We start from the raw sequence: 55,535 nt of genomic DNA, 5'->3' as shown, positions 1-55,535 counted from the left end.
CCCGGCGCGCCAGTTCGGCGGCCCGGTCGCCGAGCCGGCGGCGCAGCACGTCGTACGTCCCCGCGTCCACGGGGCCGCCGGTGGGCGCTGCGGTCGTGGTGTCGGTGTCCATGCGTACGACTCTCCCTGCGAGCTGTTGCGAGCTGTGTGGTGCGTCCGTCCGGCGGCCGGGGCGGTGCGGCCGCCGGACGGACCGGGTTCCGTCCTACGCGACCGGCGCGGACCCGTTCCGTGAGACGGGTACGGCGGAGACGTCCGCCGCCTCCGTCACCGCCGAGACCGGCATGTCGGCAAGCCCCAACTCCTTCGCTGCGGACAGGAGTTGCTGGATCTGCCCCGGTGCGACCCCGGCGCCCGGCGACCGCATCATCCGCATCAGCAGCGCGGACACCGTCAGGTTCTGCACATCGCCGGTGGACACCGAGCCGAGCACCCGGGTCAGGTCCTCGGTGAACGACGACGTGCCGTTCAGCCACGGACCCGCGAGGGCCTTCGCGGTGGCCGAGTTCTCCACGAACCCGTCGAAGCTCTTGCCCATCGAGACGGCCGAGACCAGCCGGTCGAAGAAGACCGACTCCCCGCCGACGATGTCGATGTCGGCGTTCTCCAGGCCCGTGGCCAGCACCGTCGCCTGTGCCTCGGCGACCTGCCGCTGCACGTCGAGGCCGGCCAGCCGGATCTCCTTCTCCGCGGCGAGCCGCAGCCGGTACTCCTCGTGTCCGCGCGAGGCGTCGTCCAGTGCCGCCATCGCGGCCGCCTTCTCGGTGAGGCCCGCCGCCTCGGCCTTCAGCTTCTCGCCGATCATCGCCGCGTCGGCCGTCGCCTGGGCCTGGGTGCCCTCGGCCGCCGCGAGGGCCTTGAGCCTGGACCCCTCGGCCTCGGCCCTGAGCCGGGCGGAAGTGGCCTCGGCCTCGGCGAGACCGGCCTTCTCGATGACGTCGGCCTCCGCCTCACGCACCTGGATCTCGGCGAGGCCGGGTGCCGCGGACTCCGCCTGGATGCCCTCGGCCAGCCGCAGCTTCGCCCGGGCGTCCAGGTCCGCGGTCTTCAGCCGGGCCTCGGCGAGCGTCAGCTGCTCGGCGGCCACGTGGGTGGCCGCGGACTCGGCCGCCTCGGCGGCCTTGATGTCCTTGACCAGCTTCTCCTGGGCCTCCGCCTCGGCGGCGATGATGACCGACCTGCGGGTGCGCTCCGACTCCTCGACGGCCCGCAGCGTCTTGATGGACTCCTCCTGCTCGGCGACCGTACGGTCCACCGCGATCCGCTCCCGGATCACATCGGCGACCTCGCGGCGCTCGGCCTCGACCTCCTTGGTCGCGGCGATCCGGTTCAGCTCGGTCTGCCGCTCGCGCCCGATGACCTCGATCAGCCGGTCCTTCTCGATGCGCTCGTTCTCCACTGCGATGACCCGCTCACGGTTCTTCTGCGCGACGGCGATCTCCCGCGCCTGGTTCTCCCGCTGGATGCCGAGCTGCTCCTCGGTACGGATGAACGCGGTCTGGGCGCCGAGCCGCTCCTCCTCCTGGACCTTGGCGGTCGCGGCCTCCTCGCGGGCCCGCAGCGTCTCGACCTCGCGGCGCTGCTTGATCTCGGCCTCGGCCTGCCGGCGCTCCAGCTCCAGGATGGTCTCCCGGGCGTCGACGTCCTGCCGGGTGATCTCCTTCTGCTCGGTGCGCTGGAACTCGTTGGTGCGCACGTGCTCGATCGCGGTCAGCTCGGTGATCTTGCGGATGCCCTGCGCGTCCAGGATGTTGGCGCCGTCGAGCTGCGTCATCGGCGTCTGCTCAAGGAAGTCGATCGCGGCGTCGTCGAGGTGGTAGCCGTTCAGGTCGGTGCCGATGACCCGGATGATCCGGTCCCGGAACTCCTCGCGCTTGGTGTACAGGTCGACGAAGTCCAGCTGCTTGCCGACCGTCTTGAGCGCCTCGGCGAACTTCGCGCCGAAGAACTCCTGGATCGCCACCTTGTCGCTGGCCCGCTCCGTACCGATGGACTGGGCGACCTTGATGACGTCCTCGACGGTCTTGTTGACCCGCACGAAGAAGTTGATGTGGATGTCGGCGCGGATGTTGTCCTGGCAGATCAGGCCCTCGCGCCCGGTGCGGCGGATCTCGATGGTTTTCACCGAGATGTCCATGGTCTCGGCCTTGTGCAGGACCGGCAGGACGACGGCCCCGGTGAAGGTGACATCGACCTTCTTGGTCTTGGAGATGATCAGCGCCTTGCCCTGCTCGACCTTGCGGAAGAGCCGGCTGATGACGAGGAGCAGGGCGACGGCGATGAGCAGAACGACGGCTACGAGCACACCGAAGCCCAGGGTGATGGCATCCATGACAGTCCTTGCGGCTGGTGAGGAAGGTGGTGAAGGAAGAGGAGGGGTGCGGCGGTCCCGGCGGCGGGCGCCCGACGGTGGGCGGCCCGGCGCACGACGGCGGTGCGACGGCGACGCGGCGGACGGATCCGGGCGGTGCCGGCGGCCTCGGCGGCCCGGGCGGTCAGCCGGTGCGGCGTGGGCCCGTGCCTGGTCGCGGCGTCGGCGGGCCAGGGTCCAGGGCCTTGTCGTAGGGCGAGACCCAGAAGAACTCGCCCTCGTCGTCGTACGCGTACAGAAGTCCCGCACTGCCCGCGGCGAGGGCCGGGCCGTCCACCGGAGCGAGCAGCCTGACCTGGACGATCGCGGTGGAGCCGTCGTCCGCGGTGACCTCGGCCTGGCCGAAGTCGGAGCTGACGGAACCGGTACGGACCGTGCAGACCCGGCCCAGGAAGTCCTGCCGCGATGGTGGAGGCTCGTCCGGGAAGCTCCGGCGGAAGCAGCGCACCAGGATCCGCAGCACGGACCGGCCGAGCAGCAGCGACCCGGCGAACACGGCACAGGCGAACGCGGCCCGGGTGAGGCCGGTGGCACCGCTGCGGTGCACCAGGACCGTACCGGTGAGACTGGCGAACCAGCCGACGACGACCATCACGGACACCGAGACGGTGACCGGCACCCCGCCGATCCCGGCCAGGTCGGTGTCGAGGTCGCCGTCGAAGGAGTGGTGGTCGGCCGCACCGGCCAGCACCAGGAGCCAGAAGAGGACGACGACGGCCAGCGCGGCGCCGAAGAGAACGGCGGGGAAGGCGGTCGCTGCGCTCAGGAACTCCTGCATCCGTCCACCCCTTCTCCTGCCGGGCGGCCGGTGGTGACTCCGCTGCTGCGGCACCGCATGGCGCGGTGCCGCAGCAGTCGGGTCGTTTCCCCCGTGTCCCCCCGTGTTCCCCCGGTTGGTGCTGACGGGATCGTGTCATTCGGGGCTGTGGGATCGCACTGCCGGAATCCGGCAATCTTTGCTCTTCCTTGATGCCGGGCACCGGCACCAGGCGGTATGCGTTGGGTGAGTGTCAACGTTGCGACAGGATTGTGAGGAGAACGCGTGCCGGAGCCGGAGATCCCCGATGACCTTCTGGCGGGGTATGACCGCATCCTGGCCGATGTGGCCGCCACCGGCCGCCGGCTCACCCGGGACGAGCTGGACGACCGCCGCCTCCTGGGCAGGGAGGCCGCCGAGTCCGGATTCCAGCTGCGCGCCCTGGTCGTCCGTCACATCGCGGCGACCCGTACCGCCTGGCCGCTCACCGTGGCCGACGGCGCGGCCACGGATTCGGTGCTGGCCGCCGTCGAGCAGGCCGTGGACGCCTTCGCGGACGGCTTCGAGCGGGCCCAGCGGATCACCGTGCGGCGCGAGGAGGCGGCGCGGCGCGAGTTCATCGACGATCTGCTGTACGGGCGCAGCGATCTGGGCCGGCTCGCCGAGCGGGCCACCCGGTTCGGGCTGCGGCTCTCCCGCGCGCACGCGGTGGCGGTGGCGACGGGCCCGGAGGCGTACACGGAGACCGACTCCGTGCCGCGCACGGTCGAGGCGGCGCTGCTCGCCCGGTTCGGCGGCCGGAAGATCCTGCTCACGACGAAGGACGGGCGGCTGGTCTGCATCGCCCCCGGCAGCCAGCCCGACGTCCTGCGGTACTTCGCCAAGCAGTCGCACGCGGCGACCGACGGCGGCCGGGTCGCGGTGGGCCGTCCGCACCAGGGGCCCGGCGGCGTGGTCCACTCCTACGACGAGGCGCTGGACGCGCTGGATCTCGCGGAGCGGCTGGATCTGGACGATCCGGTGCTGTACGCCGCCGATCTGCTGGTCTATCCGGTGCTGACCCGCGACCGGCAGGCGATGGCCGATCTGGTCCGCAGCGAGCTGGGCCCGCTCCAGCAGGCCCGCGGCGGTGCCGAACCCCTGCTGAAGACGCTCGCCGTCTACTTCGACGCGGGCTGTGTGGCCGCGGAGACGGCCCGCCGGCTGTCGCTGAGCGTACGGGCGTTGACCTACCGGCTGGAGCGGATCCATCAGCTGACCGGTTCGGATCCGTCCGACCCGTTGCACCGCTACACCCTGCAGACGGCGGTCATCGGCGCACGGCTGCTGGACTGGCCGGCCAAGGAGGTGTGACCCGGCCGCGGGGCCCGGAGGGATCTGATGGCGGGCCCCGGAGAAGAGAGTGGCCGGGGATGCGCAGGGGGGGGGAGTAGCGCATCCCCGGCCTGCCGGGCGCCGGCCGGTGGTCAGTCGGCGGCGCTTGTTCCGGCGGTCCGGGACGCCGGGCCGGGCAGTGCCGGTCCGGCGGACAGGGGGAGACCTACAGGTCGAACTCGTGCGGCGGGAGGTCGAGCGCGAAGCACGCCTCGCGCACGACGGCCTGCTCCGACTTGTCGAAGTCGCCGTCGGCGCCGCCGATGACGATGCCGATCTGGATGACGGCACGAGCCTCGGCGGGCTTCTTCTTCGCCTTGCCGATCTCCTGGAGCACGCTGACCTTGCCGAAGGCGAAGTCGGCGGTGAGCTTGTTCACGTAGTCGTTGAAGCGGCGCTGGAGGTCGTCCGCCGGGAAGTTCTGCAGGACCTCGTTGGAGGCGATCAGCGAGGCGACGCGCTGGCGCTCGGACGGGTCGATGGAACCGTCGGCAGCGGCGACAAGGGCGCACATCGCCATGCTCGCGTCGCGGAAAGCCCCGCTCTTCAGGTCGTTCTTCTTGGCTTCCAGCTGCGACTGCATCGACGAAGCGGATTCCTTGATCCGATCCCACAGTGCCATGACGTCTCCATACGTTGCTTGCGTTGCGTTGCCGGATGAAGTCCAACTCTACAGACGTGTAGAAGTTAGCAGCAGGGGCGGTTGCTGTGTTCCGGAAACGGCGGTAAGTAGGATGCTGCGACGTCGCGGCCGACGCGGCATCGCAGAAGGGCGGACCCCCGATGGACTCGGCCAGGCCCGGCCACCACCCGGACAACGAACCACCACGCGGCGGAGTGCCCGTCGGCGCCGAACCACTGCCCGGCGCCGAACCGCTGCCCGGCGTGGCGCGCCCCGGCGGCGGCGAGCATTCCGGAAGCCGGCGGCTGCGCAGGCGCGGGCAGGGCGAACTGGAGGCCCAGGTCCTCGCCGTGCTGCACTCGGCGAACGGCCCCGCGACGGCCGGCTGGGTCCAGGAGCACCTCGAAGGCGACCTCGCGTACACCACCGTCATCACGATCCTCTCCCGCCTCTACGAGAAGAAGGCCGTGACCCGGTCCCGCGAGGGCCGCTCGTACACCTGGACGTCCGCCTCCGACGAGGCCGGTCTCGCCGCCCTGCGGATGCGCCGGGTGCTCGACGGCGAACGCGACCGTGACGCCGTGCTCGCCCGCTTCATCTCAGCGCTCTCCCCCGGCGACGAGGAACGCCTGCGCGCCCTGCTCGCGCGGGCCGCCGCCCCGGACGATCCCGGCAACCCCTGTGACACGGAAGGCCTGTAGCCCACCGATGGGTGTCTTCGTCTGCCTGCCACTCGTACTGCCACTGACCGCGCTGCCGATCGCGCGCCTGGCCGAACAGCATCTGCACCCCCGCAGCGCGACCCGGCTGCTCGCCGTCGTCGGCGCGCTGCTCGCCCTGTGCAGCACGCTCTGCCTGGGCCTGCTGATGGTGGTGGGCACCGCGCAGCTCCCGGGCAACCCGCTGCCGGACAGCTGGTCGGACCAGGAGGTGCGGGACGCGGTGCCGTACGAGGTGAAGGCGGGCATCGTCGCGATCGGGGCGCTGGCTGCGGTGCTCGCGTCGTGCGGCTGGACGGTGTTCCGCCATGTCCGGCTGCGCGTCCGGGCGGGCCGTGCGCTGGCCGCCGCGCCCTCCGTCGTCTCCGGCGATGTCGCGCTGCTCCCGGACCCGGAGCCGTATGCCTACGCGCTGCCCGGCGGTCCGGGCCGGGTCGTCGTCTCGACCGCGATGGCCGAGTGCCTGGACGCCCGTGAGCGGCGGGCCCTGATCGCCCATGAGCGGGCCCATCTGGCCGGCCGGCACCACCGCTATCTGCTGGCCGCCCAACTCGCGGCGCGCGCCAACCCGTTCCTGCTGCCGCTGCGCACCGCGGTGTCGTTCAGCACCGAGCGGTGGGCGGACGAGGAGGCCGCGTGCGCGGTCGGCGACCGGCGGGTGGTGGCGGTCGCGGTGGGCAAGGCGGCGCTGTACTCGCACCGGGCGCCGGACGTCTCGGCCGGTCTCGCGGCCTTCGCGGCCCCGGCGGGCCCCGTGCCGCGACGGGTGGCGGCCCTGCTCGCCCCGGTGCCGCCGGTCCGGCTGTGGCCGCCGTCGTCCGCGCACGTGGCACTCGCGGCGCTGGTCGCGACGGTCGGCACGGCCGCCTCGGCGCTGTCCTCGCTCAACGCGGCCGTGACGCTGGTGGGGATCCTGCGCGCGGCGACCCCGCTATGAGCTGTACGAAGGGGATGGACTCGCCGGCCCGCCGGTAGCCTTCCGCGCTTCCGTCGGGTTCGTGGCCCAGGTACGCGCAGAGCCGGCGCGCGAGTCCGGGGTGCCGTGCCGCGTACCGCGCCATCAGCTCGCCGCCCTCCTCGGCCGGTACGAACCGCGCGGTCACCACATGGAACCGGCGGCCCACCTGCACGGTGGCCTGCGGGGTACGGGCCAGGTTCCGGTACCAGTCGGCGCCGGGCCCGAATCCGGACGCGACGGTCCAGCAGCGCCGTTCGTCCGCCACCGTCGACTCGACGACCTCGACCGTGGTGCGCCGGGCGAGACCGGAGACCCGGCCGGTGTGGACGAGCAGCAGCAACCGCCCCCGGAACAGCGGTCCGAGCCCCATCCGGAAGAGATGCGACGGGAGCCGGGCGGCCGTGCGCCGCCAGCCGGTCGGCGGGGGAGGGCGGTGCGGTTCGGCTGGGTCGGGGAGCTGTGGCGTCACCATGCAAACGTTGCATAGTCCAAAGGTTTGTGCCACCGTCCTGTGCCCATGTCCCGTACCGGGTGCCCAGGTCCCGAACCGATTCGAGTCCTGCGGACCGGCACGGTACAAAGGGGCATGGCCGCGCACGAACAGGCATCCGAGGAACGGTCCCCGGACCGGAGCAGGGACGACGTCGACGAGGTGACCCGTGCCGTGCTGACGGCCTCCAGGCTGCTGGTCGCCGTCTCGGCCCGCTCGCTGTCCGCGGTGGAGGACCGGGTGACACTGCCCCAGTTCCGGCTTCTGGTAGTGCTTTCCACACATGACGAGGTCAAACTCGTGACGCTCGCCGAACGGCTCGGGGTGAACCCGTCGACCGCGATGCGCATGCTGGACCGGCTGATCGCCGCGGGCCTGGCCGAGCGGCGGGTGAACCCCGCCAATCGCCGGGAGACGGTGCTGCGGGTCACCCCCGGGGGCCGCCGGCTGGTCGAGGACGTCACGGCGGGCCGGCGCCGGGAGATCGCGGGGATCGTCGAGCGCCTCGCCCCGGAGCAGCGCGCCGCCCTGGTCGACGCGCTGACCGCGTTCACCGTGGCGGGCGGCGAGCCGTCCGTGCCGGGGGGCGGCACGGACGCGTACCCGCTGGGCTGGACGCCCGAACTGCCCGCCCGCCACGACGACTGAACTCAGAGCCGGTCGGGCGCGAGCTCCCCCTGGGCGGCGGGCGCCGGACGCGCCGCGGGGACCTCGCCACCGCCCTTGTTGGTGCCGCCGCCCTTGCCGGTGCCGCCGCCCTTGCCGGCGCCGCTGTCCTGGCCGCGCCACGCCTGGATCTTCGCCACGACAGGCTGGGTCCATCGGGCGGTCAGCGGTCCGACGATGACGAGGATGAGGACGTACGCGGTGGCGATGGGCCCGATCCGGGGCTCGGTCGCCACGGCCAGCCCGGCGATGACGATGGAGAACTCGCCGCGTGCGACGAGCGTGCCGCCGGCCCGCCACCGCCCGCGCGAACCGATTCCGGCCCGCCGGGCCGCGTACCACCCGGTGGCGATCTTGGTGAATACGGTGACGACCGCCAGCAGCGCCGCGGGGAGCAGCACCGGCGGGATCTCGGCCGGGTTGGTGGAGAGCCCGAAGAACACGAAGAAGACGGCGGCGAACAGGTCGCGCAGCGGCGTCAGCAGCTTGCGCGCGCCCTCGGCGACCTCGCCCGAGAGCGCGATCCCGACCAGGAACGCGCCGACGGCGGCGGACACCTGCAACTCCTGCGCCACCCCGGCCACCAGGACGGTCAGCCCGAGCACGACCAGGAGCAGCATCTCCGGGTTGTCGGAGGACACGGCCCGGCTGATGAGCCGGCCGTGCCGCAGCGCCAGGTAGAGCACGAACCCGACGGTGCCGAGCGCGATGAGCAGGGCGATGCTGCCCCCTGCGAGGCCGACGCCCGCGAGCATCGCGGTGAGCAGCGGCAGATAGACGGCCATCGACAGGTCCTCGATGACCAGGACGCCGAGGATGACGGGCGTCTCCCGGTTGCCCAGCCGCCCCAGATCGGTGAGCACCTTGGCGATGACCCCGGACGAGGAGATCCAGGTGACCCCGGCCAGCGCGACCGCGCCCACCGGCCCCCAGCCGAGCAGCAGCGCCGCCACGGCTCCCGGGGTCGCGTTGAGCACGAAGTCCACGGCCCCGGAGGGGTACTGCGTCTTGAGGCTGGTCACCAGCTCCGAGGCGCTGTACTCCAGGCCGAGCAGGAGCAGCAGCAGGATGACGCCGATCTCGGCGCCGACGGCGGTGAATTCCTCACTGGCCCCGAGCGGCAGCAGCCCGCCCTCGCCGAACGCGAGCCCGGCCAGCAGGTAGAGCGGGATCGGCGAGAGCCCTATCCGCCCGGCGAACCGTCCGATGAGTCCGAGGCCCAGAATGACGGAGCCGAGCTCCACCAGCAGTGCGGTCGTGTCGTGCACGGTCAGCCCTCCGCGATGATCTCGGAGAGCGTGTCGACGCCCTCACGCGTACCGACGGCGACGAGGGTGTCGCCGATTGCCAGCCGGAAGTCCGGCCCGGGGGACGGATGCGCACTGTGCGTCCGCAGCACCGCCACGATCGACGCCCCCGTCCGGGTCCGGGCCTTCGTGTCCCCGAGCAGCCGCCCGCCGTAGGGCGAGCGCGTTCCGAGCGGGATGTGCTCGGTCACCAGGTCGATGCCCTCGGTGCGAACCGCGTCGATGGGCGCGGCGTCGATGAGGTGCGCGAGGCCGGTGGCCTCCTGCGGTGTCAGGGGTACCGAGAGCAGGCACGAATCAGGGTCGTCCTGGTCGTAGAAGCCGATGAACCGCCGCCCGTCGTGGTGGACGACGACGGAAATGTGCTGTCCCGACTCGGTCGTGTAGTCGTACTGCACACCGACTCCGGGCAGCGTGGTGCGGTGGGTTCCCATGGCTTCCTCCCGAGGGTGCGGCGGCTCTTGACGCACTTGGTGATCTCTTTATCTCCGCATTACCTTATCCGGAGGGTTCCGCCGTCTTCGGGGTGCGGGGCTGCCGGACCGCATCCGGCGGGCGCGAAGCGCGAGTGGGATGCTCGTCACCCGCTCCACGGCGAAGGCCCCGGCCTCAGGCCGGGGCCTTGCTTGTCGTTCCAGTGCTACAGGGGCTGCGGCAACGCACCCGGCTGCGACTCGCCCCCTCCCTGCATGGCAGGTTGATCCATCCCTTTGTCGCTGCTCAGCCGCGCCTTGCGACGGTGTAGACGTACAGGGCGATCACGCCGGCGACGCAGGCGAGGATCACCCATGAAGCGAAACCGGTGTGTTTCCCACTGCCCCTGGGCCGCGCGGCCTTCCCGGACCGCTTGGACCGCTTGGACCGCCCCGGCGCCGCCCGCCCCGGCGCGCCCGGCGCCACATCGGCTGCCGCCTCGGCGAGCAGGCGACGGCAGGTCGCGGCAAGCAGCTCCGTACCGGCGGACAGTGGCACCACGGCCTCCGAGCGCGCCGGAGCGGTGGTACCGCCGTCCAGAATGCGCCCGACGCGCACGAGAGCCTCGCCCCGGCCGCCCGTCGGAGCAAGGCTGATCCACCGTCGCACATGCTCACCCCGGATGACCACGCCGCCGGACCGCTCCCGGTACACGGTATGTTCCCGCCACAAGACCCCGGCCAACTCTGCGGCGATATCCCTCAGTTGTGCGCTCACGACCCCTCCCCCTCCGCCTGCGGCGAATCGAACAAACATCGCACTTTAACGGCAGGTGCAGAGTCGAGGGCCCGGCAGCCCCGGCGACCGTCGCCGGGCCGGGCGGGCCAAGAAGGCCCGAGGCCGCGGCGAGGGAACGAGTTCCGGGTTGTCACCGCGATCGGCGCTCCGGAGGAGTTCGGTGATGACCACCAGTTCTGCGAAGCGCTCTGCTCCGCTGTCGAGAACGGCGGTCCCGGAGGGTGATCGGTCGCATCCGGTGTCGGTCACGGGCGCCCCGGGAATGCGGCACCGCCCGAGCGCACGGCCGCTAGGCTCCGCCGGGTGGACGACGACAGGCTGATCACAGCGCGCTTTCGGATCCATCTCGTACCGGCGGTGCTGGCGCTGGCCAATCCGCCCTGGCAACGTGACGTGTGGCTCGATCCGTCCACGTTCGAGAACCTGGACCACATCTTCCACACCCTGTTCGACGACTTCTGCGACGCCGATCACCCCGAGCGGTACCTCGGCATCGGCCTGCGCACCGAAGAAGAGGTCACACTCATGCGGCAACTCGGTGCCGCGCTCGAAACCGCCCGGGCACAGGCCCCGAACGACGCTGATGCGGAATACCTGCGCGCCGACAGCTGGCCGCAGGTCGTGGCCATCGCCGGCCGCCTCGCGCAGGTCATGACCGCCCATGACCTGCGCGAGCTTCTCGCACTGCATGAGGCCCGGGTCGCGAGCGAGGCAGCAGCGTGAGGCAGCGCTGAGACGGGGCGACGGAATCCGGCATCGGCCAGGTCGGAACGGTGGAGGCTTCGCCGTGAAGTCCTCACCGCCGTAGAGGGCTTCGTAACCGATCTCGATCACCGGGCGTTGGCTGCCCGGCTCAGGTCCTCTGCCCGGTGCCAGGACCGGCCGAAGCTCGTCTACCCGGCGTTGCAGTCGGTGCCGTCCCCGTCCGGACCGGGGGTGCTCCGGCCCAGGCCCCGGCGGATGGTGATCTCCACGGGTGAGTACGCGCCGTCGGCCCGCTCCAGTTCGTACGGTGCGGCCGGCATCAGGGGTGGCTGGGCCATGAAGCGCGGTCGCGTCCCGTGGTGCGGTTGTGCCGCGTGCAACAGGAACGGATGGCACAGGAAGACATCGCCCGGGGCCCCGGTGGCGAGGGCGAGTGGCCGGTGACCGGACGCCGCCACCAGGTCGGGCGCGAGGGTCAGCCCGCTCGCCCCGTCCTCCCCGTACTTCTCCAGCACCTTCGGTACGTCGAGGTGTGAGCCGACCCGGATCCGGGTCGGGGCGTCCTCCTCGCCGACCTCGCTGAACAGGAACAGCATCAGCAGCGCCCGGCCCCGGGAGCGGAGGTTTGTGAAGTACCAGCTCTCGCCCTCCGGCAGGTAGCTCCCCTCGATGTGCCAGCCCGCGTCGTCCGGCTCCTCCTCGTGCGGGAAGCGCAGCGGGAACGTGCCCAGCGAGTAGCGCGGTTCCCAGCGTCCCGCGCCGACGAGCAGGTCGTACGCGTGGTGCAGGGAAGGGGAGTTGGGTGCGGCGGCGAACGGCCCCTGCCCCATGCCGGGCACCCGGTGCACGGGCTGCGTCCACGTCGCCGGATCGTCCGGGTCGCAGCCCGTCTCCCGCCACAGCAGCCGCGCGCAGTCCGCGGCCACGCGTGGGGCGACGGCGCCCTCCAACTTCACGAAGCCGTCGCGGAGGAAGCGGGATATCAAGGTCTTGTCGTCCATGCCCTCATCGTGCGGCGGCACCGGTCCCGCTCACCCGACATTTTCCGCACCGCTTCTGTCGGGTGTTCACCGAGCCACTTCTCGCCCCGCGGCGTCGAGGCGGTCCTGCCCGGGCAACGGCTTGTTCCGGCGGTGCTTTCGACTTCCGTTGCGGTACGCGCATCCGCAGCCGCATCTCGGGGTGCGGGAGGCGCGGGGGCCGGCCGAGATCGCTGCCGAGTGGATTCGGCGCGGGGTGAGTGCCGCGGATCTGGGGGCGGAAACGGGGCCGGTCCCGGCTTCGCCGCCCCGCCCGCTCCCGGTAGCGTCCGCGATGCGGTGGCAGGGTCGTAAGCTCACGGTCACCGGCGGAAGGGACACGCGATGGCGGGCTTTCGGGATCTGAGGTTCAGGGCGGTCACGGCGCTCCAGCGGCACGTCGTCAATCCGCTCGCCAGACGCAGCCCGGGACAGATCCTGCTGGAGACGACGGGCCGGACCTCCGGGCTGCCGCGTCGTACGCCGGTCGGCGGGCGGCGTACCGGTCAGGAGTTCTGGCTGGTCTCGGAGTTCGGCGAGAAGTCGCAGTACATCCGCAACATCCTGGCCGACCCCCGGGTCCGGGTCCGCATCGCGGGGCGCTGGCACGACGGGATCGCACATCCGCTGCCCCAGGACGACGCCCGCGCCCGGCTCAGGACGCTGCCGCGTTACAACAGCGCCGTCGTGCGGACGGTGGGTACGGAGCTGCTGACGGTGCGGGTGGATCTCGCGGACTGACGGGTCCGGACATGGGCGTGCCCGGATGGTGTGCAACCACCCGGGCACGTAGGAGAGTCGGTCCGCCGGATCAGTCGGTGATCTCGATCTTGCCGTTCTGGTCGCCGGACGCGGTGGTGGGCTCCGGCTGGGCCGGGACTCCCGCCCTGGAGCCCGAGCCCTTGAGGTTCTTCAGCAGGGCGGCGATGTCGACTCCCGTGGTGGAGCTGAGGAGTTCCATGCCCTGGGCGACGTTGTCCGTGACGGTGCGGGACAGCTGGCTCGCGCCGTCCGTCGAGATCACGGTCAACTTGTCGACTGCGCTCAGTGGCTCGGACGCCTTGGCGACGACCTGCGGCAGCACCTCGACCAGCATCTGGAGCACGGCCGCGTCGCCGTACTGCGCGAAGGCGTCCGCCTTCTTCTGCATGGCCTCGGCCTCGGCCGCACCCTTCGCCGCGATGGCCGCGGCCTCCGCCTCGCCCTCGATGCGTACGGCGTCGGCGAGCGCCGAGCGGTGCAGCTTCTCGCCCTGACCGGTCAGGCGGGAGCGCTCGGCGTCCGCCTCGGCCTCCTTGACCTGGGCGATCCGGCGGGCCTCGGCCTCCTGCTCGGCCTGGTAGCGGGCGGCGTCGGCGGGCTTGCGGACCTTGGTGTCGAGCTCGCGGTCGGTCAGTGCGGCCTGGCGCTGGGCGACCTTCTCCTGTTCCTCCAGGACCTCCTGCTGACGGGCCGCCTCGGCGAGCGGGCCCGCCGCGTTGGCCTTGGCCGCGGCGGCCTCCGTCTCGGCCTTGATCTCCGCCTGCTTGAGGTAGAAGGTCCGCTCGGCGATGGCGATCTCCTCGGCGGCCTTCAGCCGGGCCTGCTCGGAGGCCCGCTTGGCGATCGCCTCGGCGATGTCGGCCTCCTGCTTGGCGCGGGCGGCCTCCGGGCGGCCGAGGTCCTCCAGGTAGGAGCCCTCGGTGGTGATGTCCTGGATCTGGAAGGCGTCCAGGATCAGGCCCTGGCCGGAGAGGCTGGCCTCGGCCTCCTCCGCGACCTGCCCGGCGAACGCGGCCCGGTCACGGATGATGTCCTCGACCGACATCCGGCCGACGATGGCGCGCAGCGCGCCGGAGAGCACTTCCTGGGTGAAGCCGACGATGCCGTCCTGCTGCTGGAGGAACCGCTGGGCCGCGGCCCGGATCGCTTCCTCGCTGCCGCCGACCTTGACGATCGCGACGCCTTCCAGGTTGGACTTCACGCCGCGCAGGGTGACGGCGCCGCGCACCGCGATCGGGATGTGCCGGCTGGAAAGGTCCAGGGTGAACTTCTGCTGGACGAACGGGACGACGAAGACGCCACCGCCGACCACGACCTTCTGGCCGCTGTTGTCGATGCTGGTGCGGCCGGTCACCGGGTCGGTGGACTTCTTGCCGCGGCGGCCGGTGATGATGAACGCCTCGCTGGGCCCGGCGACCTTGTAGCGGGTGATGACGACGAGGGCGAGCAGCACCAGGAGTACGACGACTCCGGCGACTGCGGTCACGACTGGGCTCATATGGGTGTCCCCCCTGCCTCCCTGCGGGGACGGCAGCTCGGTTTCGGGCGGTGCGCCGCGGTGTGGCGGCGCGGTGGATCGGCTCGGGCGGTGGTCGGTGCCCGACGGGTCGGACTCGGCGGCCGACGGGTCGGGCTCAGTGCTCGACGGCCGGGGCTCAGCGTTCTACGGGGCGGACCGCGACCGAGGTGGACGACAGTGCGGACTCCACCCAGATCTCGGTGCCGCGTGCGACCGGCGTCGCGCTCTTCGCCGCCAGCTTCACGGTCTGGCCCGCGAGTTGCAGCAGGACCTCTCCGTAGCCGCCGGCCGGGATGGCCGTGACGACCGATCCGGAGGTGCCCACGAGATCGTCGCTGCGCGGTGTGACGCTGGTCTGGTCCCGCATCAGGGCCCGGCTGAACTTCCAGGTCAGCCAGGCCGCGACGAGCCCGGCCAGCACTCCGGCGGCGGTCGCGACGACCGTGCCGGCACCGGTGGTGCCGAGCACGATCGCTCCGCCGAAGCCGAGCATCGAGAGGAACCCGGCGATGACCGGGAGGGACAGGAGGCCGTCGAACAGGCCGTCCAGTACGCCCCCGAAGAGCCCTTCGAGGACTCCGTCGAAGATCAGGGACAGCACGAGCAGAACGATTCCCGCAATGCCGAGACCGAGAAACAAGGTCACCTGGTCACCCTCCCCGATCTTCGAAATCCCCCGAACATTTCCGTCGAACTGGCTGGATGATCCCATACGTACCGACCGACGGGCATTGCCGGGTTCCGGCAATCTTTTACGCGTTCTTGATGCCGGAGAGCTGTTCCGTCAGTTTGTCGAGCGACTGGTACGTGGCACCGAGCAGCGCGACGTGCTTCCAGCGCAGCACTCCGTCGGGCCCGATGAGGAACACCGCGCGGCGCACCCCGATCCCGGGCGCCGCGACCCCGTAGGCGCGGGCGGTCTCCCGGCCGGTGTCCGCGAGCAGTGGCATCCGCAGGCCGTGGGCACGGGCGAACGACTCATGGCTGTCCACACCCTGTGGACTGATTCCCCAGACCTCCGCGTCTAGCTCCTCGAAGGCCTCCAGGCCCGAGGAGTACGAGCAGAGCTGCTTGGTGCAGACCGCCGTGTTGTCGCCCGGGTAGAACGCGAGGACCACGCAACGGCCGCGCGCCCCGGCCAGGGTGTAGTCGCGGCGTTCGAAGTTCTCGCCGTCGAGCAGACCGCCGGGAAGTGTGAAGTCCGGTGCGATCAGGCCGAGTCGCGGTGACGATGCCATGGCGTTTCCTCCGTGGTCCGGTGCTGTCGGGTTTTCTCCGTGCGTGCTCGGTACAGCATGCTCGGTACGGGTCCGGCTCCCCGCACCAGGAGGTACGCATGGCACGACCGCCGTCCACCGTGGGCCCGTCCGCTGCGGTGCTCCTGCTGCACGGCGGTGCGGAGACGGGCCTGGCCGCGCCGCCGCCGGGTCCGCTGAACCTGCCCGCCGTACGGATGCGGCCCTTCGCCCGGTCCATCGCCGGGACGACCGGCGGTGGCCCCGGCGGCGTTCTCGTACGCACCGTCCACTACGCCCACCGGGGCTGGAACGGTCCCCGTGAGGACCCGCTGCACGACGCCGTACGCGCCCTGGACGCGCTGCGCCGCGAGGCCGGGGAGATCCCGGTGGTCCTGGTCGGCCACTCGATGGGTGCCCGCGCCGCGCTCCGCGCGGCCGGTCATCCGCTGGTGCGCGGGGTGGTCGGCCTCGCCCCGTGGTGCCCGGCCGACGACCCGGTCGAACAGCTGGCGGGCCGCGATGTCGTGCTGCTGCACAGCACCCGCGACCGGATCACCGGCCCCCGCGCCTCCCAGCGGCTCACCGCCCGCGTCCGGCCGGCCGGTGCCCGCTCCTGTCTGGTCGCGATCAGGGGCAGCGACCACGCGATGCTCCGGCGCGCCGGGCAGTGGCACGCGCTGACGGCCCGGATCGTCGCCGGAATGCTGGGGCTGGGCCCGCTCCCCGGCCCGGTCGAGGCCGCCCTCGCACTGCCGCCGGACGCCCCGGCGGTGGACGGCACCCTCGATCTGGACCAGCTGTGAGCGCCGTGGTGCAGGGGTGGGGGAACGGGCGCACCCTGGTAGGGAGGTGATCGTCATGGTGATGACAACCGTCGGGTGGCATGTCGAACTGGAATTCGAAGAAGACACCCATCGCACCCGCGCGGCCGCCCTGGTCCGGCTTCCGGACGGTACCGAGGTGCGCGCTCACGGATATGCGAGCCGCCACCCCTCCGACAAGGACCAGCCGAGGGTGGGAGAGGAGATCGCGGGAGCCAGAGCGCTCAACGAACTGGCGATGAAGATGCTGACGAAGGCGCACGACGAGATCGACGAGGCGTCCGGCCGGACCTCGCACCCGCTCACCTGACGCGGCGGCCCGGACGCAGGTGACCCCGCCCGCACGGCGGCCACCGGCCCGGTCTGCGGATGCGCGGCGGGGGCGGGCGGCAGACGATTGAGGGCCGGGCAGCGGGTGGTCCGCGCCCGCCCAGGAGGTTGACGTGCAGGCCGATACGTACGCCGACGGCCCCGCGCCGTTCGACCCCCGCGCCTTGGCCGCGCTGGTCGACGGCACCATGGCCGGGGTGGGCGTGCTCGACACCGGGCTGCGCTTCCTCTACGTCAACCGGGCTCTCGAACGGCTCAACGGCATCCCGGCCGCCGAGCACCTCGGACGCACCCTCTCCGAGGTCCTGCCCGGGGTCGACGCGCGCGAGGACATGCTGCGGGCGGTGCTCGCCGACGGGAAGTCCCGCGAGATCACCTCCAGCGGATTCACCGCCGCGGCCGCCACGGTCCGGCGGTACTGGCACGGCGCGTACCACCGGCTGGAGTTCGACGGGCGGGTCGTCGGCGTGGCCGGGATAGTGCTGGAGGTCATGGCCTCGGACAAGGGACAGCGCGAGCTGGAGCAGGCCCGGCGCCATCTGAACCTGCTCGACACCGCGGCCGCCCGGATCGGCACCACGCTCGACATGGACACCACCTGCGCCGAACTGGTCGACCTCGTCGTGCCGGGGCTGGCGGACCTCGCCACGGTCGAGGTGTTCCCGCCCGACGTCGCCCCGCCGGTCCGGCCCGCACCGCCCGGGGTGCTGCGGCTGCGGCGGGCGGCGCTGCGGGCGGTGCCCGGGCTCCGCGACGAGCTGGACGGCTTCGGGCTGACCGGCGAGTACATCGACTACCAGGAGGGCGCGGCCGTACAGCGCTGTCTGGCGGTCAACCAGCCGGTGGTGGAGAACCGCACCACCGACGAACAGCTCGTCCGCTCCGCCCCCGGCCCGGAACGGCTCGCCGCCTACCGGGCCCTCGGGATGCACTCGGCGGTCATCGTGCCCGTCACCGTGCGCAGCGGCCCGCTCGGCATCCTCGGACTGATCCGGGCGGGCGACTCACCGGTCTTCACGGACGAGGACGTGGTGATCGCCCGGGAACTCGCCGGCCGGGCCGCCGTCGATCTCGACCACGCCCGCCGGTACGCACACGAGCACACCATCGCCCTGGAGCTCCAGCGCTCCCTGCTGTCCGAGCCGCGCCCGCCGCACCCGCACATCGAGATCGCCACCCGCTATCTGCCGGCCGACCGGAGCGTGATGGTCGGCGGCGACTGGTTCGACGTCATTCCGCTGCGGGACGGGCGCCACCTCAAGGCGATGGGCGATGTGATGGGGCACGGGGTGGAGGCGGCGGTCGCCATGAGCCACTACCGCTCCCTGCTGCGGATGCTCGCCGACGACGAGTTGCCGCCGCACCGCATCCTGGAACAGCTGGACCGGATGGTCGAACGGTCCGGGCTGGACCGGGCGGCGACCTGCGTGCTGGCCGTCGTCGACCGGATCGGCGGGGCGTGCGAGGTCGCGAGCGCCGGGCATCTGCCGCCGGTGCTGATCGACCACCGGGCGGGCGCCCGGGTGTGCGACGAGATGATGGTGGGGCCGCCGCTGGGCACCGGGCTCGGCGGGTACCGGACGACGATGGTGGAGTTCGATCCGGGCACGGTGCTGTTCCTGTACACGGACGGGCTGGTCGAGCGGCGCGGCGAGGACATCGACGCCTCGGTCGGCCGCCTCAAGGAGCTGACCCTGCCGGCCGGCGGCAGCCTGGAGCAGCTGCTGGACGACGTCCTGGAACGGTTCGGTCCGGGGGCCGAGGACGACATCGCGGTGCTGGCCTCCCGCACCCGGCCCACGGGGGAGGAGCCGGATCCGCCCGCCGCCCCTAGCCCAGTTCCAGGCTGGTGATGCCGAACAGGCCGGTGTGGTCGATGTCGGGCGACGGACCCGTGTACATCCGGGCGGTCTCGAACGACGGGGTGAGGCCCAGCTGTTCGGCGAGGCGTACGGCCGCCGGGTTGACGTCGGGTACGTCGATCGCGACCGGGACGCCTGGATCGGTCGCCGCCACCGCGCCGACCAGGGCGCCGGCCAGCTCGGGCGACTCCGCGTACACGGGGCCGATCCGGGACGACGTACGGCAGGGGCGCAGCACGGCCAGGCCGCACAGCTCGCCGTCGCGGACGGCGGCGAGCGAGGTGCGGGTGGGGTGGGCGATCCACGGCGCGAGGAAGCTGTCGCGGTCGGCGGGGAAGAAACGGCGGTCGTAGGCGGCGAGCCGGTCGAAGGGCACGGAGCGGCCGTCGACCAGCTCGGTGCCGGCCGGGGCGGGCGGATCGGCGGGCGGCAGGCCCTCGTAGCGCATGTTCGTCCACACGGAACGGAAGCCGGATTTGCGGTAGTTGGGCTGTTGGGCCACTACCCCGTCGAGGCCGACGTTGCGCCCGTCCAGCCGCGCCATGCCGGCCCGCCAGAGCTGGATTCCGTAACCCTGGCCCCGCAGGTGGGGGCGGGTGAGGTAGAAGCCGAGGAAGCCGAAGCCGGAGCCGTAACGGACCACCGAGACGCAGGACACCGGTTCGCCGTCGAGGCGGCCGATCAGGAAGCCGCGCGGGTCGGCGGCGAAGAAGGCGTGACGGTCGGTCAGTCCGGGGTTCCAGCTCTCCTCGTGGGCCCATTCGGCCAGCATGGTGAGGTCGTCGGCGCTCGCGGTGGTGATCTCGAAGTTCGGCACGGGGCAACCTGTACCCGTCCGGGTGGCCGTTTCAACGGATGTTTCCCGTCACCACCCGGTGCGCACCGATACGGGTCAGATCAGCAGGAACGCGCCCGCCGTCGCGGCCCCCAGCGACGCCCCGGCGACCGTCTGGGCCACCGAGTGGTACCCGAGCGCGACCCGCGACCAGCACACGGCGAGGGTCATCGCATAGCCGAGCAGCCACCACGGCGAGTGGACCGCGGCGAGCAGGGCGACGACGGCCGAGGCGACCGCGGCGTCCACCGAGATCTTCCAGACCGTGTTGACGGCCAGCAGGACCACGGTCATCGCCCACAGGGCGAGCATCGCCACGAGGATGCCGGTGGGGGCGTCGCCCAGCACCATCACCACCGAGCCGGTGCCGATGGAGCCGAGGATCACGAAGAAGATCGGCGCCCGCTTGGTGCGGTCGACGACATGGCGGTCGCCCCAGGTGCCGCGCCCGCGCTCCCATTCGATGTACCCGGCGGGTATGAGGCCCGCGCACAGGGCGCCGAGGAATCCCCAGAGCAGTCCGGTCCAGTGGCCGGCGGCGGCCAGGCCGATGCCGAGCATGCCGATCAGCAGCACGTTGCGGGGCTGGAAGATGTCGGTGACGGTGCGCGCGGTGGCGTTGTCCGGCGACGCGGGGGCACCGGGGGCGTCGGTGGTGCCAGGGGTGTCGGTGGTGCCAGGGGTGCCAGGGGTGTCGGTCGTGTCGGGGGAGGTCATGCTGTCTCCTCGGTGGAGGCCGTGCGGGGCGCTGCGGTCGCGGTGGACGGGCCGGGGGCGGCGGGCGGCAGGGCCGCTGCCAGCACCTGTGCCGCCCGGTCCTGCGGGACGGTCCGGTAGGCGGTGGCGACCCGGACCAGCCAGGCCACCTCGCCGTCCTGGTCGGTGGCGTGCTGGGTCTCGACCGCCGCGGCGGTGGAGGCGGGCGTCCCGCTGTTCTTCGCGGTGAGCGCCGCCTTGATCCAGTACGCCTCGGTGAGCGGGCCCGCCTTCTCCGCGTCCGCGGTGCCGTCCGCGGCGGCGTTCTTCGCGGCCGGGAGCAGGGTGTCGGGCACGTAGTGGCGCAGCTTCTCCACCGCGTCCGCGATGTCGGCGGCCCAGCGGTCGATACGCAGGTCCGCGGGGGTGTCGAAGCGGGTGAGTTCGCGGGCCAGCGAGGCCGGGGGGTCGAAGGGCTGCTCGGGGAACGCGGTCATCAACTCGCGCCACAGGCCGTGCAGTTTGACCTGGGCCCGCCAGAGCTTCGCGCGCCGCCGCCCCTTGCTGAGGGCGGGGATGGAGGCGCCCACGGCGAAGAAGGCGAACAGCACCACCTGCGCGGCCTCGGTGATCTCGTCGAAGCGGAGCGCGAAGGACTCGCTCGGGGTGTCGATGGCGCTGACCCACAGGAACAGGGTCCGGCTGACGGTGTAGCCGACCCCGATGAACATGGCGAACGTCATCATCCCGAGGCCGATCCGCAGATGGCGCATCCCGGCACCGGCGGTGGCCAGCGCCCACTGGTAGGCGCAGACGGCGGACGCGGCACCCAAGTAGAGGTAGAACACGCTCATGTACAGCGTGGCCCCCCACTGTCCCGCGTGGTCGGCGACGAAGCGGTCCGAGGGGACGGAGCGGTCGACGACGGTGAAGAACAGCACCGTCAGCAGGATCAGCGTGGCGATCGACGCCTTGGTCGCCACCTGCTGGATGGCGCGGGCGAACCGTACGTGGCGCGGGACGGCTCCGCCGTCGGGGTACTGGCCGTAGATCGCGACGATGTAGCTGAGGATCGCCAGGATCGCGATCGTCGCCGTGTAGTGCTTGATCAGTACGGCGAGGTCGGTGACGGCGCTGTCGTTGAGCGCGATGCGCACGGCCCGGGTCTTGGTCCACAGGGCGGCGGCGAAGCCCGCGTAGCAGCCCCACAGGGCCCGGCGGCGCTTGTCTTCTTCGTCGCCCCAAAGGGCAGCCGGCATGCGCCACAGGGCGACGGCCGTCATCAGGACGGCTATGAGATAGCCGGCGAGGTCGAGCGGGGTCACGGCGGATTCCTCGGGGTGGGGGAGACGGGGAAAGGTGCGGTGTCAGGAGCGGCGGAACAGGCCCCGGCGGCGGTTGGCGACCGGGCGGGACAGGGAGTTGGCCAGCCGTCCCACCATGTCGTCGCTGGTCACGTCCATGGCCATGCGGGGAATGAGCGAGGCCCCGAATTCGGCCATGCGCTCGTCGTGGGTGTCGTACTGCGCGCGGGCCTGCACGGTGCCGTCCCCGGACCGGAGCGCGTCCGCGATCGTGGCCACGACCGGTGACGGCGCGGGCGGGGACGGCGGGGACGGCGACGGCGGGGTGCCGGTCCCGAGGACCCGGGTGATCAGCGAGGTGTCGAAGACCGGCAGCAGCCGCCGCAGTTGTTCCGGATCGAGGGAGGTGCCGTGGTCGAACCACTCGTGGCACAGCTCGTGCAGGATGACGTGCTGGGTCTGGTACGCGGTCGGCCGGCGGCGGTAGAGCACGAAGCTGGTCCCGCCGGTCTTCAGCCGCAGCCCGCAGGCGGCGTTGACGCGGGCCAGCCGGTCGGGCATCTCGTGCAGCACGATGGTGCGGCCGCGGGCCGCCTCCATGTTCGCCACCAGTGCGTCGATGGAGAACGGCGCGGGGATGGGCAGGTCGGCGAGCCCCGCCTCGCACTCCTTCCGTAGTTCGCGCAGTGACATGGCGGTCTACTTCTCCGGCTCGCCATGGACGACGCCGTCGGCCGCGCCCTGCCGGCCCTTGGCGTCCTCCAGCAGCGAGAGCGCGAACTGCAGCAGCTCCGGCGGGAGACCGTCCTCGTCGAGGCCGCGCCCGGCGACCCCGCTGATCTCCCCCGTACGCCGCATCGCGAGGAACTGGAGCCCGGCGACCACGTCGTCGACGACCTCGGACTCCTCCTTGAAGAACCGCCAGTCCACGCCGAAGCCCAGACCGAGCGCCTTGAGGATGTCCTCGGACGGCTGGGTGACCTTCCCGGCCAGGATGTTGGAGAAGTAGCTGTGCGAGAGGGATCCGCCGCGTTCCTTGACCAGGTCCGCGAAGAAACGCCCCGAGATCTTCTGGCCGGGGAAGGTCTTCTCCACCATGTACTCGACCTTCTGCTGCAACGTCCGCAGCTCCGGTGTGCGTTCCTCGGCGCTGTCCATCCGGTCCCCCACGTATCCGCCCCCGTGCGATCAACGTTCACGGTCGTCGATTCGGTCAACGGGCTCGTACTGTAACGAACCCTGACGTGGCGTCCTCATAGCGGTAGGCGGTACGGGAACGGGCTTGCGTAAACACGCTACGTCACTGTTAACTCGAAAAAACACGGGCAGGGGACCACGAGGGGAGTCCCCTGCTCGTGATATCGACGGGTTCCGTGCGAATTCACCACGGACAAAAGGTGCATGGCGCACATACATGATGTGCGGACATGGGTGTAGCCCTTCACGACGGGGGATGCGTGAAGGGCTACACCCACATTATGACTGCTGGTCAGGCCGTCATCAACTGGCCCCCGGGGCGGCGTGTCCCGGGGCGGGGCCGCGGCGGCGTCCCGGATCGGTCGGGCGGTTGCCGATTTCCGGTCGAAAAGAATTTCACGCGATTTCCTTCCCGATTTTCAATTCGAGCCGGATAGGATTCGGGGTCGTGGCTGGACGGGAATTGAATCGGAGTTGAATTCGAGTCCGGCGGGCCTTAATTATTCACCCTGTCGGGACGGGTCCGCCGTGCTATTCTGGAAGCAGTTGCAGTTGTGGTTCCCGCAAGACTCCAAGTGCGCTCCCCGGATCAATGTGCCGGGGGCTGCGCTTCTGTGTTTTCCGGTGCTTTTTCCGGATGGGGTAATCATCGCGGCGACGTGGGATCCGCACCGTGCGGTTTCCCCGGGAACTGCCCCCCATGAAGGAGACAGAACATGGCTACTGGCACCGTCAAGTGGTTCAACGCGGAAAAGGGCTTCGGTTTCATCGAGCAGGACGGCGGCGGCCCCGATGTCTTCGCCCACTACTCGAACATCGCGGCCACCGGCTTCCGTGAGCTCCAGGAGGGGCAGCGGGTGAACTTCGATGTCACGCAGGGCCAGAAGGGCCCGCAGGCGGAGAACATCACCCCGGCCTGATCCGGCCGCTCCGGCGCCGACGCGCTGCGACGACTTGCACGATCGGGGCCCGTACCTTCGGGTGCGGGCCCCGATCCGCTGCCGTCCATGCGGTCCGGCGCCCGCCCGAGCCACTCCGGCGCGGCTCATTTTTCGCAGCCGGGCTTCGTCCAGGCTTGTCAACGGCCCGTTCTTGCGATTCCTGCGCCGCCCGTCGCCGCAGCGAATTCCTCGATACGCGCCCTATCGAGGAAGGGTCCTGCATGGACCGCGATCGCACAGCACGTTCGAACGACCGCTTTTCCCGCCCCCGCTCCGGCAGCCGCAGGCCCGCCCCCGTACAGGGCGAGTTCGCACCGCCGAAAACCATCACCCCGGCGCTGCCCGCCATTTCCGCCTTCGCGGAGCTGGAGCTGCCCGAGCCGCTGTTGTCGGCGCTCACCGCCGAGGGCGTCACCACGCCGTTCCCGATCCAGGCGGCCACCCTGCCGAACTCCCTCGCGGGGCGCGATGTGCTGGGGCGCGGCCGGACCGGCTCCGGCAAGACGCTCGCCTTCGGCCTGGCCCTGCTGGCCCGGATCGCGGGCAACCGGGCCGACGCCCGCCGCCCGCTGGCCCTGATCCTCGTCCCCACCCGGGAACTGGCCCAGCAGGTCACCGACGCGCTCACCCCGTACGCCCGCGCGCTCAAACTGCGGATGGCCACCGTCGTCGGCGGCATGTCGATCGGCCGGCAGTCCTCCGCGCTGCGCTCCGGCGCCGAGGTCGTCGTCGCCACACCGGGCCGGCTCAAGGACCTCGTGGAGCGCCGCGACTGCCGGCTGGACCGGGTCTGCGTCACGGTCCTCGACGAGGCCGACCAGATGGCCGACATGGGATTCATGCCGCAGGTCACCGAGCTGCTCGACCAGGTGCTGCCGCAGGGCCAGCGGATGCTGTTCTCGGCGACCCTGGACCGCAACGTCGACCAGCTGGTACGGAACTATCTGCACGATCCGGTGGTCCACTCGGTCGACCCGGCGGCCGGTGCCGTGACCACGATGGAGCACCACGTGCTCTATGTGCAGGGCGCGGACAAGTACGCCACCACGACCGAGATCGCGGCCCGCGAGGGCCGGGTGCTCATGTTCCTGGACACCAAGCACGCCGTGGACAAGCTCACCGGCCATCTGCTCGGCAGCGGGGTGCGGGCCGCCGCGCTGCACGGCGGCAAGTCCCAGCCGCAGCGCACCCGCACCCTGGACCGGTTCAAGAGCGGGCAGGTCACGGTGCTGGTCGCGACGAACGTCGCGGCGCGCGGCATCCACATCGACAACCTGGACCTGGTCGTCAACGTCGATCCGCCGAGCGACCACAAGGACTACCTGCACCGGGGCGGCCGTACCGCCCGTGCCGGGGAGTCCGGCAGCGTCGTCACGCTGGTGCTGCCGGGACAGCGCCGGGACATGACCCGGCTGATGGCCGACGCCGGGATCACCCCGAAGATCGCCCAGGTCCGCTCCGGCGAGGCCGAACTGAGCCGGATCACCGGGGCAAGGAAGCCCTCCGGCGTCCCCGTCGACGGCAGCGCGCCGACGACGGAGCGCCCCAGGAGCCTGCCCTTCCGGGGCCAGGGGAGCCGCCCCACGAAGGCGGGCCGGCCACGCCGCTCGGACGTGCCCACCGCGGAGGCGCGCGCCGCCGCGAAGCAGCGCCGCACCAACCGGGCGGTGTGACCCCGGGCGTCGCGATCCCCGGACCGGCCGTCGCCCGGGTGCCGGCCGGTCTCAGGCGATCATGAAGTTCTTCACGGGCAGGGCGCGTTCGACGATCCTGATGTCGCCGAGCCAGCCACGCATCAACTGGTCGAGCCTGCCCCCGTACTCATAGGCGCCGAGCAGCCAGGGCAGGCCCAGGCTGGTGAGACCGGTGGTGCGGGTGGCGGGGTTGCGGGCGACCACGCAGCCGTCGACGTACATCGTCGTGTGCTTCCCGTCGTTGACGAGCGCCACGTGCCACCACCGTTCACGCAGCAGCTCATGGCTCCAGTTGGTGACGGCCCCCGGCTGGTTCAGGGGCGCCGCCGCCCACTGGAGCCCGGGGCCGTCCGACACGGAGAGCGTGGCGATGGGCTCCTCCGGGTCGCCGGAGGTCTTTCCGGCCGCCCCGAGCGTGCCGCGGCGGCCGAGTACGGCGCCCCAGGCGTTGCGTCCGGCGTCCCAGTCGGCGGGGAGGCGGAGGAATGCCTCGATGGTGTAACCGGCCCTGAAGGTCTTGGTGTTGAGGGGCGCGTTGTTCTCCGTGCGCAGATACGCGCCCCGCAGCGGCGGCTTCGAGCCGTCGAAGTAGAGGCTGCCGTGGCCGGGCTGGTCGGGGTGGTGGGAGGTGGACCAGCGCAGCGCGTCGGACGCACTGCCGGGGACGGCTTCGCGCACCAGGTCGTTGCGGTGCCCGGACAGGTCGGGGACGCGCAGGCCGGCGTCGGCGGCGGAACCGTCCTGGTGCGAAGGGGAGTCGAAGCGCCAGTAGGCGACGGTGCCCGGTATCAGCAGCTGCTTCGCCGGGCGGGGGCCCCGTACGGGTACGGGCGCGAAGCCCGCGAAGCGCTTCTCGAAGTCGATGGGGACGGCGAAACAGTCCTGCGGACCGGTCAGTTCGATCTCGCCGCGCTCCAGGTCGTTGAGCCGTTCGCCCGCGCGGCCGAGGACCCACGGGGAGATCGTCTCCACGTCGATGGTGTTCCTGGCCAGGTCGAAGCGGTAGAGGCGGATCATGGCGCTGCCGCCGTAGTAGCGGTTCTGGTAGTTGGTGATGTGCAGATGGACGTCATTGCCCGCGGTGTTCTTGCGGGTGGTGCGTCCGGCGGGCCAGTAGTGGCCGTTGAGGGTGAGGAAGATCTGGTCGTTCCCGGCGATCAGCTCGTCCCACAGATGCTGTCCGTGGTCGGAGAGTTCGGCCTGGTCGCCGTCCGCGTTCGCGTACACCAGCTCGTGAGTGGTGAGGATGACGGGTGTACGGGGGTGCTGGGCGATGACGTCCTTCGCCCAGGCGAGCCCGGCCGCCGACGGCCGCCAGTCGAGCGCCAGCACCAGCCACTCGCGCCCGGCGGCGCGGAACAGGTGGTACGTGTTGTACCCGTCCGGGGTCGCGCCGCCGAACGTCGGCAGGCGCCGCATGCGCTTCGGGCCGAAGGTGTCCAGGTACGGGGTCCGGCCGCGCTGGTCGTCGGTGGAGGACTTGATGTCGTGGTTGCCCGCGACGACGCTGTAGCCGACCCGCCGCCGGTCGAGCAGTCCGAACGCCTCGCCGATCGCCGCGAATTCGCCTGACTGGCCGCTCTCGGTGAGGTCGCCCAGATGGGACAGGAAGACGATGTTCTCGTCGCGCCCGTGATCGAGTACGTAACGCAACGACGCCTCGACCGGCGCCTTGTCGATGCTCGCCCCGTCGAAGAGGTACTGGGTGTCCGGCATGACGACGAGCGTGAATCTGGGGTTCTCGGGGTCGGGCCGCCAACCGGCCGCGACGGCTTCGGTGTGCTGCGGAAGGGCCGCGGCGGGCGTGGCGGACGCGAGCCCCGTGGCTGCGGTGGCGGCACCGGTGAGCGCGGTTGCCCGCAGGAACGTACGACGGCTCGCGCCGGGCAGGAGCGGTCCGTCGGGCTGGTGGAGGGGGCTGCACATTGATGTCTCCGCGGGGGCGAGCGTAGGGACGAACGGGGGGTGATCGTCTGCAAGCTAGCCGCGGGGTGGGGGAGGAACCGGTCCGTATGGGCCACAGTTGGGCGAAGGCTCCATGAATTCGCACGGTGCCGGGCGCGCGGGGCCGTGGTGGTGGCGTGCGGGTGCGGGTGCGGGACGGCGGGGGCCGGGGTCCTGTGACGGGCCCGGCCCGCGCAGCCGCGTTACCGCCCGCCCGCGACCCGCAGGACCGTCCCGGTCACGTAGGACGCCTCGCCCGACAGCAGCCAGGCGATGGCGGCCGCGATCTCCGGGGCGGAACCGACGCGGCCGAGCGGGATCCCGGGGACGGCCGCGTCCGCGCGGCCGGGGTCGCCCGCCGTGGCGTGCATGTCGGTGTCGATCATGCCGGGGGCGACCGCGTTGACCCGGACGCCGTCGGGCCCCAGCTCCTTGGAGAGGCCGACCGTCAGCGCGTCGGTCGCCGCCTTCGTGGCGGCGTAGTGGACGAAGTCCCCGGGGCTGCCGAGGGTGGCGGCGGCCGAGGAGACATTGACGATCGCGCCCGCCCCGCCGGCCGCCATGTCCTTCGCGGCCCGGCGGCAGCAGAGCAGGTAGCCGAGGAGGTTCACGTCCACGACGCGGCGCAGCGTCTCGGCGGAGGTGTCGGCGAGCCGCCCGAGCGGGCCGGTCACGCCCGCGTTGTTGACCAGCCCGGTCACCGGGCCGAGCTGCTCGGCCGCGGTGTCGAAGAGCCGCTCCACCTCGGCCTCCTCGGCGGTGTCCACCCGCACCGTGACGCAGCGCGCCCCGGCGGCCCGTACCGCCGCCGCGGTCCGCTCGGCGGCCTCGGCGTTGTTCACGAAGCCCAGGGCGAGGTCGTGCCCGTCCGCCGCCAGACGGACACAGGTCGCGGCGCCGATTCCCCGGCTGCCGCCGGTGACGACGGTGACGGGGCGCGGCGGCGGGGTGATGCTGCTTTCCGGCACGGGGGACCTCTCGTTTCGCTTCGTTTCGCTCGTGGAGCGTACGGATCACGTGGTTCACGCGGTTCACGCAGCGAATCACCGAGGGCGCCGGTGGATCAAGGCCGCCGGCCGGGTGACGGCACCACGGTCCGGGCGCCTGCCGTTGGAGTGGTGCCGGGCCGCGCACCGGCGTGGTGCCCGAAGTGGCGCGCGGAGGGTTGCCTAGCGTCGGCGCCTGACGGGCCGCTGTCGGCGCGGAACGGGTTGAATCGCCCGGCGCTCGGTGACGGCTCCTCCCCAACGGCGTTCCCCTGCCTCCGCCTCGCATTGCGGTGGCAGGGGACGCCGACCGTTCCCGGGCCGCAGGCCCTACGACCAGAGCGCCCGCGCCAGCGCGACCCCGGCGAACGCCGCGCCCAGCCCCGCCGCCACGCTCCCCACGACATTGGCCACCGCGTAGGACTTCGCGCCGTCCTCGGCCAGCCGAAGCGTCTCGTAGCTGAACGTCGAGTACGTGGTGAGCGCCCCGCACAGCCCCGTGCCGATCAGCAGTTGCAGGTGCGAGGAGGCGGCGCCGGCCGCCACCGCACCGGTCAGCAGGCCCAGGATCAGCGAACCCGACACATTGACCGTGAAGGTCCCCCACGGGAAGACGCTGTCGTGGCGGGACTGCACCGCCCGGTCGGTCAGATAGCGCAGCGGCGCCCCGACCGCCGCGCCGACGATCACCAGCAGCCAGTTCACCGGCCCCGCTCCCGCTCGTCGCCGAAGCGCACGATCTCGCACTCGTCCAGGAAGACCACTCCGCCGTCCGCGACCAGTTCCCCGATGAGCGGCAGGAACGCCCGGATCCGCTCCTCGGTGTCCACGATCACGACCGCCACCGGCAGGTCCTCGCTCAGCGAGAGCAGCCGCTGGGTGTGGATCATCGACGAGGTGCCGAAGCCCTCGATGCCCCGGAACACACTGGCACCGGACAGCCCGGCCAGGTGCGCCCGGTGCACGATCTCCGTGAAGACCGGCCGGTGGTGCCACCCGTCGGACTCGCCCACGAGAACCGTCAGCCGCAGGCCCCGTTCCGTCCCCGGCGTCGTCATGACTGCCTCCAGGCCAGCACGCGGCGGGTCGCCCACACCGCACTCCACACCGCCGCGAGAGCCGCGAACAGCGTCAGTCCCAGGTACGCCGTCCCGGCGAGGGCACGGCCACCGTCGAGCAGGCGCTGGATGTCCACCGCGTACGTCGAGAACGTGGTGAAGCCGCCGAGCACCCCCGTACCGAAGAACGGCCGCACCAGCCGGTGTGCCGTCCACGCCTCGCTGATCACCACCATGAAGACGCCGATCACCGCGCATCCGACGGCGTTCACGACCAGCGTCGTCCACGGGAAGCCGCCCGGGGCGGTGGGCCAGAGCAGCGACGCCCCGTAGCGGGCGCACGCCCCGAGTGCCCCGCCGAGCGCGACCACCGCGATGACGGAACCTTGGGGGTTCGGGGTTCCCATGGGCACTCGTCTCCTGCCTGCTGTACGCACCAGGCTATCGGCCGGGGGTGTGACCGGCACGCGGCCTACCAGGTCCTGCCCGGGGGCTGCTTGGTGGTGACGTTGATGCGGTTGAACAGGTTCGTCAGACCGATCGCGAGGACCAGGCCGGCGAGCTCCTTCTCGCTGAAGTGGCGGGCGGCCTCGTCCCAGATGGCGTCCGGCACCGGGTCGGAGCGGTCGCTGAGCCGGGTCGAGTGCTCCGCGAGCGCCAGCGCGGCCCGCTCGGCGTCGGTGAAGTACGGCGCGTCGTGCCAGGCCGACACGGCGAACAGCCGCTCGTCGCTCTCCCCGGCCTTCCTGGCGTTGCGTACGTGCCCGTCGACGCAGAAGGTGCAGCCGTTGATCTGGCTCACCCGCAGACCGACCAGTTCGAGCGTCGTCTCCGGCAGCCCCGCCTTGCCGATGGCCTTGACCAGGCCCAGCACGGGTGGTAGGGCCTCGGGAATGATCTCGGCCGGGTTCACGATACGTGCCTGCATGATGTCTCTCCTTCGCTGTCCGCAGCGGCCGCGGTGACGTTCTCGCCGCGCCCTCACTGCACTGACGGACGGCGGAGCGGAAGTGTGACGAGAGCGGCGGCCGGGATCCTCACCACGTCCGCCGGAGCGAGCTGCGCAGCCCGTTCTCCTCGGTGACCCTGGCCCGGAGCTGCCGTATCAACGCGGATTCCGCAGCTCCGCCACCCCCGCCGGAACGGCACCGCGCGCACTCGCAGGGGGGCCAGCGCAGCGGGTTGAACTCGGGCAACTCCGGTGCGGGCTCGGGTGCTTGCCCGCTCATGCCGATCGCCGTTCCGTGCAGTCCGCCGTGCCCCGGTGGCGCCGGAGCAGTACCCGGCAGTCCGTCGCCCTGCTGTGGTCGTGCTGTTCACTGGCGAGGGCCTCGGCCAGGCGGAGTTCCTGACACCCGGGACAGGGCCCCTGCCCGGCCGGGGAACCGGTCTCTGTGGACACAGATCACTCCTCTCCGTAGTCATTCCACTACTAAGCGGGCTCAGATTGGCCTACAGTTTGGAACGCTTCAACTTGCTGGGTGCGAGCGAAAAGTCAGGTGACAGCCGTTGAACCGCAAGGAGTTGGACCCCGAGAGCAGCCCGGAGGCCGCATTCGGCGCGCGCATCCGCAGCTTGCGAGAGGAACGCGGATGGAAACAGGAGGAGTTAGCCGAACGGATGGGCTACTCCGGCACGCACATCTCCGCCGTCGAAACTGGTCGCAAGATGCCGACTCTTCGGTTCTCGCGCAGTGCGGACCAGATTTTCGGCACCGGGGAAACAGCAGACACGTTCGAACGCCAGTACCGCGAGATCCGGCACGGCTCGCTGCTGGAGGGCTTCCCGCAGTACGTGGGGCACGAGGGCCGCGCGGTGGAGATCCGGCTGTACGAGATCGGCATCATCCCCGGGCTGTTGCAGACACCCGAGTACGCACGGGTGTTGGCGGACAGCGCGTTGCGACGAGGGGCGATCGTTCCGGAGCAAGCGGCTGAGCGGGTCTCGTTCCTGGCGGAGCGCCAAGCAGCGTTGGTGCGGCCCCGCCCTCCCATGATGATGGTGGTGATGGACGAGAGCTGCATCCGCAGGTGGGTCGGCGGGGGCGAGGTCATGGTCGCCCAGCTCGACCGGCTGCTGGAGTTCGCCGCGCTGCCGAACACTGTGCTCCAGATCGCTCCGTACGAAATGGGGGAGCGTCGCACATTCAACCTCCCGATGAACCTGCTGACGCTGTCGGACATGTCCGTGATCGCGTACGCGGAATCACAGATGCGAGGGCATCTGGAGCGCGATACGACCTCCGTACTCCCGCTGTTGACGGCCTACCATCAACTACAGGCCGAAGCGCTGTCCCAGGCGGCATCGGTGGCCATGATCAATGAGGTACGAAAGGGCACTTCGTGACGACCACGACTGAATCCTCCCGCTGGTTCAAGTCTTCGTACAGCGACAACGGCGGCAACTGCATCGAGGTCGCCGCCAACCTCGTAGCCTCGCGCGGCGTGGTCCCCGTCCGCGACTCCAAGAACCCCGGCGGCCCGGTGCTGAGCGTTCCCGCCGCCTCGTTCGCCTCCTTCGTGGCGGGCGTGAAGGCCGGAGAGCTCGGCGCCGGCTGAACCGCTCCGCCCAGGGCCTGCGATCCGTAAGGCTCGCCTGTGCAGCAGGGGCAGCATGCCGCAGGAGACCTGACGGCCGGTGATGTTCCCGGCCGTCACCAGCGCCGTCAGCAGCAGGCCGAGACTGTCCGTGATGACGAGTCGGCGTCTTCCGTTGGTCTTCTGCCTTCATGCGCCGACCCGGCCGAGATCACCCGGTCAGGGATCCCATTCATCAGAACCGTCCTCGCGATCGATGGAGGTGCGACTTCTCAGCCGACCGTGAAGGCGCCGACCTTGAAGCTGTTGCCGCAGACGCTGAAGTAGCCGCCCGGCGAGCCGTCCGCCTTCAGCACGTTCACCGTGGTGTCCGCCTGCTTCGGCAGCCCGACCTTGACGGTGGACGCGCCCATCGGGCAGGTGTCGCGGGCGGTGCCCTCGGTGTTCAGGTTGTTGTAGCCGATGTCCGCTGTCGCCGAGCCGCCCGCCGGGATGTCGACCGCGTCCGAGCCCTCCTCGGAGTTGTCCGCGGAGATCGGGTCGGTCTTGTTCTCGTCGTCGGTCGCGGTCACGGTCGTGGGACCGACGACCGTACAGGTGGCACCGGAGGTGTTGGTGAGCTTGAGGGTGCCGTTGGCCGCCTGCTGCTCGGTGGCCTGGTGACCGCTCATGAGGAACTTGATCGAGACCGTCTGGACGGTGCAGGCCGCAGTGGCGCCGCCGCCGTTGGACGAGCTGCTGTCGCCGCCGTTGGACGAGCTGCCGCCGCCGCTCGTGCTTGAGTTACTCCCGGACGACGCCGCGGTCGAGCCCGACGCCGAGTCCGACGAGGGGGCGGACGAGCCGGCAGCGGCGTCGGCCTCGTCGCCGTTGTTGCAGCCGGTGAGCGCGAGCGCGGAAAGTGCGGCGAGCGCGCCGACGGCTGCTATGCGGGTACGAGCACGAGTACGCATGAACTTCCTTCTTCTCCGTCAAAAACTAAGAGCCAACTGTGAAGACAGGATGATCTGCGAAAACGTGCTGGTTGCATCTATCAGTAAGGAATCACAAGGTCCACACCACCTCAGCCCAAGATCATTGCCAATGCGAGCGGCCCGCTCCACTTCCGCGAACCCCGGGTAGAGCCCCGGGGGCTAACCCCACCGCACACCGTCATGCCTCCCGGATGGGTTGAGGGCTCGGACTCAACCAGCCTTGTGGCATGAGGACTTACGGAAAAACCGCCGCGTTCGTCGCCCTGTCCGTCACCACCGTCGCCACCGTTCTCACGGGGGCCGCGACCCCGCAGGCCGTCGCGTCGGCCAACCCCGCACCCGCCCTCGACTGGCGGCCCTGTGCCACGGCCGGCGGGCCCGCCGACCAGGAGTGCGCCGAGTTGCCCGTACCGGTGGACTACCGCGACCCGGGCGGTCCGCAGCTCTCGCTCGCGGTGACCCGGGTCCGCAGCGACCGGCCCGCCGCCCGGCGCGGAACGCTGATCGTGATTCCCGGCGGGCCCGGTTCGTCCGGGGTGCAGCGGGTGGCGGAGAAGGGGGAGCGGCTGCGGCAGGAGACGGGCGGGCAGTACGACCTCGTGGGCCTCGACCCGCGCGGGGTCGGCGGCAGCACGAAGGCGAGCTGCGGGCTCGACCCGGAGGACCGGGAGCTGGTGAACCTGCGGTCCTGGCCGGCCGCCGACGGCTCGATCACCGAGAACGTGACGCGCTCCCGCCGTATCGCCGAGGACTGCGCCCGCAACGGCGGAGCGGTGTTGCGGAGCCTCACCACAGCCAACGAGGCGCGGGACATCGACCGCTTCCGGCAGGTGCTCGGCGAGGAGAAGCTGTCGGCCTGGGGCAGCTCGTACGGCACCTATGTGGGGGCCGTGTACGCGCAGAAGTACCCGCAGCACACGGACCGTTGGGTGCTGGACAGCAACGGTGACCCCGATCCGTCGCGCGTCGGGCAGGGCTGGCTGGCGAACATGGCGGTGGGGGTGGCGGACCGGTTCCCCGACTTCGCGCGGTGGGCCTCCGACCCGGCCAGGGAGGAGGCGGGACTGCGGCTCGCGCAGCGGGCCGGGGACGTGCGGCCGCTGGTGCTGGAGCTGGCGGCGCGGCTGGACCGGGAGCCGAGGGAGTCCACCACGGCGGGCGTCCCGCTGACCGGTAACCGGCTGCGCCTGGCGCTCCAGACGGCCCTGTACGACGACGATGCCTTCGCCGAGTTCGCGGGGCTCGTCCGGGCGGCCCTGGACACCTCGGTGAAGCCGGTCCTGCCCGGCGTGCTGAGGGGGCCGGTGCCGGACGCGGACGCGGCGGTCTCGATGGGCGTGGTCTGCAACGACGTGCGCTGGCAGGGCACGGTCTCCTCGTTCCGGCGCGCCGTCGCCGCCGACCGCGTGGAGCACCCGCTGACCGCCGGGCTGCCGGTGAACATCACCCCGTGCTCCTTCTGGAAGGACGAGCCCGCCGAGCAGCCGACCCGGATCACGGACCAGGGACCGTCCAACGTCCTGATGATCCAGGGCCTGCGCGACCCGGCGACCCCGTACTCCGGCGCGCTGAAGATGCGGGCGGCCTTCGGGGACCGGGCCCGTATGGTCGCCGTCGACCAGGGCGGGCACGGCATGTACCTGGGCAACGGGAACGCCTGCGGCGACCGCGCGGTCACCGAGTTCCTGACGACGGGGAAGCGGCCGGAGCACGACACGTTCTGCGCGAACTGATCGAGACACCGGGCCGCGGCCGGGCGGGCGCCCCGCTCAGTCGCAGCCCGGTGTCACATGTCCGCTGTTCCTGGCCTCTGCCAGCAGGGTGACGACCTCCTCGTCGGACGTCTGCGTGAAGTCCCGGTACCACTCGCCGACCGCGTAGAACAGGCGCGGCACCGACAGGCACACCACCTCGTCCGCGCTCCGGCGCAGCCGCACGACCGCGTCCGGCGGCGCCACCGGCACGGCCGCCACCACCCGCGCCGGCTGCTGTGCCCGTACCACCAGGCAGGCCGCCTCGGCGGTGGCGCCGGTCGCGATGCCGTCGTCCACGACGATGACCGTCCGGCCGGCGAGCGGGGTCCGCGCCCGCCCGGCCCGGTACACCTGCGCCCGCCGTCCGAGCTCCGCCTCCTCGACCCGTTCGACCGCCGCGAGATCCTGTTTCCCGGCCCGCAGCCGGGAGACGACGTCCTCGTTGAGGACCCGGACCCCGCCCTCGCCGATGGCGCCGAACGCCACCTCCTCGTGGTGCGGCACGCCGAGCTTGCGGACGACGATCACATCGAGTTCGGCACCGAGCGTCTGCGCCACCTGGAAGGCCACCGGGACTCCGCCCCTGGGCAGTCCCAGCACGACCGGGTTCTCCCGCTCCAGGTGGTGGAGTGCCTCGGCCAGCTGCTGGCCCGCGTCCTCGCGGTCGGCGAACAGCACGGTGGTTCACCCCCAACCAGGGGAGCGGGGCCGCATGCGTACGTGCCCCACCGGCTTCCCTACTTCGAAACAACCCCATGTGCGGCGGCCCCGCAACTCGGGCAAGGTCGGTTGTATGGGACGAACCGGAGCGGTTCTGATCGATATCGACGGGGTGCTCACCGTGGCGTGGAAACCGCTGCCCGGAACCGTCGCGGCGATGCGGCGGCTGCGCGAGGCGGGTGTCCCGCTGGCCCTGGTCACCAACACCACCTCCCGCACCCGCGCCTCGATCGCCGCGGAACTGGCGGGCCAGGGTTTTCCCGTCACGGCCGAGGACATCCTCACCGCCCCGGCCGTCACCGCGGCCCACCTGCGCGAGCACCACCCCGGCGCCCGCTGCCTGCTGATCAACTCCGGGGACATCCGGGACGATCTGACGGGCGTGACCCTGGTCGACGAGGAGGAGGGCGAGGACGAGGAGTCCGGCCACGGCGCGGCGCCGGACGTCGTCGTCATCGGCGGGGCCGGGGACGCCTTCGGCTACGCGGAGCTGAACCGCGCCTTCCGCCATCTTCAGCGCGGTGCCCGGCTCGTAGCCATGCACCGGAACCTGTTCTGGCGCACGGCCACCGGGCTGGACCTCGACACCGGGGCCTTCCTCCTGGGGCTGGAGCGGGCGGCCCGGGTCGAGGCGGAGATCACCGGAAAACCTGCCGGATCGTTCTTCGCGGCGGCCCTGGCCCACCTCGGCGTCACCGCGTCCGAGGCCCTGATGGTGGGCGACGACATCGAGTCCGACGTGCTGGCGGCCCAGGCCGCGGGGCTCACCGGCGTTCTCGTCAGAACCGGCAAGTACCTCCCCGAGACGCACCGGGCTGCCGAGGGCACACCGGACCACGTGATCGACTCCTTCGCCGACCTGCCTGACCTGCTTGAGCGGCAGACACCCTCTTGACGGTTCAGGACACCGGCTTCGTCCTGGGCACCTCGCCCTCGGTCGTGTTGACGTCGATGACGGAGAACGCCGCGCCCTGCGGGTCGGTCAGCGCGGCGAACCGGCCGAACGGCATGGTCATCGGGCCGAACCGCAGCACGCCGCCGCGCTCGGTGGCCTTCGCCACCGCCGCGTCGCAGTCCGCGACGGTGAAGTACACGTTCAGGTACGGCGGAACCTCGGGCGGGAACTCGTCGCCCATCTTCATCCGCCCCATGACGGTCTTGTCGCCGAGGTTGAACATCCGGAAGTCGACGTGCTCGTCCTCCATCTCCACCATCGAGTACGGGAAGACGGCGGGGAAGAACGCGTCGGACTTCTCGGGCTCCCGGGTGAAGACCTCGGCCCAGCAGAACGCACCGGGCACCGCCTGCGCCTCGAAGCCCTCGTGGGTGCCGGCCTGCCACACGCCGAAGGCGACGCCGCTGGGGTCGCGGGCCAGCAGCATCGTGCCGAACTCGCCGACCTGCATGGGGTCCATCAGCGTCTCGCCGCCGTTGTCCCGGATCTTCGCGGCGGTGGCCGCGGCGTCCGGTGAGGCCAGGTACAGACACCAGGCCGACGGGCCCTCCTGGCCGGGCATCGGGGGCACCACCGCGGCGACCGCCTTGCCGTCGGCGTACGCCTGCGTGTAGTTGCCGAACTCGGACGAGGAGTCGCCGAACGTCCAGCCCAGCACATCACCGTAGAAGCTCTTGGCGCCCTCCAGGTCGGCGAACATCGCGTCGGCCCAGCACGGTGTGCCCTCCGGTTGTACAGCCATGACCTGACTCCTTCGCGCTCGGTGGGGGGTGGTCCGGCTTTTCACGCTAGCCAGCCCACCGCCTCCCCGCGCGCCGAGCACGCGGCCCCCGGGCTACCCGGCCGCGCCCCGGCCCTGCGGCGGGTCCACCCGCACCAGGCCCGACTGATAGGCCATGGCGACCAGCTGGGCCCGGTGCCGGGCGCCCAGCTTCGTCATCGCACGCCCCACGTGGGTGCGCACGGTCAGCGGGCTGACATGCATCCGCGCGGCGATCTCGTCGTTCGACAGGCCCTCGGCGGCCTGCGCCATGACCTCGCGCTCGCGGGCGGTCAGCACATCCAGGGACTCCGGCGCGGCGACACCGCCCTCCGGGCGGGCCAGGTAGCGGGTGATGAGGGCACGGGTGGCGGTCGGGGACAGGAGCGTGTCGCCCGAGGCCACCGTCCGGATCGCGTCCAGCAGCTCCTCGGGGCCCACGTCCTTGCCGAGGAAGCCGCTGGCACCCGCGCGCAGCGCGCCGGCCACGTACTCGTCGATCTCGAACGTGGTGAGGATGAGGATGCGGGTCTGCCGAAGCGTCTCGTCGCGGCAGATCTCCTGGGTGGCCGCCAGCCCGTCCATGCCCGGCATGCGGATGTCCATCACGACCACGTCCGGGGCGGTGGCGCGGGCCTTCTCCACCGCCTCCCGGCCGTCCGCCGCGACCCCGACGACCTCCATGTCGTCGTTCGACTCGATCAGCAGCCGGAAGGTCCCGGCCAGCAGCGCCTGGTCATCGGCCAGCAGTACCCGGATGGTCACCGCGCCGTCCTCTCCTCGTCGTCGTCCTGGTGGGGTTCGGGTTCCGCCGACTCCAGGGGAAGTTCCGTGGTCACCTCGAAGCCTCCGTCCGCCCGGTGCCCGGCCGCCAGCCGGCCGCCGGCCGACAGGGCCCGCTCGCGCATGCCGATGAGGCCGTAGCCCGGCTTGCCCGCCGCCGGCGGCGCGTGCCCGTCGTCGGAGACGGTGAGCGTGAGCAGCCGGCGCGAGTAGCCGAGGCGGACCGACGCCGTCGCGCCGCCCGAGTGCTTGGTGACGTTGGTCAGCGCCTCCTGCACGATCCGGTACGCGGTCAGGTCCGCGCCCGGCGGCAGCGGCCGGGCCTCGCCCTCCACGGTCACCGAGACGACGAGCCCGGTGTGCTCGAAGGAGGCGATCAGCTCCGGGAGCCGGGCCAGCCCGGGAGTGGGTTCCAACGGTGTCTCCGGGTCGCCCTCGCGGCGCAGCAGCCCCACGGTCGCCTTCAGCTCGCGCAGTGCGGAGGAGGTGGTGCCGGCGAGTTCGTCGAGCATCTTCTGCGCCTGGTCGGGCTTGCTGCGCAGCAGGTACGCGGCGGTGGCCGCCTGGGCGTGGGCGAGGGCGATGTGGTGCGCGACGATGTCGTGGAGCTCGCGGGCGATCCGGGTCCGCTCCTCGCCCACCCGCTGCCGCGCCTCCTCCTCGCGGGTGCGTTCGGCCAGTTCGGCCCGTGCCTCCACGGCGGTCAGATGGTCGCGCCTGCTCCGTACCGACTCGCCGACCGCCCCCGCCAGCAGTGCGCAGGAGACGAGGCCGACCTGGTCGGGCCGGAGCAGCGCCACCTTGCCCCAGGCGGCGGAGGCGATCAGGAGGGCGACGGCCGCCCCGGCCGTGTAGACCGTGGTCGTGCGGTGGTCGGTGCGCAGGGCCAGGAGGTAGAGGGCGACCAGGGCGGCGCCCACGACGCTCGGGCTGGGGTCGAAGCCGATGCTGCTGCCCATGAGGCCCAGGGCGCAGCCGAGCACCGTGGTCACCACCACCATCGTGCGCGGATATCTGCGGTGGCCGAGGAGCAGGACGGCGGGGGGCACCGCGGCCGCCAGCGAGAAGGCGAGCGTGGGGGCGCGGACGATCCGGGCGTCGGTGAGGGTGCTGGAGAAGACCGCGAAGGCCCACAGCAGCACCGCCACCGTCACATCGACGGTCCGGGGGTGGCGCCGGGCCCACTGCAGCCAGTCGGTGAACATGCGCTCTCTTCTCCTCGGGTCCGTCCGACCATGGTCGCCGACCCACCCGGCCCGCCGGGTCTGCCCGACCCACCTGGCCTGCCCGGCCCGCCCGCGCCACCCGGCCCGCCGGGCCTGCGCGACCCACCTGGCCTGCGCGACCCGCCCGCGCCACCCGGCCCGCCGGGTCTGCGCGACCCACCTGGCCTGCCCGGCCCGCCCGCGCCACCTGGCCCGCCGGGTCTGCGCGACCCACCTGGCCTGCCCGGCCCGCCCGCGCCACCTGGCCCGCCGGGTCTGCGCGACCCACCTGGCCTGCCCGGCCCGCCCGCGCCGCCCCGTACCCGTCACGCCTCCCACGGGTACGGGGCCCGGACCGGTCATACGCGTACGGTCTCCGTCTCCGTCTCCGGCTCCGCCTCGGGCCGCAGCTCCGCCGGCCCGCCGTGGTTCAGCTTCTCGCCCTCGACGTCCACCTGGGGCACGACCTTCGCCAGCCACTTCGGCAGCCACCACGCCCGGTGGCCCAGGAGGGCGAGCACGGCCGGGACGACCGTCATCCGGACGACGAAGGCATCGAAGAAGACCGCCGAGGCGAGGCCGACGCCCATCATCTTGATCATCGAATCGTTCATCCCGATGAACCCGGCGAACACCGCGATCATGATGACGGCCGCGGCGCCGACGACCCGCGCACTGTGCCGGAACCCGGTGACGATCGCCTGGCCGGGCCTTTCCCCGTGGACGTACGCCTCCCGCATCCGGGTCACCAGGAAGACCTCGTAGTCCATGGCCAGACCGAAGACCACACCGATCAGGAAGATCGGCATCATGCTCATCACCGGCCCGGTCTGCTCGACGCCGAGGGCGTCGGCGAGCCAGCCCCACTGGAAGACCGCGACGATCGTGCCGAAGGCCGCCGCCACCGACAGCAGGAAGCCGAGCGCCGCCTTGAGCGGGACCAGCAGAGAGCGGAAGACGATCATCAGGAGCAGGAACGCCAGGCCGACGACGAGCGCGAGATAGGGCAGCAGCGCGTCGTTGACCTTCTGCGACACGTCGATGTTCACCGCGGTCGCGCCGGTGACGAGCATCGTCGCACCGGTATCGGACTTCAGGCCGCGGGCCTCGTCGCGGATGGTGTGGACGAGGTCCGTGGTGTCCGCGGAGCTCGGCCCGGTGGAGGGTACGGCGGTGAGCACCGCGGTGTCACCGGCCTCGTTGAAGGCGGGGGGCGTCGTGGCGACGATGCCGTCGGTGGCCGTGAGCTGCTTCGCGGCCCGTGCCGCGGCGGCCTTCGGGTCGTCCGAGCCCTCGGCGTCGACGACGACGGTCAGCGGTCCGTTGAAACCGGGGCCGAAGCCGTCGGCCAGGGCGTCGTAGGCGCGGCGCTGGGTGGTCGAGGTGGACTTCGACTCGTCGCCCGGCATGCCGAGCTGGAGATCGAGCGCCGGTACGGAGATCAGGCCGAGGCCGAGAACGCTGAGCACCAGGACCGCGAGCGGCCGCCGGATCACGAAGACTGCCCAGCGGGTGCCCAGATTGGGCCGCCCGTCCTTGGCGCGCTGCCCGCCGCGCCCCTTGCGCTGGGCGCGCGGCAGGACGGCCTTCCGGAAGAAGCCGAGCAGCGCGGGCAGCAGGGTGATCGCGACCAGGACGGCGATCACGACGGTGCTCGCCGCGGCGAGGCCCATCTTGGTCAGGACGGGGATGCCGACCACGGACAGGCCCGCCAGGGCGATGACCACGGTGAGGCCCGCGAAGACGACTGCGGAGCCCGCCGTTCCCACGGCCCGTGCCACGGCCTCCTCGGCGGCGTGGCCCTCCGTGCGTTCGGTCCGGTAGCGCGAGACGATGAACAGGGCGTAGTCGATGCCGACCGCGAGTCCCAGCATCAGGGCGAGCGTGGTGGTCGTCGTGGACATCCCGACGGCGACGATCGAGGCCACGCCCACGCCGATGCCGACGATCGCGGTGAGCAGCGGGAGGCCCGCCGCGGCGAGCGAACCGAAGGTGATGAGCAGCACGACCGCGGCGGCGGCGACGCCGACGAGTTCGGTGGTGCCGCCGAGTTCGCTCTCCGGCACCAGGGCCGATCCGCCGAGCTCCACGGTCAGTCCCGCGTCCCGCCCCTTCTCGACGGCGTGCTCCAGCGCGTCGGTGGTGGCGGTCGTGAGATCGATGCTCTGCACGTCGTACGAGACGGTGGAGTACGCGGTCGTGCCGTCCTTGCTCACCGCCCCGGCCATCTTGAACGGGTCGAGTGCGCCCTTGACCTGGTCGCCGCCCGCCACGTCCGCGACGATCTTCTCGATGGCCGCCCTGTTCGCGCTCGCCGTGACCTTCTGGCCCTTCGGCGCGACGAAGACGATGCGGGCGTCGGCGCTGTTGGAGTTGCTGCCCGGGAAGCGCTGGTCCAGCAGGTCGAACGCCTTCTGCGACTCCGTCCCGGGCATGGAGAACCCGTCCTCGGGGGCGGCCGGAGCCTTGGCCGCGGCGAACGCGCAGGCGGCCAGGACCACCACCCAGAGCAGGGCGACGAGCCGGCGTCTCCGGAAGGAGAAGCGGCCCAGCCGGTAAAGGAAAGTAGCCACGAGGAGGCGCTCCAGTCTCTCGAAGGGATGCCTCGATCCTTCGTGAAAGCGCACGTCATCGTCGTCGTGCGGCTGCATGGAGTCCTGCGTACTGTCGATGCAGTACGCGGCCGGTCCGCCCTGCCCCCTGGGCGGGACACCGCGGGCGTGTCGCACCGTCCTCGGGGTGGGTGCCCCGTTCCGGATCAGACCTGTGCCCGGGCCCCGTCCGGCAGTGTGGGCACGATCGCTCCGGAGTGTACGAGCACCCGGTGCAGACCGGACATCGGTACGCCGGTGACGTCCGTCCCCCGGTCCGCGGACATCGCCGCGAGCGCCCCGGCCGCCTGCCCCGTCGCCATGGCCGTGGCCTGCACCCGCAGCGCGGAGTTCGCAGCCTGGTCGGAACCGATGCATCGCCCGGCGACGACGGCGTACGGGTTGCCGGCCGGGACCATCGCGTCGCGGGGCACGGTGGGGACCACGCTGTGGCGCAGATGGGTCTTGTCGATCCCGTTGCCGTCCGGGCGGTGGATGTCGATCGGATAGAAGCTGTTGCACACCGAGTCGGCCCAGACCCGCCCCGCCAGGTAGTCCTGGCCGGTCACGGTCGTGCGGGCCGCGATCGTGACGCTCTCGCGGACCCCGACCTCCGAGGCGCGGAAGTCGAGCCGGAGCCCCTCCAGCCCCGGCAGGGTGCGCAGGAATCGGTAGATGCGCAGCACCGCCGCCCCGCCCGCGAGCTCCCCGGCGGTACGGCCCTCGCCGGTCGCGCCCTCGATCCCGACGAGGTGGATCGCGTTCTCGCCCCGCTTGGCGAGGAACGGCAGCAGCGGCCGGCCCCGGGAGCCGAGGTCCGAGGCGAGCAGCGCCCCCGATCCGACCGCCTCGGCGTGCCTGCGGTCGAGTTCGTCGTGGTCGAGGGCGTCGACGTCGTAGCCGGACAGCCGGATGTCGATGGTGCCGGGCTGACGGTCCTGGTTGCGGCGGCGCTCCAGCCCCGCGAGGCCGATCACGTCCGCGTCACCGGTGCAGTCGACGAGCCGCCGGGCGGTGACCGGCTGGAGCCCGTCCTTGCCGCACAGTTGGAGCTCCCACAGACCACCGGTCCAGTGCGCCGATGCGGGCATTGTGTGCAGCCGCAGATCGATGCCGCTGTCGTGGACCTCCTCCAGGAGCAGCGCCCCGTACAGCGGTGCGTTCACCCGCACCTGGCGCTGCCAGTGCGGGCGTTCGTCGTCCCGGAAGTCCGGCAGCTCGTCGCCGCTCAACTCGACGGCCCGGCACACCAGTTCCCAGCCGATCCCGGCGATGACCTGCTTGCCCCAGGCGTGGAAGAGCCCCGGGAACGCGACGTTGGCACTGGTGGTCGTGCCGCCCAGTCCGGCGTTCTTCTCCACCAGCAGTGTGCGCGCACCGAGCCGTGCGGCCTGGACGGCTGCCGGGACGCCGGAGGGCCCGCCACCTATGACAACGATGTCGTACTCGTACGTTCGCATGGAAGTCTCACGCCTCGATCGCCGGATCCGGATTGATACGTTTCAATCGTACGGCCCGGGCCCCGCCGCGGACGAGGGTGACGGCGTGATCGCGTGAAGTTCCGTCCGCGTGGCGGAAGATGGGAAACCTGCGCTACGGTGACCGGGCAATCACGCTCCGTGTGCTTCCGCGCGCATGGAGCGGCCCTCGGCGGTGCGACAACACCAATCCGAGGGCCTACACCACCAGTGGACAGGCCCACCGGAAATGCTGCGTCATGCTATCGCGCCGTCCGCGCGCTATACGAAGGCATCGAACGATGTCGTCCGCCATCCGCGTCTGAACAGTGACGCGAAGATCCTCCTCCTCTACGTCCAGGGCCTCCCGGGCGATGCCATGTGCAAGCCGTTGAGCGAACTCGCCCGCAAAGTGGGCATCAAGGGCCGCGCGTACCAGAAGGCGAAGCGGCAGCTCATCGAGCACGGCTACGTGCACGAGTGGCGGAGCCAGGGCGCGGGAGGCCGCTGGCTGACCGAGCAACTCGTAGCGAACAACCCTCTGACGAGTGAGCAGGCCGGGCACTTACGACGAGCCCCGGCAACGGTCGCGCTCACCGCCCCACTCACCGCCCCACTCACCGCGCCTCCCGCAACTCCGCTGCCGAGTGGGCAGTTTCCGACGGTCGGTGCACCGACTGCCCGGAAGGCCGGTGGCTATGAACCGGTAGAAGACCACAGTGATAGGACAACTCCCCACCCACCCTCCGAACCTGAGCCCGCGACAGCGCCCGAACCCGAACCGCCCGCGCAGGCCACCGCGCCGGACCCCACCCAACTGGCCCGAGCGGAACGGGTCCTGCTCTCCCTGCGCCACGCCCGCCGTGAACTGCACCTGGGCGCACGCGAGGCCCGCGCCCTCGCCGTGGAGGCCGTCAAGTGGCTCGAACGCGGTCTGAGCGAATCCGACCTCCGGCACGCCCTGCTCGCCGAACGCCCGCGGGACGGCGTCCGGTCGGCCGTCGGCTTCCTGCGCTACCGCCTGGTCCAGAAACTCCCCGAACCCCCGGTCCGGAACGAGCCCCACGAACGCCCGCCCCTCCCCGAACCCGTCGAATGCGCCGGCCCCGGCGACCCACACGCCTTCCGCCCCCTGTTCGGCGAATCCGAATGCCCCTCCTGCCGCATCGCCGCCGCCGCAGCCGAGCCCGAACCCATCTCCTGGCGTGAGCGCGTCGCCGGAATCAACGGCACTCCGGCGGCTCTGCCGGCGGAGTCCCGGTCCCGCCTGCTGCGATGATCCCCTCCGAACTCCGAGGAGGACGCGCGAGCCCGTCCGGCCTTCAGCGGTGACCGACGGCCGGAGTATTGGCGGGCGGTCCCGAGGACCCGCCACCGGTACGGCCGGAGTATTGGCGGGCGGTCCCGAGGACCCGCCACCGGTCATGTGCCTCGGCCCGCCGCGGCCCGCCTCGGCCGGGATCTCCTCGATGCCGCAGGCCCGCCCGCTCGATGCCGCCGACCGGCCCCGCGACCTTGTCGGTGTGGCCGGGCAGCGCCGTCCCGGCAAGCTCCGCGGCGGCCCTTCGGCGGCCACCGCGCGGCTCCGGCGGGCTCTCTCAGCGTCGTCGGGTCGCCGCGGCGACGGTGGCCATGAGTTCCGCGTCCAGTACGGACGGGTCGGCCAGCCGGGTCGGGGCGGCGTACGAGTTGAGCAGCGCCTTCGTGACGCGCAGGGCGGCCTCGGGGCGGCGCACGATCGGCTTGGTCCACGCGGTGACCGCCGCGTCGAGTTCGCCCTCGGGCACGACGCGCTGGAGGACCGACAGCTCGTACGCCTCGGTGGCGTCGAAGGCGCGTCCGGTGAGGATGAGTTCACGGGCGCGGGCGGCGCCGACCTCGTGGATGAGCCGGGGCAGTACGCCGCCCCAGGCGGTGGGGAGCCCGAGCGCCAGCTCCGGCAGCCGGAAACCGGCGGTGTCGGCGCCCACCCGCAGATCGCAGGCGAGGGCCAGTGCGAGGCCCGCGCCGATCGCCTTGCCCTGGATACGGGCGATGGTGACGGCCTGGTTGGCGGAGATCGCCTCACAGACCCGGCGGGCCTTGTCACCGGCGATCCGGATGCCCCGCCCGGTGGGGTCCTCGTCGAGCCAGTCGGCGAACTCGTTGCGGTCGCCGCCCAGGCAGAAGTCGTCGCCGGCCGCGCTGAGGACCAGTACCCGGACGTCGGGGTCCGGCACCGCCAGGACCGCCAGCAGATCGTCCAGCATCGCCTCGGTGACCGCGTTGCCGGTGGCCGGGGAGTCCAGCTCCACGCGGAGGACCGCGCCCTCGCGCTCGGCGCGCACCGTGCTCGGGCGCCGGAACGGAGTCAGGTACTGCGGAAGCGAGAGCTTCATACCGCCACACCCAGCGAGGTGATCCGCCGGAAGACCAGCCGGGACGCGTAACCGGCCGGGGAGACGGCGCGCAGGGTGGGGAAGCGTTTCAGCAGCTGGGTCAGGAGGGTGCGTGCCTCCAGGCGGGCGAGGGCCGCGCCGAGGCAGTAGTGCACCCCGCCGCCGAAGGTCAGGTGGGTTCCGGTGCGCCCGACGTCGAAGGTGTCCGGGTCGTCGTTGCGCCGGGGGTCGTGATTGGCGGCGCCGTACATGACGTGGACCATGCTGTCCTTGGCGATCGGAACGCCCGCCAGCACGGTGTCGTCGGCCGCGATCCTGGTGTTGATGTGGATCGGCGGGTCGTACCGCAGGACCTCGTCGACGGCGGCGTCGATGTACCCGGGGTTCTCCCCGAGCCACGCCCACCGGCCGGGCTCCTTCAGGAGCAGATCCACCATGGCCGACAGCAGGGTCGCGGTGGTCTCCAGCGAGGCGATGGTGACGAACATGGTGAGCCGGTAGAGGATCTCGTCCGCCGCGTCCCGGTCGGGTTCCCGCGCGTCCCAGGTGTGGATCCAGCCGGTCAGGACATCGTTGCCGGGGCTGGCCCGGCGCTGCTTCACGAGCTCGGTGAAGTAGCTGCGCAGATGCTCGGTCGCCTCGGCGGAGACGGCGAGCTGGCTCTTGGTGGGCAGCAGCTCCTGGGCGTGCACCTGGTTGTGGGTGATCTCCAGGATGTGGGTGTAGTCCTCGGGCGGTATCCCCAGCCAGGAGCCGATGGTGCTGATCGGGAGCTGTTCGCTGACCGTGCTGACGAAGTCGGCCTCCCCCCAGCACAGTTTGTCGGACAGCTCGTCCAGGAGCCGGGTGACGTGCTCCTCGACCTTCGGGGTCAGCCGCTCGATGGTCGACCGGTCGAAGAGGTTGCCGAGGCTGCGGCGCTGGCAGGTGTGCTCGGGGGCGTTGAGCCGGGAGAGGGTCTTGGTCATCTCCTGCGTGGCGACGGCTTCCCAGCGCTCGGTGTCCGCCTGCCGTTCCTGCCAGGCGAAGTCGGGCGCGAGCCAGTTGCGCCCGCGCAGCACCTCGCTGCACGCGTCGAAACCCGTGACGAAGTACGCGTCCCAGGGAGCGCGTACGACGTCGCCCATGTCTCTCAGATCGGCCAGCAAGGGGTAGGGATCAGCCTGCCCCTCGGGCGATTTGAGACGTCTCAGGAGGGAGATGAGGGCACGGCGGTCTACGGGGGGCCTGTCTGTGCCACATATAGCGCTCACGCAGAGTTCCTTGACCTGGGCTCATGGTTACCGGCAGAACCTACCCCTCCGCATATGCCGGCCATGCGTGGATCTGTGTTGCCCGTATCACAGAGAAACCCTGCTTCAGCCCCTTGTCAGCGGCCCCTCGTGTCCCAACTTCCTCCTGTGTCACTTCAGTTACGTATGCGATGGGCCGGGTTATGCGGACAAGTCGTCCGGCACACCAAGATCATGTCCGGTGCGTCACACCCCGGACATGATCTTGGTGCGTCACACCCTGAACACGTCCAGGAAGGAACTCCACCAGCCCTTGCTCTTCTTCTGCGGCTCCGCGTGGTCGTAATGCGCGGCCGGCGCGTCGTCCGGGGTGGCGTTCCGGGACGGAACGGGCGACTGCGCCGCCGCGGTCGGCGTGGTCCGGCGGGCCGGGGCGGCGGTGAAGTGCACGGGGAGCGAGACCAGGGCCCGGTGGAAGGGGCCCGGCCGCCATTCGACCGCGGAGGGCGGCACCGCGAGGGCGAGGTCGGGCACCGAGTTGAGGATCTTCTCGATCGCGGTGAGGGCGATCAGCTGCGCGGGAGACTTCGCCGGGCAGACGTGCGGGCCCGCGCCCCAGGCCAGATGGGCGCCCTTGCTCAGGGTCTGGCGGGCGTCCGTGAGTGCGGGGTCGCTGTTCGCGGCGGCGAAACTGATCAGTACCGGGGTGTCCGCCTTCAGCGTCACCCCGCCCAGGTCGATGTCCTGGACCGGGTAGTGCGTCGCGTAGTTGGCTATCGGCGGGTTGTTCCACAGCACGTCGTCGAGGGCGTCCTCGACCAGCATCCCGGTACCCCGCCGCTGCGCGACCCCGGTGTCGCTGGACAGCATGAGGAGCAGCGCGTTGGCGATCAGGTTGCGCTCCGGCTCGACGCCCGCACCCATCAGCATGACGAGCTGGTCCTTCAGCTCCTCGTCCCGCAGGCCCGCCGGGTGCTGGATGAGCCAGGAGGTGATGTCCTCGCCGGGCTGCCGCCGCTTGAGCGCGACGAGTTCCATCAGGCACTCGGTCAGCTCGGCGTTGGCCCGGAGCACGTCCTCGCCGTCGAAGATCGCGGACATGCTCCGGGTCAGCCGGTCGCCGATGTCGCCGGGGCAGCCGAAGAGCTGGTTGAACAGCAGCAGCGGCAGCAGCTTGGCGTAGTCGCCGAGCAGGTCGGCGCTGCCGCGCTCGATGAACTGGTCGATGAGGTAGTCCGCGATCCGCTCCACGTCCCGGCTGAGCCGGGTGGTGTTGAGCCGGCCGAGACTCTCGGTGACCGCCTTGCGCAGCCGCAGGTGCTCGGTGCCGTCCGTGAACAGGCAGTTGGGCCGGTACGCCATCATCGGCAGCACCGGGCTGTCCAGCGGCACCCGGCCCTCCCGCAGCGCGCCCCAGCGCCTCGCGTCACGGGCGAAGAAGGACGGATTCTGCAGCACCCGGAGCGCGGCCTCGTGCTGCACGATCAAGGTGGCTTCCACACCGGGGGCCAGCTCGATCGGGGCGGCGAGTCCGTGTGCCCGGAATTCGTCGTACACGCGCTGCGGATCGGACGCGAACTCCGGCCCGTAGAGCGACGTCTGCCGCTCACCGCGCATCGGACACCCGGTGGGGGCGCTGTACGGGGTGGATCCCGGCGACGAGTCCATGTGTGATTCCTCGATGTGATCGCGGACCCGAAGGCCCGGACGGTGGACGGAGAACGGGCCCGGGAGCCATTGCCCGGACCGGGCCGTTCGAACGGCGGCCGGGTGACAGCCTCTCAGGCCACGCGTGCCAGAAGGTGCTGGACCAGGGTGATCAGCGCCTGCGCGGACGACTTCTCGTCCCGGGCGTCGCAGTACACGACGGGGGTGTCCGGCAGCAGATCGAGCGCCTCGCGCAACTCCTCCTCCGCATGCCGGGAGTACGGATCGAAGCTGTTGACCGCGACCGCGTACTCCAGCCCGTACGTCTCGACCAGGTCGATCACCGGGAAGGTGTCGGCGAGACGGGCCGGGTCGACCAGGAGCAGCGCGCCGAGCGAGCCGCGCGCCATGTCCTCCCACAGCTCGACGAAGCGCTGCTGGCCCGGCGTGCCGAACAGGTACAGCACCAGCTCGTCGCTGAGCGTCAGACGGCCGAAGTCCAGCGCGACCGTCGTGGTCACCTTGTCGGGTGCGCCCCGCAGGTCGTCGATGTGCGCGCCGGCCTGCGTCATCCGCTCCTCGGTGCGCAGCGGAGTGATCTCGGAGAGGGTGCCGATCAGCGTCGTCTTGCCCACGGCGAAGTGCCCGACGACGAGGATCTTCGCCGCGCGCCGCACCGCGTCCGGGACATAGATGCTGTCAGCCGAACCGGACGTGGAGTCCATGCAACACCTCTTCGAGGATCTTCCTGTCAACGAGCTGAGCCGGCGGTGGCGCCTTGCGGCGCATCAGATGACCTTGTTCCGCTAAGTCGTTCAGCAGCAGCCGCGCCACCCCGACCGGCTGGCCGAGGTGGCCCGCCACCTCCGCCACCGACAGATAGCCGCCGGAGCACAGCTCCCAGATGGCCCGGACCTCCGGGCTCGGGTTCGGCGGCGGCTGCCGGTCGGGTGCGATGGTGACCAGGGTGACGAGGGAAAGATCCTCCGCATCGGGCAGGCCACGCCCGCCGGTGATGACATAGGACCGGACGAACCCGCTGCTGACCGCCTGCTCCTCGCCCGGCGCCGTCATACGTCGATTCCCGCGTCCTGGCGGGGAGGTGTGGTCATCGCCTTCCCCAGCGCGGCGACCTGCTGCTGCATGCGGAAGGACATGGCCTCCATGTCCACATCGGCCGCGGCGGCAGCCGCCAGGTAGGCGCCGGTGCCCGCCGCGATCAGGAAGATCCAGCCGTGGTCGTACTCCAGCAGCGTCTGACGCCAGCGGCCCGGGGCCTGGGCGCCGATGAAGGGCGCGACGGCCCGGCTCAGCGACTGCATGGAACTCATCGCGGCCGCCACGGTCTCCGCGTCGTCCCGGCCGATCTGACTGGAGCTGGCCAGCAGCAGACCGTCGGCGGAGACGAGGATCGCGTGCCGTGCGCCGGGTACCTGAAGCACATCGTTGAGTACCCAGGACAGGTCGGGGTTCACTGGAACTCGGGTCCTTCCGTCGTCGTCATGTCACGCCCGGACCGCGTTCCGCGCTGGAACGCGCCCAGACGGGAAGCGGTCTCCTCGTTGCTGCGCACCGGACCGGGCTCGGCCGACGGCACCACCGACACCGGGCTCTTGCGACGACGCTTGGGCAGGCCACCTGCGGTGGTGGCGGCGGGCCCGGTGGGCTGCGGAGCGGCGGTCGGCTGCCCGACCGGGGGGAACAGCGGTGTCGGTGACGGCGCGGGCGCCTGACGCCGGGGGAGTGCCGCCACTTCCGCTTCGTAGTGGCCGGCGGCGGCCGGGGGCGGCGAGGGCACATCGCCGGTGAGCAACTCGTCGGGCAGGAGAACCACCGCGCGTACGCCTCCATAGGGGGATACGGAGTCCACCGAGACCTTGAACCCGTAGCGGGCGGCCAGCACGCCGGATACCGCGAAACCGAACTGCGGGGGAATGCCCAGGCTGGAGACGCTGATCGCGGCCTGCGGCGCGAGGAGGGCCGCCGCGCGGTCCTTCTCCTCCTGGCCCATGCCGAGACCGGCGTCGTCGACGATGAGGCAGACGCCCGTCGGGACGGCCTGGATGTTGATCTCCACCGGGGCGCCGGGGGCGGAGTAGTTGGTGGCGTTGGCCAGCAGCTCCGCCAGGACGACCGCGACGGGCTCCACGGCCTTGCTGACGACCGAGAAGTTCACCTGCCCGTTGACCCGCACCCGGTCGAACTGCCGGATACGTCCCTGGGCGCTGCGGGCCACGTCGAAGACGGAGGCGACGGTCTCCCGGCGCCCGAGCCAGCCGCCGCACAGCACCGCGATGCCCTGCGCCCGGCGGCCGAACTGGCTGTTGGCGTGGTCGATGGCCATCAGGTCGGCGAGCATGCCGGGGTCGTCGCCGTACTTCTTCTGGGCGTTCTCGATGACCACCTGCTGCTCGTCCGCGAGCCCCTGAAGGGTACGCACGGCGGCCTTGAGGACCGCCTTGGTCTCCTCCTCGGCGTCCTTGCGGACCTCGGCCAGCTCGGCGGAGTGCTGATGCGTCAGACCTGTGTGCGCGACGTGCAGTTCGTCCCGCTGGCGCTGCAACATGTCGCGTTGCTGGTGTAGTTCGGCGTTCTGTCTGCGAAGCCCGATATTGGTCTTGCGAGCCCGCAGAACGGCACCTACGGCGATCAGCGCGACGACAACCAGTGCCCACAGAAGAGGGCCCTGTGCAAATGTCATGAGACTCACTTCAAGTGCCATGGCTATGGATACGGCTTGACGCTCCCTCATGTGCCGCAGGCGCCGGGCCGGTCGAGCCACGGCTTGCGTCACCCCAGGGAAGGCCCCTCCGGATGTGGGGCCGAGGAGTCCATCCCTCCCGGAATGCCCCCATACGCCATCAGCCCACTGGAAGTAAGATGATCTTAACATCGGTCAGGCGGGCAATTGTCAAGACCGACACGCCAGTTGCACTCTTGACGCCGAATGTTCACAAGAGGGCTCCGCGGCGGGTCGCTACGGGGGCGGGTGACCGGCCTCGTATTCCGCGCCGGGATCGGCAATCCGGCGCAGATCCGCCGGGAGCAGCTCCAGGATACGAGCGCGCTCCTCGGTGTCCGGTTGCGGGCCCACCGCCAGCCGCAACAGCCCCAGATGGGCCTCGGCCACCTCCGGTACGGCGATCAGGTGTCGGGCTGCGTCGATACGTACGGCGACGGGTGCGGCCCCGTCCCCCAGCACGTCCTTCAGGGCCTGTACGGCCCGCCCGCGCGAGGACCGCCACCGTGTGAGTTTCGCCGCCGCGGCGACCCGGTGGAGCGCGGCGGGACGTGCTTCCGGCCGCTTGTCGTCCAGCACCCGCAGGCAGGCGGCCACCGCCTCCCGCCCGACATCCAGGTCCTCCCAGGCAGCCGCCGCGGCGAGGTGCGCCTCGGGGTCGGTGGTGTGCGCGCCGGACAGTTCCTGCAGGGCGCTGCGGCCTTCCTCACCGAGGTCCTCGGCGAGGAGCGCGGCGGCCTTTGCCCGCACGGTCACGGGGGCGGTGGTATCCGCGACGAGTGCGCGGGCGATCGGGATGCGGTTGTGGGCGCCGCTTGCCGGGAGGAACTTGCAGACGGTGACGCGGAGCGCGGGCGGTGTGACCGGGTCACGGGCGAGGACGCGCCAGGAGTCGTGGGGTGGCCAGAGACAGGTCTCGGCCGCCGAGATCCGGTCCGCCAGAGGGGCTTCGGAGTCTGCGGCCCAAGCCTGGAGCAGGTCGTTCGCCCGCTTCTGGTCGCTGGTCTCCCTGGCCAGTCGTCCGAGGCGACGCATGCTTGTGACAGCTTCCGGCCGACGCTCCTCCAGCATTCGCAGCCAACGCACGACGGCCGCGTGCGGATCGAGCCCCTGGAGGGCTCCGACCGGGGTCGACATTCCCTCGCCCTCCCGGAAGAGGTGCTGGTACTCCCAGACCCAGCCGTAGATTCCTTGCGCGGACAAGCCGGTATGTGCGGTGTACAGGCTGAGACCGACCATCGGATCGGGATCGAGCCCGGCAACGAGGGACGTCCACCTCGGGTAGGGGATCCACCCGAAGGAACTGGCCACGGCCTGGGCCCGGGTCTTCGGATCGGTGGAGGGATCGTCCGCTATCCGGCGGATGCGCTCGCGGAGCGGGGGAACGATGTCCGTCCGGTACTGCTCGCAGATGTTCGCGATCTCCAGGAAGGAGACCGGGGGAACGGTCGGGTCCGTCAGCAGGAGGCACAGACGCTCCTGGAGCGTCGCGTCAGGGGCGACAGCATCAGCGAGATCGAGGAGCCGCCACAGATGCTCATCCAGCAGCCCGGACTCGTCGAGCATCCGGTGCAGCATGTCCGAAGCCGCGCGGAGGTCGATCTTGGCCAGGGTGGTGAGCGCGTCGATCCGGTCGCCTGTGCCGACGAGCCGGTCCTCGGCCGTGCGGCGCAGCAGTCCCGAAGCGGTGTCCCGTTCCCCGGCGTTCAGGAGCCGCTTGGCCGCACTGTGACGAACGTCGCCGGGGAGCGCGACATCGGCCGCGACAGCGGTGAGCGACGCGCTCGTCGTCGCCGGATCCATGGCTTGGAGGTGCTCGGCAGCATCCAGCCGGTCCCGGGCCGCTATGCCGGGATCCGCCGCCAGACGGGTCAGTACGCTGAGGACCACGTCCTGCGCACCCATGTTGAGCAGCGCCGGAACGCAGCGGGTGCGATGGCGGGCGAGGAGCCCGTCGTTGTTCAGTACATCGACGAGGATCTCCCTGCTCCTGGTCTGCCGGCCGATGTCGCGGAAGATCCCGGCGATGCGGGGGACGATCCAGAAATCCGTGCAGCCGGAGAAAATTTCCTCCGCGCACTGCCCCGCAGCGGCGTGCCTGCCGAGTTGCACGAGCCGCGTCACCGCATCCAGGCGGGTGTACTGGTCCAGCCGCGCGCTCCGCGCGACTCGCTCGACCAGTTCCTCCCTGAGGGAGCCGGAGACGGCCACGCGGAGGGCGCCGTCGGAGGACTCCGGGTCACGGAGGATGCCGGAGAAGAAGACATCATCCTCGGATCCGGCGAGGTGCTCCTCGTCGGTCGGCCGGAACCCTGCCGCCATGTACCGCAGGTGTACGGGGACCGTGGGGTCCGCACGTAGATCCTTCGCGAGCTCCGGCCGGTCGGGGAACAGCAGGCGGCACCTGAGGTAGCGCAGGGTGTGCGGGTCGTCGTTGCCCAGTGCCGGGTTGGTGGCCAGTACGTCCGTCAGCGCCGCACGCGTGACGAGGTCCGTCGCGGCGTGAATCCGCGACAGTTGCGATTCGACGCGCTGCTTGGGGAAGTCGGTGGTCGCGAGGAGTTCGCTGAGCGCCGGCATGCCGGTGGTGCGGTCCATGGCCAGCAGCGTGACCGCTGCCTGGAATCTGGCCTCGGGCAGATGGCCGGGGGCCCGAGCCAGCTCGGTGAGGCGCAGCCGGGCCCCTGCGGGGTCACCCGCGTCGGCGAGCAGTTTGGCCGCCGATACGCGCAGTCCGGCGGGGAGGTCCGGCTCGTCGGCGAGCTCGGCGGCGAGGGACGCGGCAGGTTCGCTGCCACGCCGTACGAAGTGCTCCAGCGCCTCGGCCCGCGCCAGGTGGGGAACGGCCGGATTACGCACGACGGATGCCACACCCGCCGGGTCGAGCACCGCGTAGAGCCGGGAAAGAACCTCCTTCGGGTCGAGATCACCGACCGAGACGGGGCGGCCGTGCAGTTTGATCACCGCCCGGGTGAACCGTGCCGCCATGTCTTCGTTGATCACCAGCCCGTCGCTCAGGACCGTCGCGCACAGGAGCAGATCACGCCAGCCGCCCCCGTCCACGACCGTGCGCAGGAACTCTTCGAGGGGCATACCGCGTTCGTGCCAGCGCGCGGAGATGAACAGCACGATGTTGGGCTGCTCGGCGGCGATCGCCTGGCGTACGGTCCGGAGCGCCTCAGGGTCCTTCGGGGTCAGCCGGTCGGCGATCGCGCATCCGGCGAGGTACTCCTGGATGGTCTGGTGCGGGAACCTCAGTTCCTGGCCGAATTGCGTGACCAGCCCGGTGAACATCAGCGCGCGGGACACCAGGTCCTTCGTGGGAGCGGTATCGGGGGAGTGGCCGCCCAGCAGTTCGACCGCCAGGTCGAGCAGTGGACGTGTATCCCCGTCCTGACGCCGCTCGGCCACCGGGCGCAGCACGTCGTGCACGCTGTTCAGCAGGTCCTCGGTGATTCCGTGAACGCCCTGCTCGGTGCGGGCGAGTCGTTGTGAACCCTTCTCGCGCAGGATCCTGACGAACCGCGCGTACAGCTCCGCCGGGTTGCGGGGCAGCTCGGTGAGCGCCGCCACCACACAGATCATGGTGATGTAGAGCGGGATGCGGGCCACCTCGCCGAGTCGCCCGTGCCGCAGCCCGACCGCCAGTTCCTGGGCCCGATGCTCGGCGTCCGGGACCTTCAGTGCCTCGAACCATGCCTCGGCCACCTCCGAGATCTGCCGGTCGCCGAGGCCGAGGAGGGAATACCGCTTCAGCCCCCGCAGCCGGTCCATGTCGGTGGTGACCAATGACCGGGTGGCCACCGCGAACCGCAGATGCGGCTCCTGGGACCATCGCTGGATCATCCGGATCACCTTGCCCCGGCCCTCCGGATCGAGCACCTCGTCGAGGCCGTCCACGCAGACCAGCCAGTCCACGGACGGCATGGGTGCCGTCTCGAAGAAATCGGGCGTCGGCGTACGCCGAAGACCGGGCAGATCCCGCCCCACTGCGCATGCCAGCGCCTCCGGGAAGGGAAGATTCAGCAGCTGTTCGGCGGTGATCCGCACCGGTATGTATCGGGGCGCCCGTGACGGGTTCGCGAGCCAGTCGGAGGCGGTGGTGAACGTGAGACGCCGTAGCAGGCTCGACTTCCCCGACCCTGCACCGCCGGTGAACAGCACGTGGCGGTCGGATTCGAGCACGCTCTCGGCCCGGGGGCGTTCCGCGTGCGGACGGTGGTCGCGGTCCGCGTCTCCGTCGCTGCCGGTGTGCGAGGCGTTCTGTCGTACGTACACCGAGGAAAGCGGAATCTCCCGCACATCGGTCAGCAGCGCCGCGTAGGGGTGCTCGTCGGCGGCGTCCCGCGCGGCGGCCAGGTAGTCGCGGGGCGGGGGGGCGGGGGGGGGGGGAAACCCCCACCCCCCCGGACGGG

The 55,535-nt window shown here is 71.4% G+C and carries 53 protein-coding genes and 1 pseudogene (1 of these 54 running past the window's edge); 16 read left to right on the top strand and 38 right to left on the bottom strand.

Annotated features, from left to right (window positions below; all coding sequences use genetic code 11):
• From ACFVH0_RS24700 to ACFVH0_RS24690, 3 genes are all read right to left on the bottom strand, one after another.
• Positions 1–112, bottom strand: the 5' end (the start) of a protein-coding gene (locus ACFVH0_RS24700; RefSeq protein WP_385823401.1) for a DNA repair ATPase. The gene continues 4,844 nt to the left of window position 1, outside the view; only the first 112 of its 4,956 coding nucleotides appear in the window; it begins with the start codon at positions 110–112; the stop codon falls past the left edge of the window.
• 93 nt (positions 113–205) lie between these two features.
• Entirely contained in the window at positions 206–2,332 is a 2,127-nt protein-coding gene (locus ACFVH0_RS24695; protein ID WP_385823399.1) for a flotillin family protein, read from the bottom strand.
• Between the two features lie 163 nt (positions 2,333–2,495).
• A complete protein-coding gene (locus ACFVH0_RS24690; RefSeq protein WP_385823397.1) occupies positions 2,496–3,149 on the bottom strand; it encodes a hypothetical protein in 654 nt (217 codons plus the stop codon).
• A 264-nt stretch (positions 3,150–3,413) separates the two neighbouring features.
• Between ACFVH0_RS24690 and ACFVH0_RS24685 the strand changes: the two genes are divergently transcribed.
• Positions 3,414–4,481 carry a PucR family transcriptional regulator gene (locus ACFVH0_RS24685; protein WP_385823395.1) on the top strand — a complete coding sequence of 356 codons (1,068 nt, stop codon included), beginning with the start codon at positions 3,414–3,416 and terminating at the stop codon, positions 4,479–4,481.
• Between the two features lie 187 nt (positions 4,482–4,668).
• On the opposite strand, the gene ACFVH0_RS24680 is transcribed toward ACFVH0_RS24685, so the two are convergent.
• On the bottom strand, positions 4,669–5,124 hold the full coding sequence (locus ACFVH0_RS24680; protein WP_093899464.1) for a tellurite resistance TerB family protein: 456 nt from the start codon (positions 5,122–5,124) through the stop codon (positions 4,669–4,671).
• A gap of 263 nt (positions 5,125–5,387) precedes the next feature.
• On the opposite strand from ACFVH0_RS24680, the gene ACFVH0_RS24675 reads away from it, so the two are divergent.
• Positions 5,388–5,825, top strand: a complete 438-nt coding sequence (locus tag ACFVH0_RS24675; RefSeq protein ID WP_385823472.1) for a BlaI/MecI/CopY family transcriptional regulator — start codon at positions 5,388–5,390, stop codon at positions 5,823–5,825.
• A 7-nt stretch (positions 5,826–5,832) separates the two neighbouring features.
• Positions 5,833–6,780, top strand: a complete 948-nt coding sequence (locus tag ACFVH0_RS24670; RefSeq protein ID WP_385823393.1) for a M56 family metallopeptidase — start codon at positions 5,833–5,835, stop codon at positions 6,778–6,780.
• On the opposite strand, the gene ACFVH0_RS24665 is transcribed toward ACFVH0_RS24670, so the two are convergent.
• Positions 6,728–7,273, bottom strand: a complete 546-nt coding sequence (locus ACFVH0_RS24665; RefSeq protein ID WP_385823391.1) for a nitroreductase family deazaflavin-dependent oxidoreductase — start codon at positions 7,271–7,273, stop codon at positions 6,728–6,730. The genes ACFVH0_RS24670 and ACFVH0_RS24665 overlap by 53 nt on opposite strands.
• 114 nt (positions 7,274–7,387) lie before the next feature.
• On the opposite strand from ACFVH0_RS24665, the gene ACFVH0_RS24660 reads away from it, so the two are divergent.
• Entirely contained in the window at positions 7,388–7,939 is a 552-nt protein-coding gene (locus tag ACFVH0_RS24660) for a MarR family winged helix-turn-helix transcriptional regulator (protein ID WP_385823389.1), read from the top strand.
• A gap of 2 nt (positions 7,940–7,941) precedes the next feature.
• Here the strand turns inward: ACFVH0_RS24660 and ACFVH0_RS24655 are convergent, their stop codons facing one another.
• From ACFVH0_RS24655 to ACFVH0_RS24645, 3 genes are all read right to left on the bottom strand, one after another.
• Positions 7,942–9,225, bottom strand: a complete 1,284-nt coding sequence (locus tag ACFVH0_RS24655; protein WP_385823387.1) for a cation:proton antiporter — start codon at positions 9,223–9,225, stop codon at positions 7,942–7,944.
• Between the two features lie 2 nt (positions 9,226–9,227).
• Complete coding sequence (locus ACFVH0_RS24650; RefSeq protein WP_124719734.1) at positions 9,228–9,698, bottom strand: cation:proton antiporter regulatory subunit; 471 nt, start codon at positions 9,696–9,698, stop codon at positions 9,228–9,230.
• 286 nt (positions 9,699–9,984) lie between these two features.
• Positions 9,985–10,455: a hypothetical protein gene (locus tag ACFVH0_RS24645; RefSeq protein ID WP_385823385.1), complete on the bottom strand. Its 471-nt coding sequence runs from the start codon at positions 10,453–10,455 to the stop codon at positions 9,985–9,987.
• 324 nt (positions 10,456–10,779) lie between these two features.
• Here ACFVH0_RS24645 and ACFVH0_RS24640 point away from each other — a divergent pair, with 324 nt between their 5' ends.
• Positions 10,780–11,199 carry a hypothetical protein gene (locus tag ACFVH0_RS24640; protein WP_385823383.1) on the top strand — a complete coding sequence of 140 codons (420 nt, stop codon included), beginning with the start codon at positions 10,780–10,782 and terminating at the stop codon, positions 11,197–11,199.
• A 170-nt stretch (positions 11,200–11,369) separates the two neighbouring features.
• Here ACFVH0_RS24640 and ACFVH0_RS24635 read toward each other — a convergent pair whose 3' ends face one another.
• Entirely contained in the window at positions 11,370–12,182 is an 813-nt protein-coding gene (locus tag ACFVH0_RS24635) for a phytanoyl-CoA dioxygenase family protein (protein ID WP_385823381.1), read from the bottom strand.
• Between the two features lie 363 nt (positions 12,183–12,545).
• On the opposite strand from ACFVH0_RS24635, the gene ACFVH0_RS24630 reads away from it, so the two are divergent.
• The gene (locus tag ACFVH0_RS24630) at positions 12,546–12,941 is read left to right on the top strand and encodes a nitroreductase/quinone reductase family protein (RefSeq protein WP_385823379.1); all 396 of its coding nucleotides are present in this window, start codon (positions 12,546–12,548) and stop codon (positions 12,939–12,941) included.
• Between the two features lie 70 nt (positions 12,942–13,011).
• Here the strand turns inward: ACFVH0_RS24630 and ACFVH0_RS24625 are convergent, their stop codons facing one another.
• From ACFVH0_RS24625 to ACFVH0_RS24615, 3 genes are all read right to left on the bottom strand, one after another.
• Complete coding sequence (locus ACFVH0_RS24625) at positions 13,012–14,460, bottom strand: flotillin family protein (protein ID WP_385823377.1); 1,449 nt, start codon at positions 14,458–14,460, stop codon at positions 13,012–13,014.
• A 157-nt stretch (positions 14,461–14,617) separates the two neighbouring features.
• Entirely contained in the window at positions 14,618–15,127 is a 510-nt protein-coding gene (locus tag ACFVH0_RS24620) for a hypothetical protein (RefSeq protein WP_385823375.1), read from the bottom strand.
• Between the two features lie 106 nt (positions 15,128–15,233).
• The gene (locus ACFVH0_RS24615) at positions 15,234–15,719 is read right to left on the bottom strand and encodes a peroxiredoxin (RefSeq protein ID WP_385823373.1); all 486 of its coding nucleotides are present in this window, start codon (positions 15,717–15,719) and stop codon (positions 15,234–15,236) included.
• 98 nt (positions 15,720–15,817) lie between these two features.
• On the opposite strand from ACFVH0_RS24615, the gene ACFVH0_RS24610 reads away from it, so the two are divergent.
• The 3 genes from ACFVH0_RS24610 (at position 15,818) to ACFVH0_RS24600 (ending at position 18,723) form a co-directional block, all read left to right on the top strand.
• Complete coding sequence (locus ACFVH0_RS24610) at positions 15,818–16,522, top strand: alpha/beta hydrolase (RefSeq protein WP_385823371.1); 705 nt, start codon at positions 15,818–15,820, stop codon at positions 16,520–16,522.
• 55 nt (positions 16,523–16,577) lie between these two features.
• Positions 16,578–16,850 carry a DUF1876 domain-containing protein gene (locus ACFVH0_RS24605; protein WP_385823369.1) on the top strand — a complete coding sequence of 91 codons (273 nt, stop codon included), beginning with the start codon at positions 16,578–16,580 and terminating at the stop codon, positions 16,848–16,850.
• Between the two features lie 133 nt (positions 16,851–16,983).
• Positions 16,984–18,723, top strand: coding sequence for a SpoIIE family protein phosphatase (locus tag ACFVH0_RS24600; protein ID WP_385823367.1), 1,740 nt, complete (start codon positions 16,984–16,986; stop codon positions 18,721–18,723).
• On the opposite strand, the gene ACFVH0_RS24595 is transcribed toward ACFVH0_RS24600, so the two are convergent.
• From ACFVH0_RS24595 to ACFVH0_RS24575, 5 genes are all read right to left on the bottom strand, one after another.
• A complete protein-coding gene (locus ACFVH0_RS24595; protein WP_385823365.1) occupies positions 18,701–19,549 on the bottom strand; it encodes a GNAT family N-acetyltransferase in 849 nt (282 codons plus the stop codon). The genes ACFVH0_RS24600 and ACFVH0_RS24595 overlap by 23 nt on opposite strands.
• A 75-nt stretch (positions 19,550–19,624) precedes the next feature.
• Positions 19,625–20,284 carry a hypothetical protein gene (locus tag ACFVH0_RS24590; RefSeq protein WP_385823364.1) on the bottom strand — a complete coding sequence of 220 codons (660 nt, stop codon included), beginning with the start codon at positions 20,282–20,284 and terminating at the stop codon, positions 19,625–19,627.
• Positions 20,281–21,588 (bottom strand): MAB_1171c family putative transporter, encoded by a 1,308-nt coding sequence (locus tag ACFVH0_RS24585; protein ID WP_385823362.1) that lies wholly within the window; start codon positions 21,586–21,588, stop codon positions 20,281–20,283. The genes ACFVH0_RS24590 and ACFVH0_RS24585 overlap by 4 nt, the downstream gene beginning before the upstream one ends.
• Positions 21,589–21,630: 42 nt before the next feature.
• Positions 21,631–22,260, bottom strand: coding sequence for a toxin (locus ACFVH0_RS24580; protein WP_385823360.1), 630 nt, complete (start codon positions 22,258–22,260; stop codon positions 21,631–21,633).
• A gap of 6 nt (positions 22,261–22,266) precedes the next feature.
• On the bottom strand, positions 22,267–22,725 hold the full coding sequence (locus ACFVH0_RS24575; protein WP_385823358.1) for a hypothetical protein: 459 nt from the start codon (positions 22,723–22,725) through the stop codon (positions 22,267–22,269).
• A gap of 755 nt (positions 22,726–23,480) precedes the next feature.
• Between ACFVH0_RS24575 and ACFVH0_RS24570 the strand changes: the two genes are divergently transcribed.
• A complete protein-coding gene (locus ACFVH0_RS24570) occupies positions 23,481–23,684 on the top strand; it encodes a cold-shock protein (RefSeq protein WP_093547863.1) in 204 nt (67 codons plus the stop codon).
• Between the two features lie 242 nt (positions 23,685–23,926).
• Positions 23,927–25,378, top strand: a complete 1,452-nt coding sequence (locus ACFVH0_RS24565) for a DEAD/DEAH box helicase (RefSeq protein ID WP_385823355.1) — start codon at positions 23,927–23,929, stop codon at positions 25,376–25,378.
• Positions 25,379–25,429: 51 nt separating this feature from the next.
• On the opposite strand, the gene ACFVH0_RS24560 is transcribed toward ACFVH0_RS24565, so the two are convergent.
• The 6 genes from ACFVH0_RS24560 to ACFVH0_RS24535 all read right to left on the bottom strand — a co-directional run bounded on the left by ACFVH0_RS24560 (position 25,430) and on the right by ACFVH0_RS24535 (position 30,315).
• Positions 25,430–27,325 (bottom strand): LamG-like jellyroll fold domain-containing protein, encoded by a 1,896-nt coding sequence (locus ACFVH0_RS24560; protein ID WP_385823353.1) that lies wholly within the window; start codon positions 27,323–27,325, stop codon positions 25,430–25,432.
• A gap of 221 nt (positions 27,326–27,546) precedes the next feature.
• A complete protein-coding gene (locus ACFVH0_RS24555; protein WP_385823351.1) occupies positions 27,547–28,311 on the bottom strand; it encodes an SDR family oxidoreductase in 765 nt (254 codons plus the stop codon).
• Positions 28,312–28,659: 348 nt separating this feature from the next.
• Positions 28,660–29,034 (bottom strand): fluoride efflux transporter CrcB, encoded by a 375-nt coding sequence (crcB, locus tag ACFVH0_RS24550; protein WP_385823349.1) that lies wholly within the window; start codon positions 29,032–29,034, stop codon positions 28,660–28,662.
• Positions 29,031–29,387, bottom strand: a complete 357-nt coding sequence (locus ACFVH0_RS24545) for a DUF190 domain-containing protein (RefSeq protein ID WP_385823347.1) — start codon at positions 29,385–29,387, stop codon at positions 29,031–29,033. Before ACFVH0_RS24545 ends, crcB begins: the two co-directional genes overlap by 4 nt.
• Complete coding sequence (locus ACFVH0_RS24540; protein WP_385823346.1) at positions 29,384–29,794, bottom strand: fluoride efflux transporter FluC; 411 nt, start codon at positions 29,792–29,794, stop codon at positions 29,384–29,386. The genes ACFVH0_RS24545 and ACFVH0_RS24540 overlap by 4 nt, the downstream gene beginning before the upstream one ends.
• A 65-nt stretch (positions 29,795–29,859) precedes the next feature.
• Positions 29,860–30,315, bottom strand: a complete 456-nt coding sequence (locus tag ACFVH0_RS24535; protein ID WP_385823344.1) for a carboxymuconolactone decarboxylase family protein — start codon at positions 30,313–30,315, stop codon at positions 29,860–29,862.
• A gap of 581 nt (positions 30,316–30,896) precedes the next feature.
• Here ACFVH0_RS24535 and ACFVH0_RS24530 point away from each other — a divergent pair.
• Positions 30,897–31,733, top strand: a complete 837-nt coding sequence (locus ACFVH0_RS24530) for a helix-turn-helix domain-containing protein (protein ID WP_385823342.1) — start codon at positions 30,897–30,899, stop codon at positions 31,731–31,733.
• On the top strand, positions 31,730–31,945 hold the full coding sequence (locus ACFVH0_RS24525) for a DUF397 domain-containing protein (RefSeq protein ID WP_385823340.1): 216 nt from the start codon (positions 31,730–31,732) through the stop codon (positions 31,943–31,945). The genes ACFVH0_RS24530 and ACFVH0_RS24525 overlap by 4 nt, the downstream gene beginning before the upstream one ends.
• 251 nt (positions 31,946–32,196) lie before the next feature.
• On the opposite strand, the gene ACFVH0_RS24520 is transcribed toward ACFVH0_RS24525, so the two are convergent.
• Complete coding sequence (locus ACFVH0_RS24520) at positions 32,197–32,877, bottom strand: DUF4232 domain-containing protein (protein WP_385823338.1); 681 nt, start codon at positions 32,875–32,877, stop codon at positions 32,197–32,199.
• Between the two features lie 248 nt (positions 32,878–33,125).
• Here ACFVH0_RS24520 and ACFVH0_RS24515 point away from each other — a divergent pair, with 248 nt between their 5' ends.
• Positions 33,126–34,631 (top strand): alpha/beta hydrolase, encoded by a 1,506-nt coding sequence (locus tag ACFVH0_RS24515; protein ID WP_385823336.1) that lies wholly within the window; start codon positions 33,126–33,128, stop codon positions 34,629–34,631.
• Between the two features lie 72 nt (positions 34,632–34,703).
• Here the strand turns inward: ACFVH0_RS24515 and ACFVH0_RS24510 are convergent.
• Positions 34,704–35,330: pseudogene (locus tag ACFVH0_RS24510) on the bottom strand (phosphoribosyltransferase); the annotation flags it as partial.
• A gap of 115 nt (positions 35,331–35,445) precedes the next feature.
• On the opposite strand from ACFVH0_RS24510, the gene ACFVH0_RS24505 reads away from it, so the two are divergent.
• Positions 35,446–36,267 carry an HAD-IIA family hydrolase gene (locus tag ACFVH0_RS24505; protein WP_385823334.1) on the top strand — a complete coding sequence of 274 codons (822 nt, stop codon included), beginning with the start codon at positions 35,446–35,448 and terminating at the stop codon, positions 36,265–36,267.
• A gap of 4 nt (positions 36,268–36,271) precedes the next feature.
• Here the strand turns inward: ACFVH0_RS24505 and ACFVH0_RS24500 are convergent, their stop codons facing one another.
• The 5 genes from ACFVH0_RS24500 to ACFVH0_RS24480 form a co-directional block, all read right to left on the bottom strand.
• Positions 36,272–37,069: a VOC family protein gene (locus ACFVH0_RS24500; protein WP_385823332.1), complete on the bottom strand. Its 798-nt coding sequence runs from the start codon at positions 37,067–37,069 to the stop codon at positions 36,272–36,274.
• A gap of 93 nt (positions 37,070–37,162) precedes the next feature.
• A complete protein-coding gene (locus tag ACFVH0_RS24495; RefSeq protein ID WP_385823330.1) occupies positions 37,163–37,852 on the bottom strand; it encodes a response regulator in 690 nt (229 codons plus the stop codon).
• Positions 37,849–39,075, bottom strand: a complete 1,227-nt coding sequence (locus tag ACFVH0_RS24490; RefSeq protein WP_385823327.1) for a sensor histidine kinase — start codon at positions 39,073–39,075, stop codon at positions 37,849–37,851. The genes ACFVH0_RS24495 and ACFVH0_RS24490 overlap by 4 nt, the downstream gene beginning before the upstream one ends.
• 359 nt (positions 39,076–39,434) lie before the next feature.
• On the bottom strand, positions 39,435–41,648 hold the full coding sequence (locus ACFVH0_RS24485; RefSeq protein ID WP_385823325.1) for an MMPL family transporter: 2,214 nt from the start codon (positions 41,646–41,648) through the stop codon (positions 39,435–39,437).
• Between the two features lie 185 nt (positions 41,649–41,833).
• On the bottom strand, positions 41,834–43,126 hold the full coding sequence (locus ACFVH0_RS24480; protein WP_385823323.1) for an FAD-dependent oxidoreductase: 1,293 nt from the start codon (positions 43,124–43,126) through the stop codon (positions 41,834–41,836).
• A 247-nt stretch (positions 43,127–43,373) separates the two neighbouring features.
• Between ACFVH0_RS24480 and ACFVH0_RS24475 the strand changes: the two genes are divergently transcribed.
• The gene (locus ACFVH0_RS24475) at positions 43,374–44,402 is read left to right on the top strand and encodes a hypothetical protein (protein WP_385823321.1); all 1,029 of its coding nucleotides are present in this window, start codon (positions 43,374–43,376) and stop codon (positions 44,400–44,402) included.
• A 319-nt stretch (positions 44,403–44,721) separates the two neighbouring features.
• Here ACFVH0_RS24475 and ACFVH0_RS24470 read toward each other — a convergent pair whose 3' ends face one another.
• The 8 genes from ACFVH0_RS24470 to ACFVH0_RS24435 form a co-directional block, all read right to left on the bottom strand.
• The gene (locus ACFVH0_RS24470; protein ID WP_385823319.1) at positions 44,722–45,501 is read right to left on the bottom strand and encodes an enoyl-CoA hydratase/isomerase family protein; all 780 of its coding nucleotides are present in this window, start codon (positions 45,499–45,501) and stop codon (positions 44,722–44,724) included.
• A complete protein-coding gene (locus ACFVH0_RS24465) occupies positions 45,498–46,628 on the bottom strand; it encodes a cytochrome P450 (protein ID WP_385823317.1) in 1,131 nt (376 codons plus the stop codon). The genes ACFVH0_RS24470 and ACFVH0_RS24465 overlap by 4 nt, the downstream gene beginning before the upstream one ends.
• Positions 46,629–47,006: 378 nt before the next feature.
• Entirely contained in the window at positions 47,007–48,401 is a 1,395-nt protein-coding gene (locus tag ACFVH0_RS24460) for a cytochrome P450 (RefSeq protein WP_385823315.1), read from the bottom strand.
• A 113-nt stretch (positions 48,402–48,514) separates the two neighbouring features.
• The gene (locus tag ACFVH0_RS24455) at positions 48,515–49,105 is read right to left on the bottom strand and encodes an ATP/GTP-binding protein (protein ID WP_385823313.1); all 591 of its coding nucleotides are present in this window, start codon (positions 49,103–49,105) and stop codon (positions 48,515–48,517) included.
• A complete protein-coding gene (locus ACFVH0_RS24450) occupies positions 49,080–49,454 on the bottom strand; it encodes a DUF742 domain-containing protein (protein WP_385823311.1) in 375 nt (124 codons plus the stop codon). The genes ACFVH0_RS24455 and ACFVH0_RS24450 overlap by 26 nt, the downstream gene beginning before the upstream one ends.
• Positions 49,451–49,855, bottom strand: coding sequence for a roadblock/LC7 domain-containing protein (locus ACFVH0_RS24445; RefSeq protein WP_124719686.1), 405 nt, complete (start codon positions 49,853–49,855; stop codon positions 49,451–49,453). The genes ACFVH0_RS24450 and ACFVH0_RS24445 overlap by 4 nt, the downstream gene beginning before the upstream one ends.
• A complete protein-coding gene (locus ACFVH0_RS24440; protein WP_385823309.1) occupies positions 49,852–51,081 on the bottom strand; it encodes an ATP-binding protein in 1,230 nt (409 codons plus the stop codon). The genes ACFVH0_RS24445 and ACFVH0_RS24440 overlap by 4 nt, the downstream gene beginning before the upstream one ends.
• 276 nt (positions 51,082–51,357) lie before the next feature.
• Complete coding sequence (locus tag ACFVH0_RS24435) at positions 51,358–55,398, bottom strand: NACHT domain-containing protein (protein WP_385823307.1); 4,041 nt, start codon at positions 55,396–55,398, stop codon at positions 51,358–51,360.
• Positions 55,399–55,535 lie beyond the last annotated feature (137 nt).

Origin of the sequence: Streptomyces sp. NPDC127117, from assembly GCF_042677325.1 — a bacterium.
Classification (GTDB): domain Bacteria; phylum Actinomycetota; class Actinomycetes; order Streptomycetales; family Streptomycetaceae; genus Streptomyces.
The sequence above is the reverse complement of the archived record's forward strand: the minus strand, read 5'-3'. Positions and strand labels throughout refer to the sequence as shown.

What these genes read in the sequence shown, in the direction of transcription:
- ACFVH0_RS24695 (WP_385823399.1), bottom strand. Translation starts at nt 2,332, where the DNA reads ATGGATGCCATCACCCTGGGCTTCGGTGTGCTCGTAGCCGTCGTTCTG.
- ACFVH0_RS24690 (WP_385823397.1), bottom strand. Translation starts at nt 3,149, where the DNA reads ATGCAGGAGTTCCTGAGCGCAGCGACCGCCTTCCCCGCCGTTCTCTTC.
- ACFVH0_RS24680 (WP_093899464.1), bottom strand. Translation starts at nt 5,124, where the DNA reads ATGGCACTGTGGGATCGGATCAAGGAATCCGCTTCGTCGATGCAGTCG.
- ACFVH0_RS24670 (WP_385823393.1), top strand. Translation starts at nt 5,833, where the DNA reads ATGGGTGTCTTCGTCTGCCTGCCACTCGTACTGCCACTGACCGCGCTG.
- ACFVH0_RS24665 (WP_385823391.1), bottom strand. Translation starts at nt 7,273, where the DNA reads ATGGTGACGCCACAGCTCCCCGACCCAGCCGAACCGCACCGCCCTCCC.
- ACFVH0_RS24660 (WP_385823389.1), top strand. Translation starts at nt 7,388, where the DNA reads ATGGCCGCGCACGAACAGGCATCCGAGGAACGGTCCCCGGACCGGAGC.
- ACFVH0_RS24650 (WP_124719734.1), bottom strand. Translation starts at nt 9,698, where the DNA reads ATGGGAACCCACCGCACCACGCTGCCCGGAGTCGGTGTGCAGTACGAC.
- ACFVH0_RS24635 (WP_385823381.1), bottom strand. Translation starts at nt 12,182, where the DNA reads ATGGACGACAAGACCTTGATATCCCGCTTCCTCCGCGACGGCTTCGTG.
- ACFVH0_RS24630 (WP_385823379.1), top strand. Translation starts at nt 12,546, where the DNA reads ATGGCGGGCTTTCGGGATCTGAGGTTCAGGGCGGTCACGGCGCTCCAG.
- ACFVH0_RS24625 (WP_385823377.1), bottom strand. Translation starts at nt 14,460, where the DNA reads ATGAGCCCAGTCGTGACCGCAGTCGCCGGAGTCGTCGTACTCCTGGTG.
- ACFVH0_RS24615 (WP_385823373.1), bottom strand. Translation starts at nt 15,719, where the DNA reads ATGGCATCGTCACCGCGACTCGGCCTGATCGCACCGGACTTCACACTT.
- ACFVH0_RS24610 (WP_385823371.1), top strand. Translation starts at nt 15,818, where the DNA reads ATGGCACGACCGCCGTCCACCGTGGGCCCGTCCGCTGCGGTGCTCCTG.
- ACFVH0_RS24605 (WP_385823369.1), top strand. Translation starts at nt 16,578, where the DNA reads ATGGTGATGACAACCGTCGGGTGGCATGTCGAACTGGAATTCGAAGAA.
- ACFVH0_RS24590 (WP_385823364.1), bottom strand. Translation starts at nt 20,284, where the DNA reads ATGACCTCCCCCGACACGACCGACACCCCTGGCACCCCTGGCACCACC.
- ACFVH0_RS24580 (WP_385823360.1), bottom strand. Translation starts at nt 22,260, where the DNA reads ATGTCACTGCGCGAACTACGGAAGGAGTGCGAGGCGGGGCTCGCCGAC.
- ACFVH0_RS24575 (WP_385823358.1), bottom strand. Translation starts at nt 22,725, where the DNA reads ATGGACAGCGCCGAGGAACGCACACCGGAGCTGCGGACGTTGCAGCAG.
- ACFVH0_RS24570 (WP_093547863.1), top strand. Translation starts at nt 23,481, where the DNA reads ATGGCTACTGGCACCGTCAAGTGGTTCAACGCGGAAAAGGGCTTCGGT.
- ACFVH0_RS24565 (WP_385823355.1), top strand. Translation starts at nt 23,927, where the DNA reads ATGGACCGCGATCGCACAGCACGTTCGAACGACCGCTTTTCCCGCCCC.
- ACFVH0_RS24560 (WP_385823353.1), bottom strand. Translation starts at nt 27,325, where the DNA reads ATGTGCAGCCCCCTCCACCAGCCCGACGGACCGCTCCTGCCCGGCGCG.
- ACFVH0_RS24545 (WP_385823347.1), bottom strand. Translation starts at nt 29,387, where the DNA reads ATGACGACGCCGGGGACGGAACGGGGCCTGCGGCTGACGGTTCTCGTG.
- ACFVH0_RS24540 (WP_385823346.1), bottom strand. Translation starts at nt 29,794, where the DNA reads ATGGGAACCCCGAACCCCCAAGGTTCCGTCATCGCGGTGGTCGCGCTC.
- ACFVH0_RS24535 (WP_385823344.1), bottom strand. Translation starts at nt 30,315, where the DNA reads ATGCAGGCACGTATCGTGAACCCGGCCGAGATCATTCCCGAGGCCCTA.
- ACFVH0_RS24520 (WP_385823338.1), bottom strand. Translation starts at nt 32,877, where the DNA reads ATGCGTACTCGTGCTCGTACCCGCATAGCAGCCGTCGGCGCGCTCGCC.
- ACFVH0_RS24515 (WP_385823336.1), top strand. Translation starts at nt 33,126, where the DNA reads ATGAGGACTTACGGAAAAACCGCCGCGTTCGTCGCCCTGTCCGTCACC.
- ACFVH0_RS24505 (WP_385823334.1), top strand. Translation starts at nt 35,446, where the DNA reads ATGGGACGAACCGGAGCGGTTCTGATCGATATCGACGGGGTGCTCACC.
- ACFVH0_RS24500 (WP_385823332.1), bottom strand. Translation starts at nt 37,069, where the DNA reads ATGGCTGTACAACCGGAGGGCACACCGTGCTGGGCCGACGCGATGTTC.
- ACFVH0_RS24490 (WP_385823327.1), bottom strand. Translation starts at nt 39,075, where the DNA reads ATGTTCACCGACTGGCTGCAGTGGGCCCGGCGCCACCCCCGGACCGTC.
- ACFVH0_RS24480 (WP_385823323.1), bottom strand. Translation starts at nt 43,126, where the DNA reads ATGCGAACGTACGAGTACGACATCGTTGTCATAGGTGGCGGGCCCTCC.
- ACFVH0_RS24475 (WP_385823321.1), top strand. Translation starts at nt 43,374, where the DNA reads ATGCTGCGTCATGCTATCGCGCCGTCCGCGCGCTATACGAAGGCATCG.
- ACFVH0_RS24470 (WP_385823319.1), bottom strand. Translation starts at nt 45,501, where the DNA reads ATGAAGCTCTCGCTTCCGCAGTACCTGACTCCGTTCCGGCGCCCGAGC.
- ACFVH0_RS24465 (WP_385823317.1), bottom strand. Translation starts at nt 46,628, where the DNA reads ATGGGCGACGTCGTACGCGCTCCCTGGGACGCGTACTTCGTCACGGGT.
- ACFVH0_RS24460 (WP_385823315.1), bottom strand. Translation starts at nt 48,401, where the DNA reads ATGGACTCGTCGCCGGGATCCACCCCGTACAGCGCCCCCACCGGGTGT.
- ACFVH0_RS24455 (WP_385823313.1), bottom strand. Translation starts at nt 49,105, where the DNA reads ATGGACTCCACGTCCGGTTCGGCTGACAGCATCTATGTCCCGGACGCG.
- ACFVH0_RS24450 (WP_385823311.1), bottom strand. Translation starts at nt 49,454, where the DNA reads ATGACGGCGCCGGGCGAGGAGCAGGCGGTCAGCAGCGGGTTCGTCCGG.
- ACFVH0_RS24440 (WP_385823309.1), bottom strand. Translation starts at nt 51,081, where the DNA reads ATGACATTTGCACAGGGCCCTCTTCTGTGGGCACTGGTTGTCGTCGCG.